The following is a 57268-nucleotide window of genomic DNA, read 5'->3' as shown; positions in this document are numbered from 1 at the left end:
CACCCCGGAGGGTGACGACATCTGCGCACAGCTCGAGAAGCACCGCACACAGATCCCGATGTTCGAGCACATGGTGACGATGGACCCGCCGCAGCACACCGACGCCCGCTCGATCCTGGCTCGACTGCTGACGCCGAAGCGACTCAAGGAGAACGAAGACTTCATGTGGCGGTTGGCCGATCGTCACATCGATGAGTTCATCGCCGACGGTCGCTGCGAGTTCCTCGCCGCATACGCGAAGCCGTTCTCCCTCTTGGTGGTTGCGGATCTCCTGGGCGTCCCGGAAGCCGACCACGAGGACTTCCGTCAATCCTTCGGAGCAGGACAGCCAGGAACCAACATCGGCGCCCTGGACCACGAGGTGATCGCGACCAATCCGTTGGCATGGGCGGACGAGAAGTTCTCGCAGTACATCGAAGATCGCCGTGAATCGCCCCGCGACGACGTGCTGACCTCCATCGCCACCGCCAAGTACCCCGACGGCTCCACGCCCGAGGTGGTCGACGTCGTCCGCACCGCAACGTTCCTGTTCGCCGCCGGCCAGGAGACCACCGCGAAACTACTCGGCGCGGCGCTTCGGGTGCTGGGCGACCGGCCCGACATCCAGCGCAGGCTCCGGGAGGACCGCAGCCTCATTCCGGTCTTCATCGAGGAATGCCTGCGGATGGACAGCCCGGTGAAGAGTGTTTTCCGAATGGCCCGCAAGACAACGACTCTCGGCGAAACTCCGGTGCCTGCGGGCACCACGGTGATGGTCAGCCCCGGCGCGGCAAACCGCGATCCCCGCCGGTTCGAGAACCCGCACGAGTTCCAACTGGACCGCAAGAATGTCCGCGAACACATCGCCTTCAGTCGCGGGATCCACTCCTGCCCCGGTGCCCCGCTGGCCCGCGTCGAGGGCCGGGTGTCAATCGAGCGGCTTCTCGACCGACTGGCCGACATCAAGATCAGCGAGATCGAGCACGGCTCTATCGACGCCCGCAACTACACCTATGAGCCGACGTTCATTCTGCGCGGACTCACCGAACTCAACATCGAGTTCACCCCCGCCGGTTAGGCTTTCAGCCGTGCGCGGAATCCTCGCTTCGCTTGTGGCATGCGGAATGATCACGACGGCATTGCCTCTGTCCGCCGAAGCATCCGCGGCGTGCGATTCCGTCGACTGCGTGCCCAACCTCGCGCGAGGCGTCGCCGCCGGCGCGCCGTGTACGCCCGCACCGTCGTTCGTGTTCGGCCTCGACGCAAGCGGCGGAACGCTGATCTGCGCCTCGCAGGGCATGTGGGTGCCGGTTGGGCCGTTGGTCGGCACACGTGAGGTGGCGCAGCCATGCGACCGCGCAGGCACGACGGCGCAGCAACCCTTGGCGGGCAACGACTTACAGCTGCTGCGCACTCCTGGTGTGCCGCTGCGGTGTGCGGACGTCAACGGCGCGCTGCGCTGGGTGAACTTCTAGGTATCGCCGCGTACCCAGCGGCTGGCGCCCTCGTAGGCCACACAGGTGAGGATCAGGCCGTCCGGCGCCTGTGCCATCTCGCCGTCCATGGCGGGACAGAAATCGCCCTCATTCTTGACTCCGTGCATCTCCGGAGAGCGGAACCACCTCGGTTCGTAACGCCGCGGCGAACCACAGAACACCAGCCGCCCCCACGACGTCACGCCGAACGCATAGTAGGTGGGGTTGTCGCAGTAGGAACCGAGCACGACGCCGGGCACGATGCCGGGTGTGCAGGAGGGATAGTCGCATTCGGCGGGATCGTCGGCCCTGGCGGGGAATGCGAAGCCCAGCGAGCCGGCCGTGAGCATGGCAGCGAGCACTGCGACGGGGGACCGCACGGTGCGATCTTCCCACAGACGGGAACGAAATTCTCACTCTCGGAGAGGATTACTACCCCCCGCGATAAGCTAGCACGTTATGCGGGGAGTTGAGCTATGCGCAGGTGCTGGAGCGATCTGTGCCGTGGTCGCAGTTCTCGGTACGGCTCCGTCTGCACACGCCACAGACTACGGAGTTGCGCTCAATGGCACCTATCGGGCGTTCTCGAACGGGGAATGGGCGCAAACCAGCGCGGGTCCGAACGGCGCGGGTGGAGCCATGGTTTACATCGACCAGCCGTCGAAGATGGAGACCTTCTCTGTGACCTCGGATTGTATTAGTCCGATCGAATGCTACGGCGAGGTCAGAAGCGACGCAGGCTGGACCGGCGCGCTGAACTTCAACGGTGATTCCTGGAGGATCGACCGCGACGTCCCAAATTGGCTGCCGTGCCCCGACGGCACCGCAGCCCCCGCTCACCAGAACTTCGCGTTGTGGGGGTGGAATCCAGCGACGAGTGAGAAGAACAAGGATCGTGACCTGATCGTGGGCTGGGAAAGGACACTGGCCCCTAGTGGCGCATGCGGTTACAACAAGCCGGTTGTCACTCAGCTGCCAGTGCGACTGGAACTGATGTCTTAGCCGCGTCATGGGCTGATCAGATCGGCAGCAGGTCCTTCCACGATTTGGGTTGCGCAGCAGCAACCGGGGTCGCCACTTGCTGAAGCCGCCCATCGGGGCTCATATAACGCCCTGTGCGGGGGTCGTAGCTCGCGATCGCGACCGATGGACCGCCAGGTCCGTTGTCGTTGAACGCGCTTGGCGCGACGGGTACCCCGCCGTCTGAGGGTGGCACCTCCGCGGGGCCGGGCAGGGGGCCGTGCGGAGCGGTCGGTGCCTCCCCAGCTGCGGGAGCGACAGGAGTCTCTGCCGGCGCGACCGGAGTGTCTGGTGGCGGTATCGGCACCGGAGCGTCTGGTGGCGGTATCGGCACCCCGTTGAGCGAATTGCCCGGCGGGGGCGGCGGCAGTGGGGGCTCCGAAGGTGCGGGTGCTATCGGAGCGGCCAATGGATCGGGGGGCAGTCCGAGCGCGCCCGCACCCGGTGGCAGGGGCGTGCCCTCGATGGGTGCGTGAATTCTGTCGTTGAAGTCGACCCGGTCGTCGACCGGCACGCCTTGCGCGACCAGGTTCGGGTCGAATGGATTCGGTCCGAGGCTGTGCTGGCGCATCGCCAGGGGCACATAGCCCTTGGGGTCGTTGCAGAGTTCGACTGTGGGAGCGCGCTTTCCGGGGTGCTCCATGCAGGGGTAGTTGCGGGCGCCACGCACGGCGATGGGCGAATCCTGCGGCAGTTTGCAATACAACCCGTCCGGCGTGTCGACGGTGGTGGTGTCGGCGGGGTTGCGCCACTGCGACGGCGGCAGGAAACCGACCGTGCATGCGTTCGGATCAGCGATGGTGAGTGAGAAGTCGCTGAGGGGCAGTCCCGTCGGGTTGTTCTTCGGAAGCCCGAATGACTGCTGGGCCGCGATGACCCCGGGCAGAAGCACCAGGAGTTGTTCGAGCGAGGGGTTATACGTGACGAGGATCTGACCCAGGGTAGTGAGGTTCGCCAGCAGTACCGGCAGAGTCGGCTTTATTTGAGTGAGAAGCGCTGAAACCTCCTCCGCGAAGCCAGGTCCGCGTTGCAGGATCGCTCGCACCTGCGGGTCATCCTGCGCGACCTGGTCCGTGATTCCAGCCAAGCTGCGCGCCCACGTCCGAATCGCGTCCGTGGTCTGGGCCTGCGAATCCAGAAGTGGCCCACTGTCATCGATCAGCGCTCGACTCTGGTCAGATACGTCGTTGAGGTAACCGGTGATCTTTGACGACGAGTCGACAAGGGATTGGAAGTCGTCGCCGGCGCCGTTGAAGGCCTTGAACGACTCGTCGAGCAAGTCACTGATTCGGTCTTTTGGAATGCTGCCTACAAGCGCGCTGAGTTGGTCCAGCATCGGACCCACCTGCTGCGGGACTGTAGTGTTGTCCACGGAGATCACAGAGCCATTGCGCAGATACGGGCCCGAATCGGTACGCGGACGCAGATCCACATACTGCTCGCCGACAGCGGAAACGCTGAGGACGTTTGCCTGCAAATTCGCGGGAATCTTCGGCGAAGTGCCCAGCGTCATCTTCGCCTCCGCGCCGGTCTCGGTGAGCTTGATGTCCCTCACCTCCCCTACCTGCACCCCCCGGTAAGTCACGTTGGAAAAGCGATAGAGGCCGCCTGCGGCCGGCAGTTCCAACGTCACCTGAATGTGGCCGATACCGAGCAAGGTCGGCAACTGCATGTAGGTGAAAATCATTACCGCCACACCGACGATCGACGCGATGGTGAAGATAACCAGCTGGTTTCGGACGAAGCGCGTCAAAACCATCAGCCACCGCCTCCCGGTGTCGATGGGACCGCCGGCGGTGCCGGCTGTTCGGGGGCATACGGCCCTGCAAAGACTTGCGAGGATGTGGTCACCGGAGCCGCATTCGCCGGTGGCGCCACGGGCACCAGCGGCTCGGTGACTGCCGGCATCGGCCCACTCGGCGGCGCTTGCGGAGGAGGCAACCCCTCCGCGGCGGTCGCATCCTCGGGAGGTGGCGGCGCAACACCCACACCCAGCGGATTGTAGGAATAATTCAGATAGAACGGATCTCCGGGCGCGGGGATGAATTTAGCGTCCTGGTCGCCCCACCGAGTGCCGAGGAAGAAGGTCCGCTTCAGTCGCGGGTAGGTGATGTCGAAAACGGCGAACAGGTTGATGTTGTCCCCGCGCGCGACTCGGTCGGCGAAGGTCGGGCCGTACGGGAAGGCGGTGGCAAATCGAAGCCCAACCGTCAGATCGGGTCCGACGTCGGCGAGTGCCTTGATCGTCGGCTCGAGATTCTTCAGGTCGGCCACCAGATCGTCACCCGCATCGTTGACCAGCCGGGTCGCGGTGTCGCTCAACTGGCCGAGCTTCGACAGCGCGGTCGTCAACCGCGGCCGCTCCCTGACCAGCACATCCAATGCCGGCGGAATGTCCTTGAGCGCGCGGTCGATCACATCGCGTTGCCCCGCGAACGTGCCGGCAACTCGCCTCAGTTGCTGGATGGTGGAAATGATGTTGTCGCGTTGCTGATCAAGTACGCCAACGACGTTGTCGAGGCGGGTGAGCAGCTCGCGGATCTGTGGTTCGCGTCCTGACAACGCGGCGCTGAAGTTGTGGATGATGTCACCGATCTGTCCCAGACCGCCTCCGTTGGCGATCACCGACAGCGATGACAGTGTCTGTTCCGTGGTCGGATAGGCCGAAGACCGGTTCAAGCCGATGGTGGCACCGGGCTGCAATCTGCCAATTGGCTTTTCGCCGAGCGGCGGGTTGAGCGCCAAGTGCATCGAGCCCAGCAGGCTGGTCTGACCGACCGTGGCCACCGCATTGGCAGGCACGACCACGTCGGGCTTGACCGAAATCTCCACATCGGCATGCCAGTCTTTGACGGTCATCTTGCCGATGCTGCCGACGACGACGTCGTTGATCATGACCGGCGAATTCGACTCCATCGTAGACACATTCGGGATCTCGACGTGATAGGTCACGGCGTCCGGTCCACGTCCGACTGCTCCGGGTAGCGGTAGCGAGTTCAATCCTTCGAACGAGCAACCCGTCATCGTCACGGCCAGACATGCCCCGATGATGGTGAACCACTTCACTTTTCGCTCGCCGGTCACGGTCGTGGCCCCCCTTCTGCGGGCAGCAATGGCGTACCGGGTGCCACGGGCGGTGGCGCCTGATCAGCCGGAAGCGCAGGGTTTTGCGGAAGCAGCATGCCGTCAACGGTCGGCGGCGGTCCGGGAAGGATGGTGGGCGGACCCGGAATCGGTGCGCCGGGGAATAACGCCGGCGACGGAGTGGCGGGTACTTCTCCGCCTGGCGAATACAACCCCGGCGGCGCGGGTGGCTGTCCCCAGCCGGGGGGCGGTGGGACGTCGCCGGCACCGGTGTATGCGGACACAGTGGGCGGTGGCTCGGGCGCGTCGCCTGGCCCGGCACCTCCTGGCGCTAGCTTCGGGTCGGTGTAGATGATGTTTTCCGGTTTGGGCGCAGGTCGCAGGTACAAGTTGATGGGGAACGGCAAGTTGTTGAAATTGAGCAATCGCAAAGCCGGTCCAAGGTATTGCGAGCAGAGTTTCGCCGTTTCGGGTGCGGTGGTGTTCTCGACGGCGCCGATCAGGCCGCAGAAGAAATAGACCGGATTGGCGAAGTTGGCGAGCGAAATCGCGCCGCTCACTCCGCCGGAGGGCGGGTAGTAGATATTTTGGTAGTTGGCGACCGCGTTCGGCGTGATATGGAGGACGTTCTCCACAGCCATGCGGTTGTCGACCAGGATCTGGGTGACTTCGCCCAGGCTCCTCACCTGCTCGGACACCTGGTCGCGACTGCCGGCGACGAAGCGCTGCACCTCGCCGAGGGCGACGGACAAATCCTTTAGCGCAGCGTCCAGATCGGACGTACTGTCGTTCACGACACTTGTCAAACTGGCCAGCCGGTTCTCGAACATGACGATCTGTTCTCTGCTGTCGCGAAGTGCGGTGACGAAGATCTGCAGATTCTTGATGATAACGGCGACGTTGCCGCCGCCTTCGGCGAAAATCCTTGCGGCGCCAGACAATTGGGCCAATGTCTGCCGGAGCTTGGCGCCGTTGCCGTCCAATGCGTCCGCGGCGCTGTCGATGAACCTCGAAATGGAGGTGCCCGACACCCCGGCCTTCGGCCCCAAATCCGTTGCCAGGCGCATCAACTGCGTCTTGACCTCGTCCCACTCCACGGGGACTGCGGTTCGGTTGCTGGGTATCACCGCGCCGTCATGCATGGTCGGTCCGCCACCCTTCCGGTACGCCGGCGTGAGCTGTACGTACCGCGCCGCGACCAGATTCTGCGCGACGATCACGGCCTTGGCGTCAGCCGGAATGGGCACGTCGCGATCGACCTTCAAGGTCATCTTCGTTTGCGTGCCTTCGGGTTGGATGGAGTCGATCTTGCCCACCTTGACGCCCGAGACGCGGACCTCATCGCCGGGATAGATGGCGGTCGCGGTCGGGAAGTAGGCGGTGATGGTGTGGGGTTTGAAGAAGGCCAAGCGCACCAACATCACCGCTCCGGCCAGGAGGACCACGGCCAGAAGCACGGCGGTGAGTGCGACGAGGCGCTTACGGGTTGCCATCATCGGGCAGGTCTCCTGGTAGCGGGATCCCGTTGACTGGGAAGGGCAGCTCGGCGCGTGGGCCCGCGTTGTCCGGCGGCTGACCTGCGTCCACGCCGCGTCGGAAACCGAAGACGTAGTCCAAGAACGGCTGCAGGATCTGCGCTGGTGAAATGTTGGGTACGAACGCGTTGTAATAGGCGCCGGTGGCCACGATCTCACCTTGAGTGAGCTCGTATTTGGCCAGGCCCGGGATCGCCTTGGAGAGATTGTCCCGATTCTTTATCAGCATCGCGTTGACGCGATTCAGCCTTTCCAGCGTCGGCGCCAACTTCTGCTCGTTGTCGGCAACCACGCCGGTTAGTTCCCGCGACACCGCCGATGTGTTGGCGAGCAGGCTGACGATCGCCTGTCGACGCTCGTTGAGCACCGCGAGCAGATCGTTGGCATTCAGGATGAGCGTGTTGACCTGGTTGCTGCGTTCCGAGAGGATGCCGGTCACGTCGCCGGCGGTTTTCAGCAGCTCGGCCAAACTTTGATCGCGATCGTTGAGCGATTTCGACAGTCGCGACAGGCCGTCGAACGTCGGCCCCAACTGCGGCGAAATCTGGTCGAGCGTCGCCGCCAACGTGTCGAGCGACTGGTTGAGGGTGTCGGTGTTGGTTGCAGCCGTGTTCGCGGTGAGTTCACTGACCGCGTCGGTCAGCGAGTACGGCGACGACGTGCGCGTCACCGGAATGATCTGATTGTGGTCCAGCGTGCCGCTTCCCGAGGAGTCCAAGGCGAGCACCCGCTCCCCCAGCAGGGTTCCGGTTCGGATGTGCGCAGTGGTTTCCGAGCCGAGGGCGGCGCTACCTGCGATGGTGAAGGTGACCAGCGCGTCGCCGTTGTCGAGCTCGATCGAGGACACCGAGCCGACCTTGATGCCAGACACCGTCACGTCGTTGCCCGTCGCGAGGCCGCCGGCCTCGGTGAAGAGCGCCTGGTACTTGATGGCGGTGGCGTATTGCAGCAACCGTTGCGGTTGAAGGCCCACGACGATCACCAGAATTATCAGGATGACGCCGATGACCCCTGCTTTGATGAGTTGGGATCCGCTGTATCTGTCCATTACTGTTCGGCGCACCTCCCTGTCTCTTGTTTGATCCAGGGAAAGACCACGGTGCGGCCCGTCAGGTCGCTGGCCCGGAAGGTGATCCCGCAGATGTAGTAAGGGAAGAACGAGCCGTAGGAGCCGACCCGCGCGAGTTTGCGGTAGAGCTCGGGCAGCCGCTGAAGGGTAGCGTCAAAATAATCTTTGTGTTTTCCGTCCAGCAGGGGAGCCAGCCTGCTCAACTGGTCGACGGTGCCGGCCAACGGCGGGCGCGCACGGCCGAGCAAGTCGGTCAGGGAGGCGGTGCCGTTGTCGAGAGACGTGATCGCCTGACCAATGGGATCGCGGTCGGCCGACAAGCCACTGACCAGTTGCTCGAGCCGGTCGATCGCACCGGAGAATTCGTCACCGTCCTTGGAGAGTGTTCCGAGCAGCGTTCGCAAGTCGTCGATCAACTGCTCGATGACCTGGCTGTTATCCGCCAAAGAGTTTGAAAATGACGATGTCTTCGAGAACAGCGATTCGAGTGTGCCACCTTGACCCTGCAAGATTTGGACGAGCGACGAGGTGAGCGCGTTCACGTCTTGCGGATTCAGCCCTCGGATAACCGGTTTCAGCCCCCCGAGCAGCAAGTCGAGGTCCAGGGCGGGTGCGGTACGATCCGCGGGTATCTGTGAGCCGACCGGTAGTATCTTCGTCGATCCCGGGCTGTCGGCGAGTTCGAGAAAGCGATCGCCGGTTAGATTCAGATAGCGAATCTGCGCTCTAGTTCCTGTGGTCAGCACGACGTCGCGATCCGCGTCGAACTCGACGAGCACCTTGCGATCCGGTCGCAACGACACCGTGTTCACAGTGCCGACCCGAATCCCCGCGACCCGCACGGTATCTCCCGTCTTGAGTCGTGAGGCGTCGGTGAAAATCGCCGAGTACCCGTTCGTCGCACCAGTTCTCATCTGGCTGAAGATCAAGAACAGGAAGGCTGTCAAAACCGCCATCACGATCGCGAAGACCGTGAATTTGATGAGCGTGCCCCTCGAGCGTGTCATCCGGGCATTCCGATCTGTGCGGAGTTACGCGGCGGTCCAGGAATCGGCCCGAACAACCAGTTCTTGAGTCCCGCTGAGTTCAACAGAATGCCCTGGTTCCCGTATTGGTACGGATTGGCGCCAACATCAGCGACGATGGCCGGCACCCGGAACTCCGGGGGAACGTTGGGCAGACCCAGTTCCTTGCAATATGGCCGACCCTTTGCGGCCACCTTCGGCAGGTCATTCGGATAGCGATAGCGCTCGGTACCGAGTGTCAGACCGGCAGACACGACCACGGCGCTGTTGTTACCGGGAAGTGGTGGCGAATTCGCCATCACGGCTAGTCCGGCAATCGAACAATTCACTGATTCGTGATACCGGTTGAGTAGTTCGGTGGTGGGCACCAGCAGGCGCGCCACCTCGGCCAGCGCTGGTTCGTTACCGCCGATCACCTCGTTCCCGATGTCCGCTAAACCAATTGAGCTGACCAGGAATTGGTCAAGCTCCTGTGGTTGGTCGACGACGGAATTGCTGATCGTTGTTGTGCTATCAGCGGCCTTGATGAGGTCGGGTGCTGCATCCGCGTACGCGCTGAGTGTCGGAACCGCGGATTCGAGATCGCGGCTGAGGTTTGGCAGGCTCGGTTCTATTTCGGCGAGGAAAGCGTTGAAATCGGTCAGCGTCCTGCCAAATTTCTCGCCGCGACCGTTGAACGCCTTCGCGATTGCGCCGAGGGTCTGGTTGAGCTTCGCGGGGTCGATCTTGTCCAGCACCTGCACCAACTGCTGAAAGACGGTGTTTATCTCGACCACGACGTGCTGGCTCTGGATCACTTGACCGGGACGGAGGTGCTGCGCTGAAGGATTATCCGGGGGAACCATGTCAACAGACTTGGCTCCGAACACCGTTGACGATTTGATGTCGACGTTCACGTTTGACGGGATGAGATGTAGCTGCGACGGATCCATCGCCAGGTGCAGCGCCGCGGTACCGTCGGGCTGGTACTCGATCGACTCGACTTTGCCGACCTGCACGCCACGCATCTTGACCTTGGCATCGTTGTTCATCACCAGGCCAGCGCGATCCGAAATAACCGTCACCGGCTCGGTTTTGGAAAAGCTGCCCCGGAACAGGCCGATGGCCAAAGCGATGATCAAGCCAATGGCAAGGACCAATGCCAAGCCCGTCAGCGGGCGTACCGCACTACTCTTCATCGGCCGCACCTACCCTGACAGGTTGAAGTTGCCGTTGGAACCGTAGATGGACAGCGACACCAGAAGGGTTACTGAGACGACTACGACTAGCGAGGTGCGCACCGCGTTCCCAACTGCGACCCCGACACCTGAGGGTCCGCCGGCGGCGAAATATCCGAAATACGTGTGTACCAACAGGATCGTGATCGCCATCAGTATCGCCTGCAGGAAAGACCACAATAGGTCGATCGGGTTGAGGAAGGTGTTGAAATAGTGGTCATACAACCCGCCGGACTGTCCGAACAACACCACCGTCGTGAACTGGGAAGCCAGAAACGACAGAACCACCGCAATCGAATACAGCGGCGTGATCGCGATCATCCCCGCGATTAGCCGGGTCGACACCAGGTATTCGATGGGACGGATCGCCATGGACTCCAGCGCGTCGATCTCCTCGTTGATTCGCATGGCACCCAACTGCGCGGTCACGCCAGCGCCGAAGGTGGCGGCCAGACCAATACCTGCGACCACCGGTGCGGAGATGCGGACGTTGATGAATGCGGCCAAGAAGCCGGTGAGCGCCTCAATGCCGATATCGCCGAGGGACGAATACCCCTGAACGGCCAATGTGCCACCGGCTGCCAGGGTCAAGAAGCCGACGATCACGACGGTGCCACCGATCATCGCCAACGTCCCTGCCCCCATGGAGATTTCGGCGATCAGCCGCACAACCTCCCCACGGAAATGAACCGCGGCATGCGGTACCCCGCCGAGTGCCCGTAGGTAGAACAACATGTGATCGCCGACGTTGCCCAGCCAGTCGGTGGGCTTGGCAAGCCCCCGGGTCAGCCTCGGATAACGACTACGCAGTACCGTTCGTGTTCCCATCGGTCAGCGGCTTCCGGTCGTCATCTGGATACCGATGGCCGTGACGACAACGTTGATCACGAACAACGCCATGAACGCGTACACCACGGTCTCGTTGACCGCGTTACCGACAGCCTTCGCGCCACCACCAGAAATGGTGAGCCCGCGGTAGCAGGCCACCAACCCGGCGATCAACCCAAACAGCAACGCCTTCACACACGAGATGATCACCTCGGGAACCCCGGTCAACAGCGTGATGCCCGCAGCGAACGCGCCCGGGTTGACGTCCTGGATGAAAATCGAAAACGTATAGCCGCCCAGGATTCCGATGATCACCACAAGGCTGTTGAGCAACAGCGCCACCAGGCCCGCGGCTAGCATCCGCGGTGTCACCAACCGCTGCACCGGATCGATACCCAGCACTTCCATCGCGGCGATCTCTTCGCGGATCGTGCGCGAGCCAAGATCCGCACACATCGCGGTCGCGCCCGCACCGGCCACGATCAGCACCGTCACCAGCGGACCCACCTGCGTCACCGCCCCGAACGCCGCACCCGCACCGCTCAGGTCAGCGGCGCCCAATTCGCGCAGCAGAATGTTGAGCGTGAACGACACCAGCACGGTGAAGGGGATCGCTACCAACAACGTAGGTGCCAGCGAAACCCTCACAACAAACCACGACTGCTCCAGAAACTCACGCCACTGAAACGGGCGTTGGAAGACGAACCGCACCGCGTCCTTCGACATTGCAAACAATCCACCGACGGCCTCCATCGGCTTGGAACCACGTCCGAGCGAGATGCCGGTCGACCACCGTTCGGGTCCACTACCGCGCGCCATGAGCCGAGCCTTCCAGGAGGGTGACGGCAGCCACCGCGGTAGGGCCGCCGATGTTATGCGCCAATCCGACCCGCGCACCGTCCACTTGGTTGACTGCCTCCCCTCGCAGTTGCGCGAAAAGCTCCACGCACTGTGCGACGCCAGTCGCCCCTGGGGGATGGCCCTTGGCCTTCAGCCCCCCGCTGGGGTTGACCGGCAGCGCACCGCCGACACTTGTCACGTCAGCTTCGACAAGCTTGTAGCCCCCGAACCGCTCGGCAAAGCCCAGATCTTCATAGCTCATTAGTTCGATTCCCGTGAAGAAATCGTGAACTTCGCTGACGTCGACGTCTGCGGGTGTCATGCCCGCCATGGCGAACGCCTGCTTGGCCGCACGCGTGGTGGCGGGGAACGTGGTCATGTCGGGCTTGTGCTGGTGCATCACCGAGTCGAGTCCGAGTCCGACGCCGCGGATCCACACCGGGCGATCGGTGAAACGATCGACCACGTCTTCGGCGGCGATCACGAGTGCCGCGGCGCCGTCACTCTGCGGCGCGCAGTCGTACAGCCGGAACGGAGTGACGACGGTGGGGGCCGCCATGGCCTGCTCGAGGGTGATCTCAAATCGCAACCGCGCCTTGGGATTGTTCACTCCATGGCGGTGGTTCTTGACCGCGACCATGGCCAGGTGCTCCTGAGTCGCCGGTGATTCGTACATGTAGCGACGCACGTGCAACGCGAAACCGGCGGGCGACACCAACCCCAATGGGTAGTCCCATGCCATGTCGCGCGCCATCGCCTCCCACTTCCACAGCATGTCCTTGGAAGTGGTGTCGCGGAGTTTGTCGGCCCCCATCACCAGTGCCACATCAAACGCACCGGAGGCCACCCCGAACAGCGCATTTCGCACCGCGTCATTGCCCGTGGCACAGGAATTCTCGACGCGCGTGACAGGCAAATCGGGAAGACCGAGCGAATCCGCGAGGATGCCCGACGGGAAGCCGTCCGCGGTTCCCATCGCGCCGAACCAGGCGGCCTGCACATCGGTCTTCGACAACCCTTTGTCGACGCTTTTCGCGCACTCGGCGAACGCCATCGGTAGCAGATCCTTGATGCCGAGCGCGAAATGCTCACCAAACGCGGTCATGCCCGCTCCGACGATCGCCACGCGCCTCACGCCGCGACCGCCCGCTCCGGCTCGAACATGTATCCGTAATCCGGTACCCCGGAACGGATTGCTACGCGTCGCAGCGCCAGTCGTCCGCGGTCGCCGATGTCCACGGTGCCCGCTTCGACGCCGGTCACCTTCACCAGCGCCCGCACCCCCGCTCCGTCCAGGTCCACGATCACCAGGGAGTAGGGCGTGCGCAGCCCGGGCACCGGCATGTGCACGGTGGTTTCGGTGTACACGGTTCCGGTCCGTGGCAGCGCGATCAATTCATAGTCAGTGGCCAGCGCGCCGTCCTCGGCGACCCGGAAGCGCGGCGGGAAGTCCAGTTCCGCACTGCCCGCGAGCTTGCCCGCCTCCCAACGCGTCTTGGCCTCGAACGCCCGCTCGTAGGCGGCCAGCGAGATCGGGATGTCACCGCCTTCGAGGTACGTGCCCTCGGGCGTCGGGCGCGCGGGCGGTTCCCGACGATGAATCTCGGCGATGCCGTTGCTCACCGTGATCCCCGACAGGCTGGCCTGCTCGACGGCGACCAACGGCCCGGTGATCCCAGATTCGGCCATGCCTGCGAGCGCGAACAGGCCGGCACTGGCGCCCGTCGTCGGCAGCGGCGCCGGATGGCCGACGCACATCTCGACGGCCCGATCATGTTCGACGCCGGCCACCGCCGCAGGGGTGTCGAGCCACGCGGCGGCCAGCGAGGCAACCAGGCCCCGTTCGTGCAGCAGTCGGGGATCGCCGTAGTCGGTGACATCGCCGGTCGCGTTGCGAGTGCGCACCGGAAGACTGCGGGCGATACGCGCGGCGGTGCGCACCTGTAAACCTCGCTCGGCGGTCAGGATCGCCGCCGCGCCCGCCGGGTTGAGGTCGGTTCCGATGATCAACGTCCGCGGCCGCGCCGAACTGACCGCGTCCAGCGTGGCGGGTGCGCCGCCGAGGCGTTCGTCGACCTCGAGTTCGGGATCAAGGCCCAGACCGGCCAGCAACACCGCGGCGTTGCTGCTCTCGAGCAGGGGCATGTCGCGGCTGACCACGACGACTCGTTCGACCGCGCCGCTGGCAATCAACGCGGCACGGCCCGCCTCGACCGCAAGGGTGATCGCGTCCTCGTCGTCGCCTGCCACCCGATGCTGAGGCGTACCCCAACACGGCAGGTAGGTGCCGATCGACGCGACATAGGGCATTGAGATCGACTCCCGAACCTAGGTGACGGCGCCGGCCGTCTTGAGCTCAATGATGCGGTCCCAATCCAAACCGAGTTCGGCCAAGATTTCGTCAGTTTGCTCCGCAAAACCCGGCGCTGGTCCGGTTTGCGGTGCGCTGACATCGAACTGCACCGGATTCGCGACCAATTCGAGTTCGCCCGTCGAAACGATGTATTCGTTGGCCCTGATCTGCGCATCCTCGGCGGCCTGCAGCGTGTCCTGTACCGGCGCCCACGGGCCTGCCAGCGTCGAGAATCGCTCGCTCCACTCCGGCAGGGCGCGCTTGCCCATCGCCTCGCGCAGGATTTCGACTGCGGCGGCGGTGTTCTCGGCGATCGATTCGACCGTCGCGAACCGGGGATCCTCGATCAGGTCGTCGAGGTCCATGTGCCTGCAGACGTCCGCCCAAAACTTGGTCGGTTGCATCATCACGAAGGAGATGTAGCGGTCGTCGGCGGTGGGATACACCCCAACGAGCGGGTTGATCGGCGAACCGTGCACACCCGGCGGCGGTTGCACCATCAGTTGGTTCAGGTGCGACGTCAGCGCGACCGTGTGCCCCATCGACCAGAGCCCGCTGCCGAGCAGTGAGACGTCGACCACCGACGGTTCGCCGGTGCGTTCGCGCTTCAGCAGCGCGGCCGCGATGCCGCCCGCCAGGTTGGTGCCCGAGATGGTGTCGCCGTAGGCGGGGCCCGGCGGGCCGATCATGCCCTCGATGCCGGGCGGGGTGATGGTGGCCGCGGTGCCCGCGCGGCACCAGAACGCGGTCATGTCGTAGCCGCCTTTGACCGACTCCTCACCACGGGGGCCCAACGCGCTGCCCCTGGCGTAGACGATGTTCGGGTTCACCGCGCGGATGTCGTCGACGTCAATGCCGAACTTCTGGCGGTGTCCGGGCAAGAAGCTGGTGAGGAACACGTCGGCGCGACGGGCCAGGTCGAGCAGCACCTCCAGGCCCTCCGGCACCGACATGTCCAGCCCGATGCTGCGCTTGCCGCGGTTGGCGTGTTCGATGTTCGGGTTGGGATCGCCCTCGACGCGCAGCGGGCCGGTCTGACGAAGACCGCGCTGCGGGTCGCCGGTGACGGCGTGTTCGACCTTGATCACGTCGGCGCCCCACTCACCGAGCACGGCGCCCGCCGACGGGACGAACCCGTACATCGCGACCTCGAGGACCCGGATCCCTTCCAAGGGCCTCATCAGCCGACCACCGTCGCGTACGTCTTCGACTCCAGGAATTCCTCGAGTCCCGCGGTGCCCATCTCACGACCAATCCCGGACTGCTTGTAGCCGCCGAACGGACTATCGGGGCTGAAGTAGTTGCCGCCGTTGATGGAGAAGGTTCCGGTCCGGATGCGGCGGGCCACCGCGAGCGCACGGTCCGGGCTGCCGAACACCGCACCTGAGAGGCCGTAGATCGAATTGTTCGCTATCAGCACCGCATCGTCGTCGTCTTCGTAGGCGATGACCGCCAGCACCGGCCCGAACACCTCCTCCTGGGCGATCTCGCTGTCGGGGTCGACGTCGGTCAGCAGGGTCGGGGTATAGAAGTAGCCCGGGTCCACCTTTTCGCCGCCGGTCACCAGCGTGGCGCCCGCCTCGACGGCGCGCTTGACCATGCCGTCGACCTTGTCGCGCTGCTTCTCGCTGATCAGCGGACCCATGTACGTCGACGGGTCGGCTGGATTTCCATAACGCACCAACCCGAAGTTGTTCTTCACCAACTCCACGATCTCGTCGTGGTGCGCGCGCGGCACCAGCAGCCGCGACGTCAGCGCACAACCCTGTCCGGCGTGGGTCACCATCGAGAACGCGGAGAACAACGCGGCGGTGTTGAAGTCGGCGTCGTCGAGCACGATTGCGGCCGACTTCCCGCCGAGTTCCAGGAACACCTTCTTGAGGGTGTCGCTCGCGGCCGCCATGATCCGACGGCCGGTCGGCGTCGAGCCGGTGAAGGTGACCATGTCAACGTCGGGGCTGGTGGTCAGGATCGCGCCGATCTCCGAGTCCGCGCCGCTGAGCACGTTCACCACGCCCGCGGGAATGTCAGTGTGATCGGCGATCAACTCGCCGAGCGCGAGTGTGATCAGCGGGGTGTCCGGAGCCGCCTTGAGCACCACCGTGCAACCCGCCGCCAAGGCAGGCGCCAGCTTCGCGAGTGCCAGTTGGTTCGGGTAGTTGTAGGCGATGATCGCGGCCACCACCCCGCCGGCTTCCTTCTCGACCCAGCGGTGGTGCTGCATGCCGCGGCTCTCGATGTTGCCGAGGTCCTCGGTCATCGGATAGGTCTTCAGGAGCTCCGCGTAATAGCGGACGATGTCGATCGGCGCGTCCAGCTGAGCGCCCTGACACAGCGACTCGGTGGCGCCCACCTCGGCGATGGTCAGTGCGGCAAGCTCGTCCCGGTGCTCGACGAGGGCCCGATGGAACTGCTCGAGGCAGCGGATGCGCAGGTCGGTATCGGTCGACCATTCAGTCTCGTCGAACGCGCGGCGCGCGGCGGCGACAGCGGCCTCGGCGTCGGCCACGGTGGCGTCTGGCGCGTACCCGAGGACCTCACCCGTTGCGGGGTTGATAGAAGGAAACGTCCGTTCGGTGTGGAGCAGCTTTCCGTCGATCAGTAGATGCCGCTCTGCCGACTCGTCACTGCGTGGGTCACTCAACACGGTGGGCGTTTCCTGCACGATCCTCCTCAGCACGCATCCGCATGTGATGGAAACTTCATTCTCATCCGCCGCGAATCATACATTCGCATACAGAGAACTCAAGCAGATGCGCAGAACTCCCCCTGCCTGCGATTAGCGCTAAGACAAACAGGCTCCAACGTCTCACCAGTGCGAACGACACTCCTCTACTGTCTTGCGATAACGCACACTCCGAGAGTACGGTTCTCATAATCGGAAGGACGGTTCTTGATAACTGAGGCCTGCGCATGAAGACCGCGGTTGTTACTGGTGGCGGCTCCGGCATCGGACAAGCCGTCGCCAGACGACTGCGGGCAGACGGTTTGGACGTCGCGACCATCGACCTCAATCCGTCGGATGAACAATTCGCCTTCACCGCCGACGTCGCCGACCGCGCCGCGGTCGAGGAGGCGTTGACGGCGATCCGCACTCAACTGGGCCCGGTCACGGTTCTGGTGAACGCCGCCGGACTCGAGAAGTTCAAGCGGTTCACCGAGTTGAAGTTCGAGGACTGGCAGCGGGTCATCGACGTCAACCTCAACGGCGTGTTCCACTGCGTCCAAGCGGTGCTGCCCGACATGATCGAGGCGGGGTGGGGCCGCATCGTGAACATCTCCTCTTCGAGCACTCACTCCGGGCAGCCGTACATGGCGCCGTATGTCGCCGCCAAGTCGGCGGTCAACGGGCTGACCAAGTCGCTGGCGCTCGAGTACGGGCCTGCGGGCATCACCGTGAACGCGGTGCCGCCGGGCTTCATCGACACCCCGATGCTGCGCAAGTCCGCAGAGCGCGGCTACCTGTTCATCGACAAGAACATCGAGTCGACACCGGTGCGCCGGATGGGCAGACCCGAGGACATCGCCGCGGCGTGCGCATTCCTGATCTCCGAAGAAGCCGGGTACATCACCGGGCAAATCTTGGGCGTCAACGGCGGCCGAAACACCTAAGGAAAGGACTTTCAATGGGACGCGTTCAGGGGAAGGTCGCTTTTGTCACCGGCGCGGGGCGCGGCCAGGGCCGCAGCCACGCGATACGGCTCGCCGAAGAGGGCGCGGACATCATCGCCGTCGACCGGTGCGAGGACTTCGCGACGGTCGGTTATCCGATGGCCACGCCGGAGGATCTCGAGGAGACCGCGCAGTTCATCGAGAAGACGGGGCAGCGTGTCGTCACGGCCAAGGTTGACGTCAGCGATGCGGGACAGCTCAAAGCCGCGGTGGACAACGGCGTCTCAGAACTGGGTGGTCTCGACATCGTCGTCACGTCGGCGGGCATCGCGGGCATGAAGGGCTCCTGCGACATGCATGCCTGGGTCGACGTGATCAACACCAACCTGATCGGCACGCTGAACGCCATCCATGTCGCACTGCCTCATCTCCGTGAGGGCGCATCGATCATCGCCACCGGTTCGACCGCCGCCCTGATGGATGTCTCGAAGAACGACAACCCCGGCACCGACCCGGGTGGCGCCGCCTACCTCCACTCGAAGCGGCTGCTGTCACAGTACGTCCACAACCTGGCGACCGAATTGGCGCCGCGAGGTATCCGCGCCAACGTCGTTCACCCGACGAATTGCAACACCGCGATGCTGCAGAGCGAGCCGATGTACAAGTCGTTCCGCCCCGACCTGGAGCACCCGACCAAGGCCGACGCCGAACCGGTGTTCTATGTGCAGCAGGCCATGAAGGTGCCGTGGATCGAACCCGAGGACATCAGCAACATGGTTCTCTTCCTGGCGTCCGACGAGGCCCGCTACATCACCGGCACGCAGCAGCGCGTCGACGCGGGCGGCTACCTCAAGTGGTACGACTACCACATCTGATCGGACTGATGCATGAAGGTTTTCGTTGATTCAGCGCGCTGCCAAGGCCACACGCTGTGCTCGATGATCGCGCCGGATTCGTTCGAGCTCAGCGACATTGACGGCACGTCGTCACCGGTGAATGAAGTCGTTCCCGCCGACCAGGAGGACGCCGTTCGCGACGCCGTGCATTCGTGCCCGGAACAGGCCATCTCGATCGAAGAATAAGGGAGACAGGATTTTGAGCGTCGACGACTTGAGCGCCGCCGATCGCAAGAAGAACCGCTACTACTTCGATCGCCACACGCCGGAGTATCGGCTGCAGTTCGAGAAGATCACCGAAGAAATGCAGGCCAAATGCCCGATGGCGTGGTCGGACACCTACAACGGGCACTGGGTGGCCGCTGACAGCAAGCATGTCTTCGAATTGGCGCGCTGCCCCGCGGTTTCCAATCATCACGACCTCACCGGCGAAACGCCCTACCAGGGCATCACCATCCCCAAGGCGCAACGCGCGACAGTGGTGCGCGGCGGCATCCTCGAGATGGACGAACCCGAACACAGCACCTACCGGGGCGCGCTGAACCCGTATCTGTCGCCCGCAGCTGTCAAGAGGTGGCAGCCGTTCGTCGACGAGATCGTGCGCGCGGCGCTCGACGAGAAGATCGAATCAGGCCGGATCGACTTCGTCGACGACCTCGCCAACATCGTGCCCGCGGTGCTCACGCTGGCGATGATGGGCATCGAGTTGAAGAAGTGGCCGGTCTACAGCGAGCCTGCGCACCTGTCCGTGTCCACCCCGGAGCACTCCCCCGACGCCCCGCGCGTCGCCGAGATGAACCGGCAGATGGGCATCGACATGATCAACACCATGATGGAGGTCCGGGAGAACCCGCGACCGGGGTTGATCAACGCGCTGCTGCAACTGCGGATCGACGGCGAACCCGCCCCGGATCTGGAAATCCTGGGCAACCTCGGGCTGATCATCGGCGGCGGATTCGACACCACCACCGCGCTGACCGCGCACGCGCTGGAGTGGCTGTCCGATCACCCCGATCAGCGTGCACTGCTCAGCCGGAACCGCGACACCCTGCTCAATCCCGCGACCGAGGAATTCCTCCGGTTCTTCACACCCGCGCCAGGTGACGGCCGCACGTTCTCGGAGGATGTGGAGGTCGAGGGGACGAGATTCAAAGAGGGCGAGCGACTCTGGATCTCGTGGGCGATGGCCAACCGCGACCCGTCGGTGTTCGAGCAACCCAACGAATTGGTCATGGACCGGAAAGGCAACCGCCACTTCAGCTTTGGCATCGGCCTGCACCGGTGCGTCGGCTCGAACGTCGCCCGATCGGTCTTCAAGTCGATGCTCACCGCTGTGCTCGATCGGATGCCCGACTATGTGTGTGACCCCGGGGGCACCGAGCATTACGAGACCATCGGCGTAATCCAGGGCATGAAGCATCTGCCCGCGACGTTCACCCCGAGCAAGCCGCTGGGTCCAGGTCTCGACGAGACGTTGGAGAAGCTGCAACGCATCTGCAACGAACAGGAACTGGCCCGGCCGATCACCGAACGCAAGGAAGCGGCGGTAATCGACTGATACCAACCAAAGGGTTTCGCTAAGTGATTTGATTGGCAGCCGTCGGGTGATTGGAGGAACCGTGAAGTCCGTCATGGTCACGATCGTCGCCGCGGCGCTGTCGGCCGTCGCGGCGCTGCTCGCCCCGCCGGCCGACGCGGGGATGCTGGTGGGAAATTACGACGTACTGACCAACCGGTACGAGCGGGCATCGTGGGTGTGGTTCATCTCGAATTGTCAGCCACCTGCCCCAGACTGCCTGGACATCAGCGCGATACCGCGACTGAAGTTCTACGCCTATTACGACGGCGACGCGCACCTAGCCAACGGCCGATATACCTTGAACGTAAACGTGCCCGACGGATTGCAATGCCTTCCCGGCTATTCATTGCCGACACAAGAAACCTGGACGTGGGACGAGGTCACGCTCGCCGGAACCATCGAGTCCAATTACGACGTCGGCTGCTTCAACGGTCCGCCCGGTTCCCAATTCTGGACGTTCGCGCTGCAGCGACTGTGAGTTCGGCGCGGCGTACATCGTCCTCGACGTTGAGCTTCACGACGGAATTGCCCGACAGTCGATTCTCCGGCAAGTCTCTGACACTCAAGCAAGAGTACAGTCGCCCGAACGTCCTTCGACGCTGACAGACAGGCCGCGGGATCGATTGCGGCACAGGACGTCACTGCGAAGCTGTTCGCTGAAGGCGTTCGATGGGGGGTTAGCCTGCTTGCTCGGTAACCAGACGACGGTGCACCGATTCGATTGCCTCGCGCAGTCCCCTCACAAAGTTGTTGGACCGCAGCGTGCAGCCCGCGTGGCCCGCGTCCACGGTCACGATATGCGAATCGGTTATCTGGCTGGCCAGCCAGCGTTGGCGTGCCACGCCAATGGCGCGGTCGCGCAGAGGAATCACAACCGACGTAGGCACATCGATCTCGGTCACCCACGATGTGGAGTCGAACCGCAGGAGTTCGGCGATCGCGCGGGTAATGGCTCCGAGGCTGGTGGTGCGGACCTCCCCGAGCAGCCACTCGCTGTCATTTGTGATGAGCTCGGCGGCAGCGAGCGCGGCAGCGGCGGGCGAGCGCGCAGGGGGGCTGATTGCGTCGAGTATCGCCGCGAACAGACCGGTTGCCAACCGCTCATAGGCGACGCGGTTGTATGCCGCGGCTCCCGCGCACAGCACCAGACCGTCAACCTTTTGTGGGTGGCGACGCCAGATTAATTGCGCTACAAACGATCCCATCGAGTAACCGACAGGAACGAACGTCCGTACGCCTAGTACATCCGCGAGTGCGGCAGCGTCGTCGGCGCAGTCCTCCAACAAGAACCGTGCGGCCGAGATGCCCTGACCATGGCCACGTTGGTCGAATACCACTACACGGCCGAACTCGCGCATCATCGCCAACGTCGGATACCACGTCATCAGCCCCGTGCAGGCCAATGAGTGCAGCATGAAGAACGTGGGTCCATCCGCAACCGGCCCGGAGTCGACCACAAAGGTGCTACCACGTCCTGGTAGCTCCACGGTGCGGCCGGCCGGCACGCGACCCACCGGCGCGATGCCGGGCACTCGCGGCGGAAGCCACGGCAAGCCCAATGGGCGGCGGCGCCCATCCATGCTCCCATTACAGCACGTGTGCGCGACACGGTTTGCCCATAACGGGCTGTTCCGGCGAATTTGAATTCGTTTGCCTAGCCCCGTTCCTACCGACCTTGTGGATGATCGGTTCCGGACGGGACACGAGGTCGGCAGAAGTCAGCCACTGGTTCGAAGTCGGCGCCTTGTCCCCGGCGCTAGGGTTGGTCAACGACTCGATTCCAACCGCTTGGCGGGCGAAGTAGAGATCACATGCAGGACAGCGAGCAGGCAGGCATTCCGGCTACCGCACCAGGCGACGCCGGCGAAGCGTACGAGCCTGACCGGCGGCGCGGCGGTGCCCTTCCGCTGGCACAGGTGCTGGGGCCGTTCACCCGGACCGGCGGCTTTTACGCCCGGTGCTGGGGCAACTATCTGGATCGTCAGGCCGACGAGCTTCCAGTGGCACGACCGACACTTGCGCTCGCGGCGCATGCGTTCGGCGACGAAATCGTGCTGCTGGGCTTTCATTTAATGCGATCACCCCCGGATCCGACGACGATCGAACGGATCAGAGGCGAGGTGATCGCCGCACTTGAGTTTTATCGCGAAATGGGGTGGTTGAAGGACCCTGAGGGCTTCTTCGCAGCACCGCCGACGCTGACCGACGTGTCCATCAGGCCCGTCAAGAGCCTGGGGCGGACGTACGAGCGCATCTTCTTCGACAGTGAGTATGAGCCGCGTGCGGGCGAACCGGGCCGCGAACGGTGGTTGAGCTACGCCGCCAACAGCCGCGAGTACGGCTTGATGTTGCGACACCACGAGCCGCGACCATGGCTGGTGTGTGTGCACGGCGCGGAGATGGGGCGAGCCGCCCTGGACCTCGCGCTGTTTCGGGCCTGGCATCTGCACCAGGACCTCGGCCTCAACGTCGTGCTTCCCGTCCTTCCCATGCATGGTCCCCGTGCGCGGGGCCTGCCCAAGCGCGCCGCCTTCCCCGGCGAAGATGTGCTGGACGACGTCCACGGGACAGCCCATGCGGTGTGGGATATCCGTCGTCTGTTGTCGTGGATACGGTCGTATGATCCGGGCTCTCCGATCGGGTTGTACGGCGTCTCACTCGGCGGTTACCTCACGTCGCTGGTCGCCAGCTTGGACGACGGCCTCGCCTGTGCGATTCTCGGCGTCCCGGTCGCCGATCTGGTCGATCTGGTCGGCCGCCATGCCGGCCTCGGCGACTACGAAGCCCTTAGCCGGATGCTTACGGTGGCCAAGCCCATCGGCCGGATGATCTCCCCAATCGCGCTGACTCCCAAGGTGCCGATGCAGGGCCGCTACCTTTACGCCGGCGTCGCCGACAGGCTGGTACACCCTCGCGACGAGTCCACCCGGCTCTGGGAGCACTGGGGCAAACCCCAGATCTGTTGGTATCCCGGCGGTCACACCGGGTTTTTTCGGGCACGGCCGGTGCAGCAGTTCATTGACGATGCTTTGGTGCAGTCGTGGCTTGTCGACGCGGCGTGGAGACAACGGAAACGGTGATGGAGCGCCTCGGTCGACGCACGCGAAAGGAACTGTTGGAGACCTGGGCCGCGGGGTACTCGCTGGTGCATGACAATCCAGTGGTCCTTTTCGACCGCGCGCGGGGTTAGACCTCATGGCTGAGGACACCGTCGGGCTGAAAGACATCGCCGAGGGGCTACCCGGTCTGTTGAAGGACGCACCCGCCATCATTCGCGGTGTGCTGACCGGTCTGCCTGTGCATCGGTCGGTCAAGATGTCGATCGGCAAGGTCTTCGCCGACCGCGCCGCGCGGTATGGCGATCGCGTGTTCATCAAATTCGACGATGAAATCCTGACCTACCGCCAGGCCAACGAGACGGTCAACCGGTACGCAGCCGTGCTGGCCCGACGTGGCGTTCGGCACGGCGACGTCGTGGGCATCATGCTGAAGAACTCGCCGCGTGTGGTTCTGCTGATGCTCGCGGTCGTGAAGCTCGGCGCGGTCGCCGGAATGCTTAACTTCAACCACCGCGGCAAGGTGCTCGCGCACAGCGTCGAGGTCTTGAACGCCAAAGTCATGCTCGCCGACGAGGAGCTACTCAAAGCCGTCGACGAAGCCGACGGGCAGATCGCCGAATCGATCACGGCCGATGAACTGGAGCGGCTGGCGGCGGACGCGCCGACCGACGATCCGTTGGCCGCCTCGTCTGTGCGGGCCAAGGACAAGGCCTTCTACATCTTCACGTCGGGAACCACCGGCGCGCCGAAGGCCAGTGTGATGACGCACTACCGGTGGCTGGGCGCGCTTGGGGGGGCTGGTGCCTTTGGGATGCGGTTGAAGAGCAGCGACACGCTTTACTGCTGCCTGCCGCTGTACCACAACAGCGCGCTGACCGTGGCGGTGGCAGGAGTGCTCAGTGCCGGTGCCACTCTCGCGTTGGGCCGCTCGTTCTCGGCGTCCAGGTTTTGGAACGAGGTCATCCGCTACGACGCCACCGCGTTCGTCTACATCGGCGACATCTGCCGCTATCTGCTCAACCAGCCAGAGAAGGACACCGACCGCCAACACAAGGTGCGGCTGATCGCCGGCAATGGGCTGCGCCCCGACATCTGGGAAGAGTTCACCACGCGATTCAACATTCCACGCGTCTTCGAATTCTATGGGGCCAGCGAAGGCAACACCGGGTTCGTCAACGTGTTCAACATCCCCAAGACCGCCGGCATCTGTCCGACGCCGGTCGCGTTCGTCGAGTACGACCCCGAGATCGGCGAACCGGTTCGCGACGAGAAGGGGCGGGTGCACAAGGTGCGCGGCGGCAAGCCGGGCCTGCTGTTGAGCAAGGTCAGCAACATTCAGCCGTTCGAGGGCTACACCGATGCTGAGGCGACCGAGAAAAAGTTGGTGCGCAACGCTTTTCGGGACGGTGACGTGTGGTTGAACACCGGGGACCTGATGCGTCCACAGGGCTGGCGACACGCCGCTTTCGTCGACCGGCTCGGTGACACGTTCCGGTGGAAGGGCGAGAACGTCGCGACGACCGACGTCGAGGCGGCCGTGTCGGAAGACCCGTCCGTCGAAGCCGTCACAGTCTTCGGGGTGCAGGTGCCTGGCACCGACGGGCGCGCCGGAATGGCGGCCATCGTGTGCCGACAAGGAACGGAATTTGACGGCAAGTCGTTGGCCAACACCGTGTACCAGCACCTGCCCGGCTACGCGGTGCCGTTGTTCGTGCGGGTCCTCCATTCGCTGGAGCAGACCTCGACGTTCAAGAGCAAAAAGGTCGATCTGCGCGACGAGGGCTTCGGCTCCGATATCGACGATCCGCTTTACGTCCTGGAAGGCCGCCAGGATGGTTACGTGCCTTACTACGACGAGTACCCCGATGCGCTGGCGGCCGGCTCACGGCCCAAGGGCTGACAACGCCCGAACGGGCGCGCTCAGTCGGATGCCGCGGTACCAGCGAGTTGCTCGAGTTCGCTTAGTGCGGGTTCAATGCCGTCGGCCAGCTCGTCGATGTCGTTGGCGATTTCGGGGGTGGTGACGAACCCGAAGTCGATCGATCCGCGGTAGCTGAAGCAGGTGATGTTGAGCCCGACGTCCATCACCAGCGGACCGATGGGCAACAAAGTTTCCAGGACCGCCCCGGCCATGTAGATAGGAAAATCCGGCCCGGGCACGTTGGAGACCACCAGGTTGATCGGCGCGACGTTTTCTCCGATCCGGCTGGCGGTGTATGCGCGCGCGGCCAGTGCGAGTAACCCGGGAGGCGTGATTTCGGTCAACCCCATGATCTGGTGAGCAGTGAGCGCTTTGGCCATCGTCTTGGCACCCTTCGCGCTGGCGTGGATCGCTTTGAGCCGCTCACTGGGGTCCGCAATATCGGTGGGAAGACTGACAGTAGTCGAGGTGATTTGGTTGCCCACTGCAGTATCGTCGCCGCGCGTGGACACCGGAATCTGTGCAAGCAGTGACCGGTCGGGCAGCTCCCCGCGGTCCAGCAAGTAGCTGCGCAGCGCCCCGCACACCATCGCGAGCACCACGTCGTTGACCTTAACGCCGAACGCGTCCTTGACCGCCTTGACCCGATCCAGTGGCACCCGGCTCCCGCTGACGCGCCGGTGCGGCGAGATCGAGGCATTGAAGCGCGTGGTCGGTGCGTCGAAGTAGCGGGGCGGCTTGTCAGACAGCCCGAACACCGCCAACTGCTGGCGTACGGTCTGCTCGACCATGCGCAGCACCCGGTAAGGCGTCATCACCGCGAGGTTGAACATTCCACCGAGCGCACGCAGCTCCAACCGCGGCATGCCCACACCGACCAACGACTCCGTGGGCGCATCCGCCGGCGGGCGCGGTTCGGGCGTGGCGTCGAGCAAGATCTCACTAAGCCCGGCGCCGGAAACGCCATCGATGAGAGCGTGGTGCATTTTCGTCAGGATGGCCACGCGGCCGTGTTCGACGCCCTCGATGAACCAGAGCTCCCATAGCGGTCGGGCGCGATCCAGTTTGTAAGACATCAACCGGCCGACGAGGTCGTCGAGTTCCTTGCGGCCCCCCGGGGCGGGCACCGCGATCCGGCGGATGTGAAAGTCGATGTCGAGCTCGGCGTCCTCGACGAACCATGGGCGGTCTAATCCCAGTGGCGCACCGGCCACCCGATAACGGAGCTGCGGCACTTCGGGCAGCCGGCTGGCCAACAGTTCGCGAACCGCATCGAATGAGAAATCGGGGGCGTTCGACGGGTCGCAGATCACCAGGCCGCCGACGTGCATGTGCCAGCCCGGTGTCTCTGCAAACCAGAACGCCGCATCAACGCTGGAGAGCCGCTTCATCTCCCCAGCCTAGAAACAACGGCGCAGCGGCAGGTCGACAATTGCTGTACTGGGGCGCAACGACAACCGCGGCGCTTAATGTGAGGCCGGGGACGTGCCTGACACAGTGTTTGTCAGCACATCGCTCACTACCTGTGGCGCTGCGGTTTCCGCGCGCTGGCGGGTCCGAGGGTTAGTCCGCGCAGCCCCGCGCCGGTGTTGCGGTCGATGACGCCGCCTGTTGGGAACACGTCGAAATCGCGAGGCCGGCCTGACGTCGGCGTCAACCTTCGGCAGCGCATGGTCAACCTGCGCGGGCGACTCGACGGCCCGCCTCGGGTACGGCGGTTCATCCCGACCTCGGACCATTTGGGTCGACGGAGTTGTCGGCCGTGATGCGGCAGCGGCGGGAATACCGGTTTAGCGCTCGATCCAGTGGCTGACGCGCAGGCAACGCCGGCGCGTTCGCCACGCAGCTACTCAACCGCTGACTGGTCTGAACGCGCATTGACGCACAAGGCTTTACGGCCACCAAGCCTCAATCGCCGTCACCGCGGCTGCGATACTGGAACCATGTACGTCGCTGTCCAGCAACAAGCTTCTGTTCATGGCAGGCGCTGAGCGGAATCGCTAACCAGGAGTGGCCTGGGGCATTGCACTCTCGATCCGGGTATGCGCGTCGGCAAAGCCCGCGCCCCGGCGGATTTCGATGAATGCGCGGATCATCGCGTCGGTGACATTGTGTGGATCGTCGAGTGTTCGGCCATCGGCGAGAACCTAGATCCGGATCTCGACCGCGCCCCTGCGCCCGGCGCCGCAGCCGATATATGCCCACGACCCCGTCGCCCACCACGCCCGGCAGCTTCCTAAGCCGGCGGAGGTCGTGTCGCCTGGCGGCTCTGATCAATTCCGTCGCTGACGGCGGCGGCGTGCGCCGCGAGTCCGTGCCACTCTCATCCACGGGTCGGTCAGGCCATTCCATCCCGCGCGCCATCAGATTCGCCAAGGCCACACCGTCAGCGAGCGCATGGTGCACCTTGCCGATCACCGCGACCCGGCGATCGGCCAGTCCTTGGGCGTAATGGATCTCCCACAGCGGGCGGCTGCGATCCAGCGGCGTGCTTGCGATCGCGCCGATCACCTCATCCAGCTCGCGCCGGCCACCGGGAGCTGGCACCGTCACGGGACGAACGTGGTAGTCGAGGTCGGCGCGGGCGTCTTCGCGCCACACCGGACGCTGCAGCGGGAAGCCGGCCAACTGATAGCGCAGCGGCTCAAGGAGAGGCAGGCGGCGGCGCAACGTCTCCCGGAACACCTCGAAGGTCGGCTCACCCTGGAAGTCTGAGATATCCACAACTGCCACTTTCAGCATGTGCTGGTGCACGTTGGGGGTCTCGCTGTACAAGAGCAGCGCATCCCAGCCACTGAGTCGCTTCACGGCAGGCCGTCCGAAGTCCTGACGCGGCTCAGCGGACTGGTTGCGTTGAGCTGCAACGCTTTCGATAGCGGAGCGAATGGACAACCCGATGCCCGCGTCACGGGGAAGTCCGGGCCTTCGGACACCTCATCAGTGACCCCCTCCTCGAAGCGGCGTACGCGCCTGGCGAAATCAAACCTCAACTCAGCCAGCCGATCTTCCGCAGGAACGTCTGAGTATGCGCGATGTGACCGGTGAGCACCTTGGGGTCACCGGTGCACAATATGACCGCCGTCTCGGTGATCAGCTCGATATCCTCGGTATCGATCTTGGCGAGGTCCAGGGTGCCCGCACCGGGGGTGGCCACCGGATTGGTCGGCGCCGCGGCGTTGACGGCGATCCCGTCGTCGAACAGTTCGGCGGCAAGGCTTTTGGTGAGCCGATTCAGCGCGGCCTTGACGGTTCCGTAGATGCCGAAACCGGCGGTGCGGTCGAATTCCGAAAAAGGAGGACCCTCCGGCAGATCGGCGCCGACCGACGTCACGTTGAGCACCCAGCCGCGACCGCGCTCGCGCATCGCGGGTATCGCCAGCTGAGTCAGGTGCAGGGGCGCCAACACGTGCATCTCCGTCATCAACCGCACCCGCCGCTCCGGGAACTGGTCGAGCGGACGCAGGAATGTGACGGCGGCGTTGTTGACCAGGATGTCGGGCGGCCCGACGGCGTCGACCACCTCGTTGAAGAGACGTTGGCGGTCCTCGGCGTTGGACAGATCGGCTTGGACCGCGACGGCGCGGCCTCCCGCGGCTTCGATCTCCGCCAATGTCTGGCTTAGGGAGCCTTGATACTTGGGGTCAGGGTGCAGCGTGCGCGCGGTCAGCGCGACCGTTGCGCCCTCCGCGGCGAGCCGTTGCGCGATCGCTTTGCCGAGCCCCCGGCTGGCGCCGGTCACCAGGGCCACCTTGCCCGCACACGACGACGTCATGACCGGTTGATTCCGGCCAGCTTGCCGGCGAATTTCGCTTCGGCGGCCGCGCGCAGCCGAAGCAGGTGTTCCGACGGGAACATGTCGGGGGCGGGCTTGCAATCCTTGAGGAGCAGCCGGGCCAGCGTCACCTTGTGCACCTCGGTCGGGCCGTCGGCCAGCCCGAGCACGAAGGACTCGACAAGGTATGACACGAACGGCATTTCGTGTGTCGTGCCGAGCGAGCCGTGCAATTGCAGCGCGCGCGACGAGACGTCGTGCAGCACTTTCTGCATCATCGCCTTGACCGCGGAGATATCGGCACGCACCGCCTTGTAGTCGTTGTGCTGGTCGATCTTCCACGCGGTCTGCAGGGTGAGCAGACGGAACGCCTCGATCTGCATCCACGAGTCGGCGACCATCTCCTGGACGAGTTGTTTGTCCGACAGCATTCCGCCCTGCGTGTACCGCGACACCGCCCGTTCGCAGATCATGTCGTAGATGCGCCGGACCAGGCCGACGGTCCGCATCGCGTGGTGAATCCGGCCGCCGCCCAACCGGGTCTGGGCCACCACGAACGCGCCACCGCGGGGCCCGAGCATGTGATCCGCAGGCACCCGGACGTTCTCGTAGCGGACATATCCCTCACGGCCGCCGCCCAGCGGCTGATGTCCCAGCCCGACGTCGCGCAGCACGTTGATGCCGGGCGTCTCACCCGGCACCACGAACATCGAATAGCGTTCGTAGGGCGGCGCGTCCGGATCGGTCATCGCCATCACGATGATGAAGGACGCCATTGACGCGAACGACGAGAACCACTTCTCGCCGTTGATGATCCAGTGGTCGCCGTCCTGGGTGGCGGTGGTGGTGAACACTTTCGGGTCGGCGCCGCCCTGCGGTTCGGTCATCGAAAAGCACGACACGATGCGGTTGTCCAGCAGCGGTTCCAGGTACCGCCTCTTGAGTTCGGGCGTGCCGTAGTGGGCCAGGATCTCGCTGTTGCCCGAATCGGGAGCCTGGGATCCGAAAACGACGGGCGCGCACTCCGACCGGCCCAGGATCTCGTTCAGCAGAGCCAGTTTGACCTGGCCATAGCCGGGACCACCCAAGTGTGGGCCGAGGTGGGTGGCCCACAGGCCGCGGTCCTTGACGATCTTCTGAAGCGGCGGAATCAGCGCTTGGCGCACCGGGTCGTTGAGATCGTGTGACTCCTTGACGATCAGGTCGATCGGTTCGCATTCCGACCGGACGAAGCCCTCCACCCATGCGAGTTGTTCGGCCCACTCGGGGTCGGTCGAGAAGTCCCACGCCATTGTTCGTCCCCTCTCAACGCTTCCGTCGTGCCGCAGCCTCGTCGGTCGCGTGGGTGAGCACCTGATTGCGGTTCTCCAGTTCCATGGCCGCGTCCGGGCCGGTCGCGTCGGTGTTCACCTGCAGTGCACGCTTGGTCATCTGCACCCCCAGCGGCGCGAGTTCTGCGATGCCAGAGCCCAATTCCAGCGCACGCTGCAGCAGACGCTCCGGTTCGACCAGTTCGCTGACCAGACCGCGTCGGTCAGCTTCGGCCGCGGACACCGTGCGACCGGTCAGCATCCAGTCGGCGGCGACGCTGGTGCCGACGATCCGGGGCAGGTGGTAGCTCATGCCCATTTCAGCACCGGACAGGCCGAGCAGGATCGCGCCGTTGCCGAATGCGGCCGCCGTCGAGCAGATCCGGATGTCAGACGCCAGACACAGCGCGAAGCCCGCACCGACGCACGGCCCGTTGACGGCGGCGATGACCGGCTGCGGTAAATGCCAGATGGCCTGCGGCAGGGCCGCCATCGCTTCCTGGAACCGTAACCGGTCGATCGCCGGGTCCGTCGCCTCGATCGGGGTCGGCCCGAAATCGCGCACATCGATGCCCGAACAGAACCCGCGGCCCGCGCCGGTGAGCACCACGACGTGGACGGATGCGTCTGCACTGATCGTTGCGAAGGTCTGCGTGAGTTCGTCGCGCATCACCTCGTTGATCGCGTTGAGCCGCTGCGGCCGATTCAGTTGTAGCACAACCACACCGGGCCGAGGCCGGTCGAGGAGCAGCGTCTCGGTCACCGGATTCAGCGCCGCGGCAGGCCCAGTACCTGGGTGGCGATGATGTTGCGCTGAATCTCAGAGGTGCCGCCCGCGATGGTGCCGCCGAAGCTGCGGGCATAGCGCTCGAACCAACTGGCGAAGTAGTGGTCGAGGTTCATATGCGCGTAGGGGCCCGACGTCGACGGGTGGGTGAGCCCGTCGGCTCCCGCGGCGGTCAGCGCGTTCTCCATTGCCTGCCGTTCCGCCTCGGAGCCGAACAGCTTGAGCACCGACACCGATGCGGTGTCCATCTCACCGCGCGCCGCGCGGGCCAGCGCCGCCGACCCCATTGCCCGCAGTGCCTGATAGTCCATGATCGTGGTGGCGTACTGATCGCGTTCCAGCGCGGTGCGCGGCCGGAAGTCCGCGATCATGTTGTCGATCCGGTCGGCGAACCCGAGCCACATCATGGTGCGCTCGTGGCCGAGGGATCCGTTCGCCACCGCCCAGCCGCCGTTGAGCGGCCCGACGAGGTTCTCGGCGGGCACCAGGGCGTCGGTGAAGAACACCTCGTTGAAGTCCAGGTTGCCCTGCCCGGTCATATCGGCGAACGGGCGGCACACGACGCCTGGGGTCGCGGTAGGGATGATCAGCGCGCTGATGCCCTTGTGCTTGGGCGCATCCGGATCGGTGCGCACGAACGTCAGCAGGAAGTCGGCGTCGTGCGCGCCCGACGTCCACACCTTCTGCCCGTTGACGACGAAGTGGTCGCCGGCTAGCTGAGCGCGGGTGCGCAGCGACGCCAGGTCCGAACCCGCGCTCGGCTCGCTCATGCCCAGCGACGCGGTCATCTCGCCGCGAAGCACCGGCACCGCCCAGCGGTGCTTCTGTTCGTCGGAGCCGAACGAAATCAGCGATGCGGCAACGATGTTGACGCCCTGCGGGTTGAAGCTGTGGTAGATGCGGCGCCTGCACAGCTCGTCGAGATGCACGAACTGCTGCAGCACCGTGGCGTTGCGGCCGCCGAACTCCGGCGGCTGGGCGGGCAGCAGCCAACCGTTGTCGAACAACAACCGCTGCCAGTCGCGCGCCCACTGCGGCATGTGCGACACCGACTTCGGCCGCTCCAACGTGTCGGCTGCTGAGGGTAGATGCTCGTCGAGGAAGGCCGCGAACTCGGCGCGGAACTCCTCGACGTCGGAATCAAAAGTCAGCTGCATCAGAGGGGCCTGTATTCGTTCGCGATGACGTCCCGGTGTTCGGCCGCGCCGCCGAGGAGCAGTTCGCCTGCCTTGGCCCGTTTGAGTGCGAACTGCAAGTCGTTCTCCCAGGTGAATCCCATCGCGCCGAACAACTGCAGGCCGTGCCGGAACACAAGTGCCTGGCACTCCCCCGCGGCCGCTTTGGCCATCGCGGCGGCCAGCCTCCTGCGCGGATCGTCGGCCGAAATCGTCAGCGCGGCAAAGTAGCACAGCGCACGGGCCCGCTCGATGGCGACGTGCATGTCGACGGCCTTGTGTTGAACGGCCTGAAACGATCCGATCGCGACGCCGAACTGCTGACGCTGCTTGACGTGTTCGAGGACGAGGTCGAGGATCCGCTGGCATGCGCCGACCATGGTGATGGCCATCCCGGCCAGCGCCACATGCCTGGCCCTTTCGGCGTCGACGACGACCCGGTCGGAATCGGACACCTGCAGGCCCGCGAACGACACCTCGGCGATGTGCAGCACCGGATCGAACACCGGGCTTCGACGTGTCACCACTTGGCCGGCGTCGACCAGGAACACCCCCGCTTGGGTGACGACAGCGAGCCTTTCGGCGCGATCGCCGTCGAGCACATGGTGTGCAGTGCCGTCGAGCACCCACCCGTCGGCGTCGCGGCGCGCGGTGACGCCGCCGTAGATCGCGGTGCCGGCCTGCTGCGGATCGAAGCGGTCCCCCGCGAGCGGCGCGTACTGGCTCAGCGTCGCCAAAAACGGCGTCGGATCGGTGGCGCGGCCGAGTTCCTCCAGCAGGATCGTCAACTCGACGGCGTTCTCGGCATCCGTCAGCTCTGTCCAGCCGCCGTCGACGTAGGCCTGCCAGAGCGGTGTCGGGTCGACGCCGTTCTCCGCGACGTCGCGCACCAGGGACGGCGGACACTGCTTGGTGACGGCGTCGCGGACCGTCTCCTGCCACAGCCGCTGATCGGCATCGAACTCCAGTAACACCTAAAGCCTCCCGGGGACGTGATCGCGTCAGGCCGCGCCACGACGAGAATAGCATTCTCATTACGTGTCGTAATCGTTCTCTTGTTTTGACTACCGCATTTCGCGACGGCGATCCCACGCGACTGACCAGCACACACCCTGACCTGGGCGAAGGTAAGCGAAGCGCTGAGAACTGGATTCTTGCTATTGAAGAACAACGCTTTACACTGAGACTATTCGGCGCGCCTCGCGCAGCGCTCGAACGCGCTCACGTCGCCCGGATGACATCGGAGGACAGCTTTGGCGGTGCAGATACAAAACGGGGTCACCATCCCCGTCATCGATGCCAGCGTGCACATCTTCAGCAAGTCGAACAAGGACCTGCGCAGCTTCCTGCGTGAACCGTTCAAGAGCCGCGGCTTCCCCGACTACGAGATGGACTGGTACGGCGCCCCCGGCGGCGAGTACGCCCCGAACACCGACGGAGATCGCCGCTATCCCGGCTCGGATCCCGAGTTCGTCGGCGGGCAGTTGTTCGGCGAACGCGGCGTCGACGTGGCCGTCCTGCACCCGATGACGCGGGGCATCATGCCCGACCGCCACCTCGGCACGGCCATCGCGGCGGCGCACAACGAAATGATGGTGTCGCGGTGGCTGGCGGACAACTCCTATGCCGATCGGTTCCGTGGCACCATCCGGGTCAATCCCGACGACGTCACCGGTGCGCTGCGCGAGATCACTAAGTACGCCGCTCACCCGCGTGTGGTGCAGATCGGTGTCCCGCTGCAGTCACGCGAGTTGTACGGCAAACCGCAGTACTGGCCGCTGTGGGAGGCGGCCGCCGACGCCGGTCTGCCGGTGTCGGTGCACATCGAGGTGGGCGCAGGCGTGTCCTTCGCGCCGACGCCGTCGGGCGTGCCGCGGACGTACGAGAACTACGTCAGCTTCATGGCACTGAACTTCCTGTATCACCTGATGAACCTGATCGTCGAAGGGGTATTCGAAAAGATGCCCACGTTGAAGTTCGTCTGGGCGGACGGGGCCGCCGACCTTCTGACGCCGTTCATCTGGCGGATGGACTGCTTCGGCAGGCCGCACCTCGAGCAGACGCCTTGGGCGCCGAAGATGCCGAGCGACTACCTGCCCGGCCACAGCTACTTCGTACAGGGCGCTATGGACGGGCCCGGTGACACCGAGTTCGCAGGCGAGTGGTTCGGCTTCACCGGCAAGGACGACATGGTGATGTACGGATCGAGCTATCCGCATTGGCAGCTCAACGATTTGTCGGTGCCCGCGGCCTTCACCGACGCCCAACGCGACAAGTTGTGCTGGCGAAACGCCGCGGATCTCTACGGCATAGACGTCGGGGCCGGGGTCGGCGCACAGTGAGGAAGTTGAGGAGGCCACGATGACGGTCACAGTGACAGAGCGCAAACCGGCGGCGGAGCGCGTCGCCGTCCGGTGCGTCGACTCCGATGTGCATCCGGTGCCCAAGAGCGGGGTGCTCGCGCAGTACATCCCGGAACCGTGGCGCAGCAAGTACTTCCTGCCGCGCCGAATTGGTGACCAGATCTATTACGACGCACCGGATTACGCACACGCCTACGCGATGCGCACGGACACCTTCCCCGCCGACGGTGAGTTCGCGGGCAGTGACCCGGATCTGGCGTTCAAACAGCTGATCATGGAGGCCGGCGCCGACATCGCGATCCTGGAACCGGCCGCGTACCCGGCGCGCTTCCCCGAGGTCAATCACGCGATGAGCTGCGCACTCAACGACTGGCAGGACAATCACTGGTTGGACAGCCACAACAACTGGCACGAGCGGTGGCGCGGTTCGATCTGCGTCGCGATCGAGGCGCCCGAAGACTCCGCCCGCGAGATCGAGCGGTGGGCCGGGCATCCCTACATGGGCCAGATCCTGATCAAGGCCGAACCGCGGCCCGCGTGGGGCGATCCCAAATACGACCCGATCTGGGAAGCCGCCACCAAGCACGACATCACGGTGAGTTGTCACCTGTCGCGTAGCCATCACGAGGAGCTGCCGATCCCGCCGGTCGGGTTCCCCAGCTACAACCACGATTTCATGGTGACGTATTCGCTGCTGGCGGCCAACCAGGTCATGAGCATGGTCTTCGACGGCCTATTCGACCGCTTCCCGACGTTGCGAATCGTGTTGGTGGAGCATGCATTCACCTGGATCCTGCCGGTGATGTGGCGGATGGACGCCATCTACGAAGCGCGCAAGTCGTGGGTCGACATCAAGCGCAAACCGTCGGAGTACATCAAGGACCACATCAAGTTCACCACCCAGCCGCTGGACTATCCCGAGGACAAGACGGAGTTGACCCGCGCGTTCGAGTGGATGGAGTGCGAGAAAATCCTGCTGTTTTCGTCCGACTATCCGCACTGGACGTTCGACGACCCACGGTGGCTGGTCAAGCATCTGCCTGAACATGCAAGGGAAGCTGTGATGTTCCGCAACGGCATCGCGACCTACCATCTGCCCGAGACGGTGCCTGCCCTCGAGGGCCAGGTGCGGGTGTTCTGAATTGACCAACACGGAGAAGACGCCTCGGCTGGCCCAGGGGCGTGAACATGTCGTCGCCACGGTGGACGAGATCCCGCCCGGCACCCACAAACTCGTCCCCCTCGGGCGTCACGGCGTCGGGGTCTACAACGTCAACGGCACGTTCTACGCGATCGCGAACTACTGTCCGCACGAGGGGGGCCCGCTGTGCTCGGGCCGTGCCCGCGGCCGCACCATCGTGGACGACAGCGTGCCGGGCGATGCGGTGATGGTGCGCGACCTCGAATACATCTACTGCCCCTGGCACCAATGGGGTTTCGAGCTCGCGACCGGCACCACCGCGGTGAAACCGGAGTGGAGTATCCGCACCTACCCGGTGCGGGTCGTCGGCAACGAGGTAATGGTGCAGGCATGACGGAACAGAGCATCGAGATCAACGGCGGCAACGTCGTCTACGAAATCCTCGGCGAAGACGGCGAATTCATCGTGCTGACACCCGGCGGGCGCTTCAGCAAGGACATCCCCGGGTTGCGGCCGCTTGCCGAGGCACTGGTCGACGGCGGTTACCGCGTCCTGCTGTGGGACCGGCCCAATTGCGGCAAGTCCGACGTGCAGTTCTACGGGCAGTCCGAATCACACATGCGGGCGGAGACGCTGCACGCGTTGATCACGCGGCTCGGCATCGGGCCGTGCATCATCGCCGGCGGCTCGGGCGGCGCGAGAGATTCCATGCTGACGGTGATGCTGTACCCGGACATCGCCACCAAGCTCGTCGTGTGGAACATCGTCGGCGGTGTGTACGGCACCTTCGCTCTCGGCGCGCACTACATCACCCCCAACATCCGGCCTGTCCTCACCATGGGGATGGAAGGCCTTCTGCACCTGCGCGAGTGGAAGGAACGGATCGAGGAAAACCCCGCCAACAAAGAGCGGATCCTGTCGTTCGACCCCGACGAGTTCGTCAAGGTGATGATGCGCTGGCTGAACGCGTTCGTGTCCAAGCCGGGCCAGACGATTCCCGGCGTTGACGACGAGATGTTCGACAACATCAAGGTACCCACGCTCATAATCCGCGGCGGCGAAGGCGACTGGGACCATCCCAAGCGAACGTCGCTGGAAGTCAGCTGCCTGATCAAGGGCTGCGAACTGATCGACCCGCCGTGGCCGGAGGACGCCTGGGAGCAGGCGGCCAAGGACAACGCGCTGGGAAAGGTCAAGCACTTCAACATGTTCGACACGTGGGTGCAGGCCGCACCCGCGATCCTGAAGTTCTTGGACGGCTAGACGGTGCGAATGTGTACTTCGCAGTTCAGCGACGCTTCGAGCGCGGTGTGGACACGGCTCTCGGGTACCCGCTTCAGGTCGTCCTTGCGCAGCGTCACGTGCACCACGTCCCAGCCGTCGTCGCTTGCGACGCGATCGATTTCACCCGTCAGCCCCAACCCGGCGAGCACACCGTGGGCGTCGTCGTCGGTCCCCCGGCTGATGTACGTCAATACGCCGGGCACCGGGGTGGTGCCGAAGGCGTTGGCGCACAACTCGACTGCGCGCCGCTGGAGATCGGCCGGATCGTCACCGGCGATCAGCAACTCCACTTCGCGACGCTGCGGCGGCAAGTTCGCAAGATCGTTCTCCACCATCTCGAAACCCGCGGGCCCGGCCAGGTCGCGCAGGCGCGCCATGCCGTCGCGTAACTGCGCGGGGGCAAGCTCGCCGGCCACGTCGACGCCGACGCGCACCACCGCAGTCCTCATGTCCATCAGCCTATCCACAGGCCGGAAGGACCCGTCATGACGTCCACCACCGCCGAACTCGTCGTGGCCGCATGGCCGAACTGCGAACCGCGGCTGCTGGGCTCGGCCGACAGCGCGTACCTCCCACTCGCGGACGCAGACGCGCTGCTGGAGCAGGTTGACCTGTCGGGTCTGCGGGGCCGTGGCGGTGCGGCCTTCCCGCTCGGCACCAAACTGCGCACGGTGCGCGACGCCAGGCGCCGTGGTGTCCAGACGGTCGTGGTCGCCAACGGTGAAGAGGGCGAACCAGCTTCGGTGAAGGACCGCTGGCTGCTTCGCAACCGGCCGCATCTGGTGCTCGACGGTCTTCGGCTGGCCACCGCGATGGTCGGCGCCAGCCGCGCGTACGTGTACGTCTCCGATGTACGGTCGGCCGCCGCGGTCACCTCGGCACTGGCGGAGCTGAACCCCGATACTTTCGGCGGCACCGACGTCAACGTGGTCACCGTCGAACCCACCTACGTGGCGGGCGAGGAGACGGCCGCCGTGCGACGGATCAATGGCGGACCGGCAAAGCCGACCGACAAGCCGCCCCGGCCATTCGAGGAAGGGGTGCTGGGGCTGCCGACGATGGTCAGCAACGTCGAGACGCTGGCCCACATCCCCTTCATCCACCAGCACGGCGCACAGGAGTTTCGCGCCGTCGGGACGCCGATGTCACCCGGCACGTTTCTGGCCACCATCACCGGCGCAGGCCGGCCCCCGGCGTTGTACGAACTCCCGCATGGCACAGCGTTTTCCGAGCTGTTGACGCGGCACGGCCTCGCGCCCGAGTCGGTGCGCGGCGCATTGATGGGCGGCTATTTCGCGGGTCTGCTCAACACCGACATCCTCGACGCCACACTCGACCACGAGACGATCCGCAGGCTCGGCAGCGGTCTGGGCTGCGGCGCCATCTCGATCCTCACCGACGACTGCCCCGTCGCCGTGGCCGCCTCGGTGATGGCGTACTTCGACCGCGAGAACGCCGGCCAATGCGGGTCCTGCTTCAACGGCACCGCGGCGATGTCCGCCGTCACCTCGGCGTTGCGCGACGGTGTGGCAACGGAAGAGGATCTGGCCCGTCTCGAGCGGTGGTCGGTGGTGCTACGCGGGCGCGGCGCATGCGGCACCCTCGACGGCGCCACCAACGTCGCGGCGAGCCTGCTGCGGCGGTTCCCTCAACTCGTCACACAGCATCTCGCGAACGACTGCAACACCTGCCGCACCGCGCCATTCGACGCCGTACGGCCATACGAAGTGGAGTCTCATGAGTGACGGCTTGCGAATTCGGCTCGACCGAACGCTCTGCGACGGCTTCGGCATCTGCGCCAAGCACGCGCCGGACTACTTCTCCCTCGACGACTGGGGCTACGCCTCGCTGATCGGCGACGGCACGGTGCCGGAGCGGGACCGTGACGCGGTGATGCGCGCCCTGCTGGACTGCCCCGTGCACGCGATCATCTACACGGGCGAACACCGGCCGTCCGGGGACAGCGCCGCTGCCCACGAAGCACAGGAGTCCCCGGAGCCCGAACCGAAAGACAGCGAGGCCATTTCGGAGTTCGTCCGGTGACACGGCCGCTTCCCGAACTGACGCTGCAGAACGAGTTCTTCTGGACCGCAGGCGGTGACGGCGTGCTGCGTATCCAGGAGTGCCGCGACTGCGAGGCGTTGATCCACCCGCCGCAGCCGGTCTGCCGGTACTGCCGTGGCCGCAACATGGGCGTGCGTGACGTATCCGGCAAGGCGACGCTTTCGGCGTTCACGGTCAACCACCGGTTCGGCTTTCCCGACCTACCGCCGCCGTATGTCGTCGCCCAGGTCGTCATCGTCGAGGATCCACGAGTTCGGCTCACCACCAACATCATCGACTGCGATCCGGAGGACCTCGAACTCGGCCAGATGGTCGAGGTGGCCTTCGAGAAGATCGACGATGTCTGGCTGCCACTGTTCCGGCCCTCCGCTGACACCAAGCCCGGACCGCAGGCCGTCGACGAGATCGCGCCGCAGGACTTTTACAAGCACGTCTCGCCGATGCTCACCACGGACAAGTTCGAGGACGCGGCGGCGATCACCGGGATCGGCATGTCGAAGATCGGCAGGCGGCAGATGGTTCCGCCGCTGTCGCTGACCATCGATGCGTGTGCGCAGGCCGTCGCCGATGCTGGGCTGACGTTCGATGACATCGACGGGCTGTCAACATATCCCGGGCTCGACATCGCCGGTATGGGCGAGGGCGGGGTCAGTGCGCTCGAGGGCGCGCTCGGCTTGCATCCGGTGTGGATCAACGGCGGCATGGACACCTTCGGCCCGGGCGGTTCCGTGATCGCGGCCGTGATGGCGGTCGCCACCGGGATGGCCACCCATGTGCTGTGCTTCCGCACGCTGTGGGAGGCGACCTTCCAGCAACTGATGAAGGAAGGCAGGACGTCGCCGCCCGGCGGCGCCCGCACCTCGAGTTGGCAGATCCCGTTCGGTGCGACGTCGGCGGCACATACGTTGGCGCTCAACGCCCAACGACACTTCCACCGGTACGGCACCACGCGGGAGACTTTAGGCTGGATCGCGCTCAACCAGCGCGCGAACGCGGCGCTGAACCCAACGGCGATCTACCGCGACCCGATGACCATGGACGACTATCTCGACGCCCGGCTGATCACCACGCCGTTCGGACTGTACGACTGCGACGTCCCATGCGACGGTGCGGTCGCGGTGGTGGTGTCGGCTGTTGACGCCGCTAAGGACCTGCCCAAAACGCCGGTGCTGTTCGAGGCCGTCGGCTCCCAGATCGTCGAGCGCACCGACTGGGACCAGACCACACTGACCCACGAGCCGCAGGTCCTCGGCCAGTCCGCTCACCTCTGGACACGAACCGCGTTGCGACCCAAGGATGTCGACGTCGCCGAGCTCTACGACGGCTTCACGTTCAACTGCCTGTCGTGGTTGGAAGCGCTCGGCTTCTGCGGCATCGGTGAGGCCAAGGATTTCCTCGACGGCGGACAGGCCATCGCCCGCGACGGCGTGATACCGCTGAACACGCACGGCGGGCAACTGTCCCACGGCCGCACCCACGGCATGGGCCTGATCCACGAAGCCGTCAGCCAACTCCGGGGTGAGGCGGGCGAGCGTCAGGTGAAGGATGTGCGCGTCGCGGTGGTCAGCAGCGGCGGTCTGACCCCGAGCGGCGCGATCCTGTTGCGGACGGACAGATGACCCCGCGGCCGAATGTCGCCGCCGGTGCGGCTCCGCGACCGAATGTCGCCGCCGGTGCGGCTCCGCGACCACGGGTGGTCCTCGTCGACGGCGTGCCGATGTCAGGGCTCGTCGCACTGGCCGACGAGCCGAAGGCGGTGGTCGTCGCATTCCACGGAGGCGCAAGTACCGCAGCCTATTTCGACTGCCCCGGCCACCCGGAGCTGTCGCTGCTGCGCGCGGGCGCCGAACAGGGCTACACCATGGTGGCGCTGGACCGGCCCGGCTACGGAAGCTCAGCGCCCTACCCGGATGCGATGGAGCGGCCGGAACAACGCGTGGCCCTGATCTCCGGGGCGATCGACAAACTGCTCGGCGACAAGGCCCGCGGGGCGGGGTTGTTCTTCGTCGGGCACTCCGCGGGTTGCGAACTTGCGATGCGAATGGCAGTCGAGCACGCCGAGGTCATCGGCGCCGAACTGGCGGGCACCGGCGTGCAGTACCACTCTGAGACGGCCACGATCCTCGAGACCGCCACCGCCACCCGACGACCCACCGGGCTGCGCGACATCCTCTGGCAGCCGGCAGAGGTGTATCCCACCGATGTGTTGTCCGGGATGACGAACTCCTCCGGCGGCGCGCTGTACGAGGTCGAGATGACGAGGAACTGGCCGCAGCGGGACTTCGCCACCCTGGCCGCGCAAGTCCAGGTGCCCATACAGTTCACGGTCGCCGAACACGAGCGGGTCTGGCGTTCGGATGCCGAGACCCTCAAGCGGATCGGGGCCATGTTCACCACCTCGCCGCGGTTCGTCGTCAACGAGCAGGCAGGCACCGGACACAATGTGTCGCTGTCCATCAGGGCGGCGGAGTACCACGCCAAAGTGCTGTCCTTCATCGGCGAATGTGTTGTGGCGCAACAGGAATTGGAGGCGGGTTGATGCGCGTCGGATTCATCGGACTGGGCAGCCAGGGCGGCCCCATGGCGCGGCGGATCGTCGAGGCCGGGTACGAGACGACGCTGTGGGCGCGCCGCGAGGCCAGCCTGGAGCCGTATGCCGATACCGCAGCCAAGACGGCAGGGTCCCCTGCCGAACTCGGCGCCGCGAGCGACCTGGTCTGCCTCTGCGTCGTCGGCGACGACGACGTCCGGCAAGTGCTGTACGGAGACACCGGCGTGCTGGCGGGACTGGCCCCCGGCGGCATCGTCGCGATCCACAGCACCGTGCACCCCGACACGTGCCGGGAGATCGCCGAGAAGGCTGCGGCTCAAGAGGTTTCGGTGATCGATGCCCCCGTCAGCGGGGGTGCCCCCGCCGTCGAGGAGGGCAAGCTGCTCGTCATGGTCGGCGGCGAGGAAGAAGTCGTCGACCGGTGCAGGCCGGTGTTCGCCAGCTACGGCGATCCGATCGTGCACCTCGGCCCGCTCGGCAGCGGCCAGGTCACCAAGATCTTGAACAACCTGTTGTTCAGCGCCAATCTGGGCAGCGCGATCAGCACCCTCGAACTGGGCGACACGCTCGGGATCTCCCGCGCCAAACTGTGCGAGGTGCTCAACGGCGGGTCGGCGGTCAGTAAGGCACTCGGCAGCATCGCCGTGTTCGGCGGAACGTTGGAGGGGCTGGCGCCGATCGCCGGTGGCCTGCTGCAGAAGGACGTCCGGCACGCCGCCAGCCTCGCGGCCAACGCGTCGGCGCCCGAGGGCGCGGTGTTCACGGCTGCTGACGCCGCGCTGAAGTCGATGGACCATCCGCGGTGAGTGAGATCGGTTTCGTCGGGGCGGGCAGGATGGGAGCGCCCATGGTGCGCCGCCTCGTCGAAGCTGGCCACGAGGTGCGCGCGCTCGGCAGGTCCGTCGAGAAGCGCAGGGCCGTCAGCGAACTCGGCGCGCAGCCGGTGACCGACCTGGCCGACGTCGCGACCGACCGCGACGTCGTCATCGTCTGCGTGTTCACCGACGAGCAGGTGCGGCAGGTCTGCCTGCACAGCGTGCTGCTGTCGGCGATGCGACCCGGCGCCGCGCTCGTCGTCCACACCACCGGCAGCCCGCACACGGCGGAGGCCATTGGGGCTGAAGCCCGGTCGCATGACGTCGCGGTCGTAGACGCCCCGGTCAGCGGCGGGCCACACGACATCGCCGCGGGCCACGTGACACTGTTCGTCGGGGGATCCGACGACGCCGTCGAACGCGTCCGCCCGATCCTTGCCTGCTACGGGGATCCGATCCAACACGTCGGCCGCATCGGTGCGGGGCAGGCCGTCAAGCTGATCAACAACACGATGTTCGCCGCGCAGATTGGGCTGCTGCATGAAGGCGTGCGACTCGGTGAGCGGCTCGGCGTCGACGAGAAGCGACTGCTGGAGGCGATCGGGCACGGCAGCGCAGCGAGCCGGGTGGCGGAGATCGTCGGCGCCCGCGGTTCTGTCGACGCATTCATCGGCATGGTGGGCGAATTCGTGAGCAAGGACATCGCCGTCGTGCGCAAGACCGCGGCCGAACTGGGCAGCGAACTCGGGCTGCTCGATGACCTGATAAACGCCGGATTCGATGAATCCGGTGACCGAAACTGTTAGCGTTACAGTTAGAGAGTCTCTCGTAACGCTTCCGGCAATCAGCCCGCGCGCAGGAGGAGCCCATGACCAAGCCGAAACTGAAGTTCGACCCGGTCGCGCAGGAGTACTTCGAGAACCCGTACGAGATCTACAAGCGGATGCGGGACGAGGCACCCATCTACTACGACGAGGACGAGGACTTCTACGCGCTGACGCGGCACGCGGATGTGTCAGCGGCGCTGAAGGACTACGAGTCGTTCTCCTCGTCGCGCGGTTGCGACCTCGGCATGGTGCGGACCGGCGAGGTGCCGCAGAAGTCGATCATCTTCATGGACCCGCCCGATCACCGGCACATGCGCAGCCTGTTGAACAAGGCGTTCACGCCGCGCGCCATCCAGTCGCAGCGCAACACCATCGTCGAACTCGTCGAGCACTACCTGAGCAAGGTCGATCCCGACAACTTCGACGTGGTGCAGGACTTCTCCGGCCCGTTCCCGGTCGAGGTGATCACCCGGATGGCGGGCGTACCGGAGGACTTCCGGCAGCAGGTCCGGCACTGGATCGACACCAGCCTGGAACGTGAACCCGGCCAGATCGCACTGTCCGAGAAGAACATGAAGGCCAACATCGACTCGGCGATGTACTACTACAGCCTCGTTCAGGAGCGGCGGCAGAGCCCGCAGGACGACATGATCAGCCGCCTGATCGCTGCGGAGATCCCCGACGACGAAGGCAATCTGCGCAAGCTCGACGACATCGAGATCACCGGGTTCACCACGCTGTTGGGCGGGGCAGGCGCCGAGACCGTCACCAAACTGGTCGGCAGCGCGGTCGTCGAATTTGCCAGGCACCCGGAGCAGTGGCAGATGCTGCTCGACGACCGCAGCAAGGTGCCGGACGCCGTGGAGGAATTGCTGCGCTATGTCGGCCCGGTGCAGTACAACGTGCGCTACACGCTGAAGGAAGCCCATGTGCCGAGCGGCACCGTGCCCGCGGGCAAGCCGGTGTTCCTGATGAAGGCCGCGGCCAACCGCGACCCGCGCGCGTTCGACAACGCCGAGACGTTCGACATCACCAGGGACAAGACGCAGGCGCAGAACCTCGGCCTCGGCTACGGCATCCACAGCTGCCTCGGCGCGGCGCTGGCCCGCCTGGAGACCACAATCGCGCTGGAGCACCTGCTCGACTTCATGCCGCGCTACGAGGTGGATTTCGATGGGCTGCAACGGGTGACGATGCAGAACGTCGCCGGCTACCACAACGTGCCGGTGAAGGTGCTGCAGTGACCCGAAAAGTCGTCGTCGACTTCGGACTCTGCGAAAGCAACGGGGTGTGCATGGGCATCATTCCCGAGGTATTCGATCTCGACGAGCAGGACTACCTGCACATCCTGCAGGAAGAAGTGACCCCGGAGAACGAGCAGCAGATCCGCGAGGCGGTCAGGCAGTGCCCGCGGCAGGCCATCTCGATATCTGACGAGTGATGCGATTCGTCTTCGTGCACGGCGGTTTTCAGCCGCATGGTGCTGCCGAGCTACTGGTGCACGCGGCGACGGCTCACTGCTGGCCGTACCTGATGAACAGGTTGGCTTTTTCGGGGCAGTAGGCTTGGACCGCGTCGGCCATGAAGATCGCGGCCTGGCGCGGTGAGAATGCGGACCCCTCCCGCGATGTGGAGCCGTTGATGATCGTGTCGTGAACGTCGGCCGGGGACTTGCCGGCGCGAAGATCGTCGCAGATTTCCCGGGCCTTTTTGACGGTCAGGTCCCGTCCGCCGAAATCAACCGCGTCGTCGAAGAGCTTGTGCAGGAAGGCATCGTCGGTCGCGTCGGCGGCGGCTCCGCCGGGGGTGGTCAAACCCAAAGCGGCTACCGCCAGCACTATGCTGACGAGCCGGGTGATGTTCCGGCGAGTGAGCGCCATGATGACTCCTATGTCTTACCGAACGCAGTCCCCTGGCCCACGGTGCCACGATGCACGGCTAATCACTAGAGCCCGGCGGTCACGAGATTGTCGATTGCAGAAGTTTGGCGAGCTCCGGGCATACTGCTTCCCTGCTAGCCCAGCCCCGCGACGATGACGCCGTTGCAGTCGGCCGCCGCCTGACGCAGCTTGGCCGCCTCCTGATAGGCGTCGGAGTAATACCATTCGCGGGCGGCCTCGACCGATTCGAACTCCAGCACGACGGTCTGCGTGCCGTGCCACTGCCCCTCCAGCACCTCGGGCTTCGAATCGAACGACAGCAGCGTCGATCCTGCCATCGCTTTGCCGGCCAACTTGGCGTACTCGGCCATGCCGGCCGGATCCTTGACGTCCTCGGTGATGATGATGTAACCCTTCGGCACGCAAACTCCTTGTTGTTCAGTCAATTTCGCTGATGGCTTGTTCGGGACAGTTGGCTATCGCGTCCTTTGCTCCATCCTCCAGACCTTCGGGCACCTCGGACGGATCAGCGACGGCGTAACCGTCGTCGTGCATGTGGAACACCTCCGGGCACAGCGTCAAGCACATGCCGTGGCCGCGGCAGCGGTCTTCGTCAACGGTGACCTTCATGAGAGATCGAACTCCAGATGCAACTCGGTGAGCCCACGCAGGATGTACGTCGGAATGTATTGGTAGCGGCGGTCAGACGCCGGGCCGTGATGCTTCTCGCTGATCCGGATGTCGCTGGTGCGATCCAGCAGTCGCTCGAGGGCGACGCGCGTTTCGGCCCGCGCGAGCGGGGCGCCAGGACAGCTGTGGATGCCGCGGCCGAAAGCCAAGTGCTGGCGCGCATTCTTGCGTTCGGCGTCGAAGGTGTCCGGGTCCTCGAAGCGGCGCGGGTCGCGGTTGGCTGCCCCGTTGATCACCATCACCGTGCACCCGGCTGCGATCGCTTGATCGCCGACGGACGTTGGGACACGCGACAATCGGAAGTCACCCTTGACCGGGCTCTCGATGCGCAGACACTCTTCGATGAAGTTCGGCAGCAGACTGCGATCCTCGCGCAGTCTGGCTTGGATGTCCGGCCGGTCACCGATGACCTTCAACGCCGTGCCGAGTAGCCGCACGGTGGTCTCCTGCCCGGCCGAGAACACGTTCGTAGCCACCCGCACCACGTCGCCCACGTCGGGCACTGACCCGTCGGGGAACGACGCCGTCGCCAGTCCGGTCAACACGTCGTCGCGCGGCTCGCGTCGTCGGTCTTCCACATACGTCGCGAAGATCTCGTACAGGTACTCCAGCGGAGTTTTGTTCAGCGACTTCTCGGCGTTGCCGAGCCCGCCGCCATGTGTACCGCGGGCCAACCGCTCGAGCAGTTCCGGGCGGTCCTCATCGGGCACCCCCAGCAGGTCGGCGATCACGCGCAGCGTGAACGGACCCGCGAAGCCGTTGATGAATTCGCCTTCGCCGGGCGCCAGGAAGTCGTCGAGCATGTCGTCGGCGATCTGCCACATCGCGTCCTCGTTCTCCTTGAGGCGCTTGGGCGTGATCAACCGCATCAGCAGTGCGCGGTGGTTCGTGTGCGTCGGCGGGTCGAGCGTCGGCAGCTGATCGCTGAACGGAATCTCGTCGCGATGCTGTTCGATCAGCTCGGTGACGTCGTCACCCTCCAGCGGCACCGGAAACCCGGGGAACGGCCCGGTCACCGAGATGCACGACGAGAACGTCGTCTCGTCGTTGTAGACGTCGACGGCCTCCTGCCAGCCCGTCACCATGGTCACGCCGTAGTGGTCCTCGCGGCTGACCGGGCACTTATCGCGAAGTGCCTGGTAGAACGGGTACGGGTCATCGGTCAGACGACCGTCCCGGAAGAAGTCGACCGAGGTCAGGTCTTCCGCCATTCTTGCTCCGTTCCGACGATCTCGGCATACGAGAATGTGATTCTCATATGTGGGTATTAGATTTCCACAGCGACTCCCCCCCGTCAACGAGCCCACTACTGAATCGGCTCGTCCCCCAGCACCGAGGTTCGCAGCATCTCGCGCTCGGAATCCGCGGCGTAGGGCGCCGCCCGGTGCAGCACCCCGCGGTTGTCCCAGATGACGGTGTCGCCGACAGACCACGTGTGGCGGTACACCTTGTCGGGGGTGGTCGCGCGGTCGAGCAACTCCGCCAACAGCGCCCTGCCCTCGTCGCGGTCCATGCCGGTGATGTAGTCGGCCGACGCGCCAAGCACCAACGACCGCCGACCGCTGCGGTGCGTCCACACCAGCGGGTGCTCATGGGTTGGTCTGGCTCGCCACCGCGCCAGTTGCTCGGCTGTCGGATCGGGGTTGACTCGGCGCTGCGAGGCTTCCAGTGAGTGCACGACGCGCAGCGTGGCCAATTGCGCCTGCTCCGTATCGGTCAGTTCGTCGTACGCACCGTAGGTGCTGGCGAATTCGGTTTCGCCGCCACGCTCTGCCACCCGGAACGCGGACAGCACAGTCGCTTTCTGCGGAACCTCGTCGTTCATCGGTGTGCAGCCGTCGATGTGCCAGTCGAACGTGGCCCGCAGATACGCCGCCGACGTGTTCTTCGACGTGTCCAGCGTGACGGGATAGATGCCCGCCACCGGATGATGCCCGTCGGACGAGTGGTCGATTTCCCCCAGCCGACGGCAGAACGCCACCTGCGCTTCAGGATTCAGCCCGAGCCGGGCAAACACCAGCACGCCGTTCTCCTCGAGCGCATCGAGCACCGCGTCGCCGAGCACGTCGTCACTTGCCAACCGGTCGGCGTCGACGCCGACGACTTCTGCGCCGATCGACTCGGTGAGCTTGTTGATCGTCAGTAGGCTCACGGCACCGGCGCCCCGATGCGATCGATGACGGCGTCCGCCGAGTCGGTCGGCTTCTGCGTCCCGAAGACCTCGATGGCCATCGACACCATGATCATCGAGTAGATGAGGTGCAGCAGGTTCAGCGCATCGTCGGGTAAGTCGTCGAGCGGGAACTTGTCGCAGTAGTCGATGGCCTCCTCGAATCGCGGGGCGAACGTGTCGTAGAACTCGCGCAGTTCGGGCATCGGCGCGGACAGCCTGGCCTGCCACCGCTCGGGTTCGGTTGGCAGACACCACTTGTCGGCGAATCGTTCGAGTTCGGCGAAGGCGCTGGGCAGGCGTTTGGGCACGGTCACACCTCCACTGGGCGGCGCTCACGCTGATACTGCTCGACCCAGTCCACGGCCACTTTGTGCAGATGACGCACCAGGATCTCCTGATCGTTGAGCGGGAAATCGTCGACGACCTCGTACTCCAGTGCCGCCTGCGTGCCCCCCAACATGCCGGCGTCCTGGAGCGCGAACTCTTTGAGCACGACGGAGGCGACCTCGTGTTCGATGCGCTCGCGCACGGTGCGTGCGGGGTGGAACGCGTTGTACGCCTCGAACTTGTGGGTGTTGTGCGACGTCGGCCAGTACCGGTACAGCAGATACCACCCGTGGTAGATCAGGATCTCGAGGTTGGGGAAGATCTGGAAGTTCGTGATGCCCCAGGGTTCGATGCCGCCGGGGTTCAGGCCCGCCGACTGGTGCGTTTCCGGTGTCCGCCAGGGCCCGACCAGGCCGCTGCGGGTGGCCCGTTCGACGGAATACATGTACTCGGGGTCGAGCAGCCACCTGCGAGTGCCTGCCGTGGACACCAACCGGTGCGGCCCGTCGATCTGGAAATGACCGCACTCGAAAGTCGCGTTGGGTTGCCGCACGGCCGACGGCACCTGCTGCGAGTGCAGCGACGGCACGTGGTAGTACTCCTGAAACGCGTCAGCGAAGATCTTCCAGTTGCTGTTGTTGTGCGCGACGAAATCGTAACGCTCGGTCATCAATTCGAACGGGTAGTCGTCGAGCGCGGTGATCATCGGCCCGAGGAACTCGCGCAGACTCTGCCTCGGTTCCGGGTCGAGGTTGATGAAGACGAAGCCGTTCCACACATCACAGTGCACCGGCCGCAGGCCGTACTGCGCGGGGTCGAGGTCGAAGAACTCGTCGGGCTGCTGCACGAATGTCAACGCGCCTTCGAGGCCGTAGCGCCATCCGTGGTACTTACACGTGAATTGGCGGCAGGTTCCGCTGACTTCCTCGTTCGGAAAGTCGTTCCACACCAGCTTGTTGCCGCGGTGACGGCAAACGTTGTAGAACGCCCGAATCGCATGGTCTTTTCCCTTGACGACGATGACCGACGTCTTCGCCGCGGCAATCTCCTTTGTGAAATAGCTGCCGACGCGCGGAAGCTCTTCTACCCGACCGAGATTGAGCCATGCACGCTTGAAGATCGCTTCCCGTTCGAGTTCGTAGAACTCCGGTGAGGTCGAGTCCCGAAACGAGACCGGGCCGGTCCCGAGTTCCGGATAATGCTCAGTCCAGCTACCCTCGGCCGGCTTGGGCCATCGCGCCATCCTGTCCTCCTCTCACAACACCGCCCCGCCGTTGACACCCAGGACCTGACCGGTGATGAAGCCGGCCTGCTCCGAGCACAGGAATCCGACCGCGGCGGCGATGTCGTCGCCGGTTCCGAGATGGCCGACCGGGACGCTGACCGCCATCTGCTCGTTGGACGGCAGATGCCCCGCGGCCTGCGACTGATGCTGCATCGGCGTCTCGATGGCCGACGGCGGGATGTTGTTCACCGTGATCCCCAGCGGACCATATTCGCGGGCAAGCGATTTCGTCAGCGCCAGCAGAGCACCCTTGGAGGCCGCGTAGTGCGCCATCCTCGGGGAGCCGCGCTGGGCGCTCGACGACGAGATCATTACGATGCGACCCCACCCCGCCTCGACCATGTCGCCGATCGCGACCTGACAGCAGTGGAAGGTGCCGGTCAGGTTCACCGCAATCAGCCGGTCCCACGCCTCGGGCGTGATCTCAGTGAACGGCGCGAAATCGACCAGGCCCGCGCTGGTGACCAGGACATGCACCGGCCCGAGTTCGCTGCGCACCTTCGCGAAGCCCTCCTCGACCGCGGCGCGGTCGCTGACATCGGCCGCCACCGCCAGCGCGGTCACGCCTTCGGCGCGCAGTTCTTCACACACCCGTTGTGCGGCTTGCCCGTCGATGTCCATCACCGCGACCTTGTGCCCGCGCCTGCCCAACTCGTGGCACGTCGCCTCCCCCATGCCCGAAGCACCGCCGGTCACCACTGCGACGCGACTCATGCCTGCCTCCTATTCGTAGACCACTCGAACGGTGCGGCTGGTCGGCAGCGCCTGGCAGGTCAGCACCCAGCCCTCGGCCACCTCGTCGTCTTCGAGCGCGTCGTTGTTCACCATCCGGGCAGCACCTTCGACGATGCGCGCCATACACGTTCCGCACGAACCGGTTTCGCACGAGTACGGCGCCTGCAGCCCGGCGATACGGGCGGTCTGCAGCAACGTATCGCCGGCCCGGTAAGCGGCGGTCGTCGTGCCCCGGTTCAACTCGATGACGACCTTCTCGGTGTCCTCGCTCATCGACACCAACATTATCAAGTACTTGTCATCTATATCAACTACTTGCTATGTCGGGGCCGATATGGTCGGTGTGCAGGGCGTGTCCGGTGCCCTGCTCGATGACGCGGCCGAGCAGCTCGCGCAGGGTTTCCTGTTCTTCGGCGGTGAGCACGCCGAACACCTTGTCGTTGGCGGCGATCGCATCGCTGACCACCGCCTCGGCGACCTTGCGCCCGTGATCGGTCAGGAACGCCTGCAAGATCCGGCCGTGTTGCGGGTCCTGTTTGCGTTCGACCAAACCGCGCCGCTCCAATTCCTTGAGCGCCAGTTGCACGCCCTGCGGACTGATCAGCAGCCGACGAGCCAGGTCCGCTCCGGACAGACCGGGTTCGGTGGCCAGTTGGCGCAACATGCCGATCTGCGCGGTGCTCACACCGTGCTCGCTGACCGCCTCGTTCACCGTCGTCAGCGAGAAGTACCAGGCCTGCTTGAGCAGCCAGAGAATGTTGTCGCGTTGTTCCACGCTCGCCTCCTGTCGACGTCAGCGCTTGTAGATCTGACCGTTCTTCATCACGAACCGCACGTCGAGTGTGGTCGCGATGTCGCGTGCTGGATCGCCGGGCACCGCGATGATGTCGGCGAGGTATCCAGGTGCGAGACGGCCCAATTCGTGATCCGCCTCGATCAGTTCCGCGCTGGTGACCGTTGCAGCCCGGATCGCTTCCATCGGCGTCATTCCCCGATCCACCAAGGCGCAGAGTTCTTTTGCGTTCTGCCCGTGCGGAATCGCTGGGGCGTCGGTTCCGCACGCGATCCGCACGCCCGCTGCGATCGCCTTCGGCAGCATCGACTGGGCGCGCGGGAACACCTCTTCGGCCTTCTTGCGCAGTTCGGGTGCGATGCGGTCGACGGCCATCGCTTCGGTGAGATAGGTGGTGGAGACCAGAAACGTGCCGTGGTCGACCATCATCTGAATGGTCTCGTCGGAGGCCAGGAAACCGTGCTCGATGCAGTCGATACCGGCTCGGATGCAGGCACGAATCGCGCTGTCGCCCACGGCATGTGCGGCCACCCGAACACCGGCGCGGTGCGCCTCGTCGGCAATCGCGGCGAACTCGTCGTCGGAGTACTGCTGGGCGCCGGGGGCGGTGCTGTGCGACATCACCCCGCCCGACGCGGACACCTTGATCAGTTTGGCGCCGTGCCGGATCTGGTATCGCACGCAGGCCCGCACGTCGTCGACGCCGTTGGCGATGCCCTCGGCCACCGAGAGCGGCATGATGCCCGGCGCCAACCGTTGGAAGACGGTGGGGTCAAGGTGCCCGCCGTAGGGCGTGACGGCGTGTCCGGCCGGATAGATGCGCGGCCCGAGGTGCCACCCCTGGTCGATGGCGCGTTGCAGCGCGACGTCAAGCAGATAGCCGCCGGTCTTCACCATCAACCCGAGATTGCGCACGGTCGTGAAGCCGGCTTCGAGTGTGGTTCGCGCGTTCACCGCGCCGCGCAGCGTCCGGTACGCGGGATCGTCCTGGACGCCGTGCATGGGGTTCGGTAGCCCTTCCGGGCCACCCGGTCCCCCGATCAGCAGGTTGAGTTCCATGTCCATCAGCCCGGGCAACAGGGTGACGTCGCCGAGGTCGATATCGGTCGAATCAGGCGGCAGCTCACCAGGATTGACGTCCTGGATTCGATCACCGTCGACCACCACCACGGCGGGCGAATGCACCTCGCCGGCATCCACGTCGGCCCACCGCGCCGCGTGCAGGACGGTGGTCACGGCACCGGTTCGGACAGGCAATCCATGGCCGCAGCACCGGAATCCGGTACCCGCGGCTGCTTCCAACACTCGACCGGAAACGACACCATGATCATGGAATACAGCAGATGCATCAGATTGAGGACGTCGTCGGGCATGTCGTCGAGAGGAAACTTGTCGCAGTAGGAGATCGCTTCCTCCGCGCGCGGTGTGATCGCGTCGTAGAACGCCTGCATCTCCGCCATCGAACTGGCCAGCCGCTTGGCGTAACGCTCAGGTTCGGTCGCCAGACACCAGTCGGAATATCGCTCCAGATCGGCGAATTCAGCGGGCAGCATGGCAGTCATACCGTCACCGTCCTGCGCTGGTAATCGTCCACCCACGCCGCGGTCTCCCTGTGTAGATGGCGGATCAACACCTCTTGGTCGCACAGCAGGAACTTGTCGACGACGCCGGACTCCACCATCGTCTGAGTGGCCTCCAACGTGTTCGCGTCCTGAAGGCTGTACTCCTTGAACGACACCGCCGCCAGTTCTTGCGCGATGCGCTCCCTCGGAGTGCGCGGCCGCGGGAAATACGCTGTGCCCTCGAAGATGTGCGAGTTGTAGGACGTCGGCCAGTAGTGGTAGGTCAGGTACCAGCCCTGGCCCCAGATCAGGATCACGAAGTTCGGGAACAGCTGGAACGAATCAAGGCCCCACGGGTCGCATTTCGCCGGATTGAGGCCGTCCGGCATCGCACCGAGGTCCGGCTTGTCCCATGGCCCGAACAGCCCGCTCTGGCAGATGTCCTCGATCGGTTTGCGCATCTCGGAGTCCATCTCCCACGCGCGAATTCCGGATGTGCTGACCAACCGGTGCGGGCCGTCGATGCGGTAGTGCGGCGCTTCGAATCCGGCCTCGGCGGCCGCCTTCGAATATTTGGCGGGCGACTGGTTCGCATGCAGTACGGGTGCGTGATAGAACTCCTGGAACGCGTCCATGTAGAGCTTCCAGTTGGCCTTCACGTCGGAGCGGTAGTAAAACCGCGACGTCATCTGGTCGAACGGGTAGCCTTCCAGACCGGTGATCATCGGGCCGAGAAAGTCCCGCAGGGTCTGCTCGGGTTCGTCCGCGAAGTTGACGAAGATGAAACCTTCCCAGACGTCGCAGTGCACCCTGACGAGTCCGTATCGGCTCTTGTCGAGATCGAAGAACTCCTCCTCCTGCTGGACGAAGGTCAGGTTGCCGTCGAGGTCGTAGCGCCAGGCGTGGTACTTGCAGGTGAACTGCCTGCAGACCCCACTGGTCTCCTCGAGGGGCATGTCGTTCCACACCAGCTTGTTGCCGCGATGTCTGCAGATGTTGTGATACGCCTTGATCTCACCTGCCGTCGTGCGCACCACGATGATCGACGTGTTGGCGACCTTCAGTTCCTTGGTGAAATAGCTGCCCTTGCGGGGAAGCTGTTCGATCCGACCGACATTCAGCCATGCACGTTTGAAGACTGCTTTGCGCTCGAGTTCGTAGAACTCCGGACTGATCGAATCCTCGTAGGACACCGGTTCTGTTCCCAGTTCCGGGTAGTGCTGGGTCCAGCTACCTTCGGGCGGTTTCGGGAAACGAGCCATAGCGCCGACGGTATATGCTGTCAGCAGCAATAACAAGTAGTTGATATTAGTGTTGCGCCGCGGATGAGGAGACGGTCGATTGCGTCAGGATGCGCTGTTCATCGGGGGCCACTGGGCGAAGCCGAGCACCGACCGCCGTATCGAGGTGATTTCCCCGCACTCCGAGCAGCTTGTGGCGCACGTTGCCGCCGCGGCACCCGATGACGTCGACGCGGCCGTCGCGGCGGCGCGGGAAGCGTTCGACACCGGTCCGTGGTCGCGACAGGATCCCGCGGAGCGGATCGACGCCGTGCGCAAACTGGCCAAGATCTACGCCGAACGCCGCTCCGGAATGGCCGACGTGATCACCTCCGAGGTCGGCGCGCCGATCAGCTTCGCGCAGCGCGCGCAGGTCGGTCTGCCCGCGATGATGATGACCGCGTTCTGCGATGTGGCCGAGTCTTATCCGTGGCATGAGGCGCGGCCGGGGCGCTACGGCGCCGACATCCACATCCGGCGTGAGCCAATCGGCGTCGTCGCCGCGATCGTGCCGTGGAACATGCCGCAATTCCTGATCGCCACCAAACTCGTTCCCGCGCTGCTGGCCGGCTGCAGCGTGATCGTCAAGCCTGCGCCGGAATCACCGCTGAACGCGCTGCTGCTCGCCGAGATGATCGCCGAGGCGGGGCTGCCGGACGGCGTGGTTAGTGTGCTTCCCGGCGACGCCGGACTCGGCGAGTATCTGGTGAAACACCCTGGTGTGGACAAGGTTTCGTTCACCGGATCGACGGCGGCGGGCAAGGCCGTCGCGGCGGCATGCGCACCGGACCTGCGCCGCGTCAGCCTCGAACTGGGCGGCAAGTCCGCCGCGATCGTGCTCGCCGACGCCGACCCGGCGGCCGTAGCCAAGGGCGTGCGGTCGGCCAGCCTGTCGAACAGCGGGCAGATCTGCAACGCGCTGACCCGCATCCTGGTGCCCGCGACTCGGGCTGACGATTTCACCGATGCGCTGGCCGCAGAGATGATGTCGATGGTCGTCGGCGATCCGACGGACAGCGCGACGCAGGTGGGTCCCCTTGTCGCGCAACGCCAGCAACAGCGCGTCCGCGGCTACATCGAGAGCGGCCTGGGCCAAGGCGCGCGCCTTGTCGTCGGTGGCCCCGAAATGCCGGACGGGCTTGACCGCGGCTGGTACGTCAAGCCGACGCTGTTCGCCGATGCCGACAACTCGATGCGGATCGCGCGCGAGGAGATCTTCGGCCCGGTGCTGACGGTGATCTCTTACGCCGACGAGGACGAAGCGGTGTCCATCGCCAACGACTCCGACTACGGGCTCGCGGGTTCGGTGTGGACGGACGACATCGAGCGCGGTCTCCAAGTGGCGGCCGCGGTGCGCACCGGAACGTTCGGCGTCAACCAGGGCTACACCATGGACCCCTTCGCGCCTTTCGGCGGCGTGAAGGCCAGCGGCTACGGACGCGAACTCGGCCGCGAGGGTATCGACAGCTACACGGACACCAAATCGATTGCGGTTGCCGGAAATAGCTGACAGATGTCAGGCTGCGTGGAGGTCGGTGAGGGTGACGCCGATTCGTACTTCGAGTTCGCTGATGGTGATCATCAGCGCACCCGGCAGTGGTGGCGCGGTCGAACGGTAGGTGGCGCCGGTGGGTGTGCGGAAGTCAGCGGTGTGGGTGGCGTTGTCCTGGCTGGTAGACACCTGCCAGCCCGGTGCTTCTTTGACGTAGTTGCACCGCTCGCACTCCCCCAACCCGTTGAGCGCACTGGTCGGGCCACCTCGGTTACGCGGTGTCGCATGATCACGATGCCGAATCGGGGCATCACAATAGGGAGTGCGACACGTGCGATCCCGGATCCCGATGAACGCCGCCAACCCCTTGGGAAACAACCGCGCCCGCGACTCCATCGCCACCAACGCCCCACTGCCGGGATGGCGATACAGCCGCCGCAACGTGGCCACCGCCGTCGCGTCGGTGACAGCGTCACCGACCAACTGCTGGGCCAACGACGCCGGAATCGGCCCGTAGCCATCCAATACCGCAGCCGCGTTGTCCGCGCCGAACAACGCCGCATCGGTCATCACTAGATTCACCGCCACCGACTGCGGCTGCTCGGCCGGGCACCCGGTGATGCGCTCATAGGCGGTATCGGCCATCACCTGACCGCGCGAACGCTGATCAACGGTGACATCGGCTTGGCGTTTCAACGCCGCCCACATGCCCACGCCCTGGCGCATCGGCAACAACACCGTCACATAGGCCATGCAGTCGGGCGCCGGCCGGATCGTCGCGGTGCGATCGGCCTCGGCCTTGGCCGCGCGATCGACCACCGCCGCCGCATCCAACCGGGCAGCGATCTCCTTGGCCCTGGCGCTGATGCGCCCATCACCGCACCCCTGCAGACCGGCCACCTCGGCGCACATCTCGGCATCCAACAACCGCCGATGCGCCACACTCAGACAGGCCGATTCGCGGGCGATCAACGTTGCGCGCCACTCCGAGAGCGCCCCGCATTCCATGGCGGCCAGGGTGTGCGGCATCTCGTGGACCAACGCGGTAGCCAACCCCAACAACCGCCCACCCTTGTTCGGCGATTCGCGACGGGCCAACGCCACCTCACTGGCCACGCCTCGACCCTGTTTGGACTTGGGCACCCCGGCAGCCGCCTCGGCCGCACGCCGCGCCTCCGCCAACGCCGCCGCCGCGCGGGCCTGCCCCGCCGCCGCGGCCGACTTCACCCCCTCCAACCACGCGATCTGCTCAACCAAGGCGGCCTCATCGGCCAGCGGATCCACCACCGCCAACCCCGTCGAATCGAACATGTGTTCGACACTACCATTGTCCACTGACTCAAACTGTCTGACAGGGTCGCGGTATTCACAGCGTGGCTGTCGAGGAGGTTGAGTGGATCATGGTCCGATCACGACGAACGAAGATCCCGGCCGAGGAGAAGACGCGGCTGGTGCTGGCGGTATTGGCCG

General features: G+C 64.9%; 58 protein-coding genes and 1 pseudogene (1 of these 59 cut by a window edge). 23 read left to right on the top strand and 36 right to left on the bottom strand.

Features of this window, described 5'->3' with window-relative positions:
• Together A5724_RS19820 and A5724_RS19815 are read left to right on the top strand one after the other, a co-directional pair.
• On the top strand, positions 1-1057 hold the 3' portion of the coding sequence (locus A5724_RS19820) for a cytochrome P450 (RefSeq protein ID WP_067805825.1). Its footprint begins 224 nt before the window's first position; 1057 of the gene's 1281 nt are visible here — the last part of the coding sequence; its start codon lies off the left edge, out of view; it ends in the stop codon at positions 1055-1057.
• Positions 1058-1067: 10 nt separating this feature from the next.
• Complete coding sequence (locus A5724_RS19815; protein WP_067805822.1) at positions 1068-1454, top strand: hypothetical protein; 387 nt, start codon at positions 1068-1070, stop codon at positions 1452-1454.
• Here the strand turns inward: A5724_RS19815 and A5724_RS19810 are convergent.
• Positions 1451-1834, bottom strand: coding sequence for a hypothetical protein (locus A5724_RS19810; RefSeq protein WP_067805819.1), 384 nt, complete (start codon positions 1832-1834; stop codon positions 1451-1453). The genes A5724_RS19815 and A5724_RS19810 overlap by 4 nt on opposite strands.
• A 259-nt stretch (positions 1835-2093) precedes the next feature.
• Here A5724_RS19810 and A5724_RS19805 point away from each other — a divergent pair, with 259 nt between their 5' ends.
• Complete coding sequence (locus A5724_RS19805) at positions 2094-2456, top strand: hypothetical protein (RefSeq protein ID WP_232004906.1); 363 nt, start codon at positions 2094-2096, stop codon at positions 2454-2456.
• A 16-nt stretch (positions 2457-2472) separates the two neighbouring features.
• Here A5724_RS19805 and A5724_RS19800 read toward each other — a convergent pair whose 3' ends face one another.
• From A5724_RS19800 to A5724_RS19745, 12 genes are read right to left on the bottom strand one after another with little or no spacing between them, the layout of a single operon-like run.
• Complete coding sequence (locus A5724_RS19800) at positions 2473-4233, bottom strand: MCE family protein (RefSeq protein WP_067805812.1); 1761 nt, start codon at positions 4231-4233, stop codon at positions 2473-2475.
• The gene (locus tag A5724_RS19795; protein ID WP_067805938.1) at positions 4233-5540 is read right to left on the bottom strand and encodes an MCE family protein; all 1308 of its coding nucleotides are present in this window, start codon (positions 5538-5540) and stop codon (positions 4233-4235) included. The genes A5724_RS19800 and A5724_RS19795 overlap by 1 nt, the downstream gene beginning before the upstream one ends.
• A gap of 14 nt (positions 5541-5554) precedes the next feature.
• Complete coding sequence (locus A5724_RS19790) at positions 5555-7054, bottom strand: MCE family protein (RefSeq protein WP_067805809.1); 1500 nt, start codon at positions 7052-7054, stop codon at positions 5555-5557.
• Positions 7038-8141: an MCE family protein gene (locus A5724_RS19785; protein WP_067805806.1), complete on the bottom strand. Its 1104-nt coding sequence runs from the start codon at positions 8139-8141 to the stop codon at positions 7038-7040. The genes A5724_RS19790 and A5724_RS19785 overlap by 17 nt, the downstream gene beginning before the upstream one ends.
• Positions 8141-9169, bottom strand: coding sequence for an MCE family protein (locus tag A5724_RS19780; protein WP_067805804.1), 1029 nt, complete (start codon positions 9167-9169; stop codon positions 8141-8143). The genes A5724_RS19785 and A5724_RS19780 overlap by 1 nt, the downstream gene beginning before the upstream one ends.
• Positions 9166-10365 carry an MCE family protein gene (locus A5724_RS19775; protein WP_067805935.1) on the bottom strand — a complete coding sequence of 400 codons (1200 nt, stop codon included), beginning with the start codon at positions 10363-10365 and terminating at the stop codon, positions 9166-9168. The genes A5724_RS19780 and A5724_RS19775 overlap by 4 nt, the downstream gene beginning before the upstream one ends.
• Positions 10366-10374: 9 nt before the next feature.
• The gene (locus tag A5724_RS19770; RefSeq protein ID WP_067805801.1) at positions 10375-11232 is read right to left on the bottom strand and encodes an ABC transporter permease; all 858 of its coding nucleotides are present in this window, start codon (positions 11230-11232) and stop codon (positions 10375-10377) included.
• Positions 11233-11235: 3 nt separating this feature from the next.
• Positions 11236-12051 (bottom strand): ABC transporter permease, encoded by an 816-nt coding sequence (locus A5724_RS19765; protein ID WP_067805798.1) that lies wholly within the window; start codon positions 12049-12051, stop codon positions 11236-11238.
• Positions 12038-13207, bottom strand: a complete 1170-nt coding sequence (locus A5724_RS19760; protein ID WP_067805796.1) for a thiolase — start codon at positions 13205-13207, stop codon at positions 12038-12040. Before A5724_RS19760 ends, A5724_RS19765 begins: the two co-directional genes overlap by 14 nt.
• Complete coding sequence (locus A5724_RS19755; RefSeq protein WP_067805794.1) at positions 13204-14382, bottom strand: Zn-ribbon domain-containing OB-fold protein; 1179 nt, start codon at positions 14380-14382, stop codon at positions 13204-13206. Before A5724_RS19755 ends, A5724_RS19760 begins: the two co-directional genes overlap by 4 nt.
• Before the next feature lie 18 nt (positions 14383-14400).
• The gene (locus A5724_RS19750) at positions 14401-15609 is read right to left on the bottom strand and encodes a CaiB/BaiF CoA-transferase family protein (protein ID WP_067805791.1); all 1209 of its coding nucleotides are present in this window, start codon (positions 15607-15609) and stop codon (positions 14401-14403) included.
• The gene (locus A5724_RS19745; RefSeq protein WP_067805788.1) at positions 15606-17090 is read right to left on the bottom strand and encodes an aldehyde dehydrogenase family protein; all 1485 of its coding nucleotides are present in this window, start codon (positions 17088-17090) and stop codon (positions 15606-15608) included. Before A5724_RS19745 ends, A5724_RS19750 begins: the two co-directional genes overlap by 4 nt.
• Positions 17091-17338: 248 nt before the next feature.
• Between A5724_RS19745 and A5724_RS19740 the strand changes: the two genes are divergently transcribed.
• The 5 genes from A5724_RS19740 (at position 17339) to A5724_RS19720 (ending at position 20990) form a co-directional block, all read left to right on the top strand.
• Positions 17339-18037, top strand: a complete 699-nt coding sequence (locus A5724_RS19740; protein WP_067805785.1) for an SDR family NAD(P)-dependent oxidoreductase — start codon at positions 17339-17341, stop codon at positions 18035-18037.
• Between the two features lie 14 nt (positions 18038-18051).
• A complete protein-coding gene (locus A5724_RS19735) occupies positions 18052-18912 on the top strand; it encodes a mycofactocin-coupled SDR family oxidoreductase (protein WP_067805781.1) in 861 nt (286 codons plus the stop codon).
• 12 nt (positions 18913-18924) lie between these two features.
• On the top strand, positions 18925-19119 hold the full coding sequence (locus tag A5724_RS19730; RefSeq protein ID WP_067805778.1) for a ferredoxin: 195 nt from the start codon (positions 18925-18927) through the stop codon (positions 19117-19119).
• A 13-nt stretch (positions 19120-19132) separates the two neighbouring features.
• Positions 19133-20491: a cytochrome P450 gene (locus tag A5724_RS19725; RefSeq protein ID WP_197518724.1), complete on the top strand. Its 1359-nt coding sequence runs from the start codon at positions 19133-19135 to the stop codon at positions 20489-20491.
• A 73-nt stretch (positions 20492-20564) separates the two neighbouring features.
• Entirely contained in the window at positions 20565-20990 is a 426-nt protein-coding gene (locus A5724_RS19720) for a hypothetical protein (protein WP_067805931.1), read from the top strand.
• A 199-nt stretch (positions 20991-21189) separates the two neighbouring features.
• Here the strand turns inward: A5724_RS19720 and A5724_RS19715 are convergent, their stop codons facing one another.
• Positions 21190-22044: an alpha/beta fold hydrolase gene (locus A5724_RS19715; RefSeq protein WP_232004904.1), complete on the bottom strand. Its 855-nt coding sequence runs from the start codon at positions 22042-22044 to the stop codon at positions 21190-21192.
• Between the two features lie 279 nt (positions 22045-22323).
• Here A5724_RS19715 and A5724_RS19710 point away from each other — a divergent pair, with 279 nt between their 5' ends.
• Both A5724_RS19710 and fadD6 read left to right on the top strand, forming a co-directional pair.
• Positions 22324-23592 (top strand): S9 family peptidase, encoded by a 1269-nt coding sequence (locus tag A5724_RS19710; RefSeq protein WP_232004903.1) that lies wholly within the window; start codon positions 22324-22326, stop codon positions 23590-23592.
• A gap of 115 nt (positions 23593-23707) precedes the next feature.
• Complete coding sequence (fadD6, locus tag A5724_RS19705) at positions 23708-25471, top strand: long-chain-acyl-CoA synthetase FadD6 (protein ID WP_067805775.1); 1764 nt, start codon at positions 23708-23710, stop codon at positions 25469-25471.
• A gap of 20 nt (positions 25472-25491) precedes the next feature.
• Here fadD6 and A5724_RS19700 read toward each other — a convergent pair whose 3' ends face one another.
• The 7 genes from A5724_RS19700 to A5724_RS19670 form a co-directional block, all read right to left on the bottom strand.
• Positions 25492-26883, bottom strand: coding sequence for a wax ester/triacylglycerol synthase family O-acyltransferase (locus A5724_RS19700; RefSeq protein ID WP_067805771.1), 1392 nt, complete (start codon positions 26881-26883; stop codon positions 25492-25494).
• A 517-nt stretch (positions 26884-27400) separates the two neighbouring features.
• Positions 27401-28300: a wax ester/triacylglycerol synthase domain-containing protein gene (locus A5724_RS33215; protein WP_082965150.1), complete on the bottom strand. Its 900-nt coding sequence runs from the start codon at positions 28298-28300 to the stop codon at positions 27401-27403.
• 178 nt (positions 28301-28478) lie between these two features.
• Positions 28479-29264 carry an SDR family NAD(P)-dependent oxidoreductase gene (locus A5724_RS19690; protein ID WP_067805765.1) on the bottom strand — a complete coding sequence of 262 codons (786 nt, stop codon included), beginning with the start codon at positions 29262-29264 and terminating at the stop codon, positions 28479-28481.
• A complete protein-coding gene (locus tag A5724_RS19685; RefSeq protein WP_067805761.1) occupies positions 29261-30556 on the bottom strand; it encodes an acyl-CoA dehydrogenase family protein in 1296 nt (431 codons plus the stop codon). The genes A5724_RS19690 and A5724_RS19685 overlap by 4 nt, the downstream gene beginning before the upstream one ends.
• A gap of 13 nt (positions 30557-30569) precedes the next feature.
• Entirely contained in the window at positions 30570-31337 is a 768-nt protein-coding gene (locus A5724_RS19680; protein ID WP_067805758.1) for an enoyl-CoA hydratase/isomerase family protein, read from the bottom strand.
• Positions 31338-31342: 5 nt separating this feature from the next.
• Entirely contained in the window at positions 31343-32518 is a 1176-nt protein-coding gene (locus A5724_RS19675; RefSeq protein WP_067805755.1) for an acyl-CoA dehydrogenase family protein, read from the bottom strand.
• Complete coding sequence (locus tag A5724_RS19670) at positions 32518-33510, bottom strand: acyl-CoA dehydrogenase family protein (protein WP_067805752.1); 993 nt, start codon at positions 33508-33510, stop codon at positions 32518-32520. The genes A5724_RS19675 and A5724_RS19670 overlap by 1 nt, the downstream gene beginning before the upstream one ends.
• Before the next feature lie 285 nt (positions 33511-33795).
• Here A5724_RS19670 and A5724_RS19665 point away from each other — a divergent pair, with 285 nt between their 5' ends.
• From A5724_RS19665 to A5724_RS19650, 4 genes are read left to right on the top strand one after another with little or no spacing between them, the layout of a single operon-like run.
• Positions 33796-34878 carry an amidohydrolase family protein gene (locus A5724_RS19665; RefSeq protein WP_067805749.1) on the top strand — a complete coding sequence of 361 codons (1083 nt, stop codon included), beginning with the start codon at positions 33796-33798 and terminating at the stop codon, positions 34876-34878.
• Positions 34879-34897: 19 nt separating this feature from the next.
• A complete protein-coding gene (locus tag A5724_RS19660) occupies positions 34898-36040 on the top strand; it encodes an amidohydrolase family protein (RefSeq protein ID WP_067805747.1) in 1143 nt (380 codons plus the stop codon).
• A gap of 1 nt (position 36041) precedes the next feature.
• Complete coding sequence (locus tag A5724_RS19655; RefSeq protein WP_067805744.1) at positions 36042-36434, top strand: Rieske (2Fe-2S) protein; 393 nt, start codon at positions 36042-36044, stop codon at positions 36432-36434.
• Positions 36431-37303, top strand: coding sequence for an alpha/beta fold hydrolase (locus A5724_RS19650; protein ID WP_067805740.1), 873 nt, complete (start codon positions 36431-36433; stop codon positions 37301-37303). Before A5724_RS19655 ends, A5724_RS19650 begins: the two co-directional genes overlap by 4 nt.
• Here A5724_RS19650 and A5724_RS19645 read toward each other — a convergent pair.
• Positions 37300-37773: a hypothetical protein gene (locus A5724_RS19645; protein ID WP_067805924.1), complete on the bottom strand. Its 474-nt coding sequence runs from the start codon at positions 37771-37773 to the stop codon at positions 37300-37302. The genes A5724_RS19650 and A5724_RS19645 overlap by 4 nt on opposite strands.
• 36 nt (positions 37774-37809) lie before the next feature.
• Between A5724_RS19645 and A5724_RS19640 the strand changes: the two genes are divergently transcribed.
• The 8 genes from A5724_RS19640 to A5724_RS19605 all read left to right on the top strand — a co-directional run bounded on the left by A5724_RS19640 (position 37810) and on the right by A5724_RS19605 (position 45022).
• Entirely contained in the window at positions 37810-39069 is a 1260-nt protein-coding gene (locus A5724_RS19640; RefSeq protein WP_067805737.1) for an NADH-ubiquinone oxidoreductase-F iron-sulfur binding region domain-containing protein, read from the top strand.
• 4 nt (positions 39070-39073) lie between these two features.
• The gene (locus A5724_RS19635) at positions 39074-39367 is read left to right on the top strand and encodes a ferredoxin (protein ID WP_232004909.1); all 294 of its coding nucleotides are present in this window, start codon (positions 39074-39076) and stop codon (positions 39365-39367) included.
• Positions 39364-41007, top strand: coding sequence for an OB-fold domain-containing protein (locus A5724_RS19630; protein ID WP_067805732.1), 1644 nt, complete (start codon positions 39364-39366; stop codon positions 41005-41007). The genes A5724_RS19635 and A5724_RS19630 overlap by 4 nt, the downstream gene beginning before the upstream one ends.
• A complete protein-coding gene (locus A5724_RS19625) occupies positions 41004-41927 on the top strand; it encodes an alpha/beta fold hydrolase (RefSeq protein WP_082965149.1) in 924 nt (307 codons plus the stop codon). Before A5724_RS19630 ends, A5724_RS19625 begins: the two co-directional genes overlap by 4 nt.
• On the top strand, positions 41927-42745 hold the full coding sequence (locus tag A5724_RS19620; protein ID WP_067805728.1) for an NAD(P)-dependent oxidoreductase: 819 nt from the start codon (positions 41927-41929) through the stop codon (positions 42743-42745). Before A5724_RS19625 ends, A5724_RS19620 begins: the two co-directional genes overlap by 1 nt.
• Positions 42742-43560, top strand: coding sequence for an NAD(P)-dependent oxidoreductase (locus A5724_RS19615; protein WP_067805725.1), 819 nt, complete (start codon positions 42742-42744; stop codon positions 43558-43560). The genes A5724_RS19620 and A5724_RS19615 overlap by 4 nt, the downstream gene beginning before the upstream one ends.
• A 62-nt stretch (positions 43561-43622) precedes the next feature.
• Positions 43623-44825 (top strand): cytochrome P450, encoded by a 1203-nt coding sequence (locus A5724_RS19610; RefSeq protein ID WP_067805722.1) that lies wholly within the window; start codon positions 43623-43625, stop codon positions 44823-44825.
• Positions 44822-45022: a ferredoxin gene (locus A5724_RS19605; protein WP_067805719.1), complete on the top strand. Its 201-nt coding sequence runs from the start codon at positions 44822-44824 to the stop codon at positions 45020-45022. The genes A5724_RS19610 and A5724_RS19605 overlap by 4 nt, the downstream gene beginning before the upstream one ends.
• A gap of 73 nt (positions 45023-45095) precedes the next feature.
• Here A5724_RS19605 and A5724_RS19600 read toward each other — a convergent pair whose 3' ends face one another.
• The 13 genes and pseudogenes from A5724_RS19600 to A5724_RS19540 all read right to left on the bottom strand — a co-directional run bounded on the left by A5724_RS19600 (position 45096) and on the right by A5724_RS19540 (position 54288).
• A complete protein-coding gene (locus tag A5724_RS19600) occupies positions 45096-45461 on the bottom strand; it encodes a DUF732 domain-containing protein (RefSeq protein WP_067805716.1) in 366 nt (121 codons plus the stop codon).
• A 134-nt stretch (positions 45462-45595) separates the two neighbouring features.
• The gene (locus A5724_RS19595) at positions 45596-45883 is read right to left on the bottom strand and encodes a DUF1330 domain-containing protein (RefSeq protein ID WP_067805713.1); all 288 of its coding nucleotides are present in this window, start codon (positions 45881-45883) and stop codon (positions 45596-45598) included.
• A 16-nt stretch (positions 45884-45899) separates the two neighbouring features.
• Complete coding sequence (locus A5724_RS19590; RefSeq protein WP_067805710.1) at positions 45900-46091, bottom strand: ferredoxin; 192 nt, start codon at positions 46089-46091, stop codon at positions 45900-45902.
• A complete protein-coding gene (locus tag A5724_RS19585) occupies positions 46088-47362 on the bottom strand; it encodes a cytochrome P450 (RefSeq protein ID WP_067805708.1) in 1275 nt (424 codons plus the stop codon). The genes A5724_RS19590 and A5724_RS19585 overlap by 4 nt, the downstream gene beginning before the upstream one ends.
• Before the next feature lie 95 nt (positions 47363-47457).
• Positions 47458-48303 carry a TauD/TfdA family dioxygenase gene (locus A5724_RS19580; protein ID WP_067805706.1) on the bottom strand — a complete coding sequence of 282 codons (846 nt, stop codon included), beginning with the start codon at positions 48301-48303 and terminating at the stop codon, positions 47458-47460.
• Positions 48300-48632, bottom strand: a complete 333-nt coding sequence (locus A5724_RS19575; RefSeq protein WP_067805920.1) for a hypothetical protein — start codon at positions 48630-48632, stop codon at positions 48300-48302. The genes A5724_RS19580 and A5724_RS19575 overlap by 4 nt, the downstream gene beginning before the upstream one ends.
• Before the next feature lie 2 nt (positions 48633-48634).
• A complete protein-coding gene (locus A5724_RS19570) occupies positions 48635-49894 on the bottom strand; it encodes an aromatic ring-hydroxylating dioxygenase subunit alpha (RefSeq protein ID WP_067805703.1) in 1260 nt (419 codons plus the stop codon).
• 12 nt (positions 49895-49906) lie between these two features.
• Positions 49907-50650, bottom strand: a complete 744-nt coding sequence (locus A5724_RS19565; protein ID WP_067805700.1) for an SDR family NAD(P)-dependent oxidoreductase — start codon at positions 50648-50650, stop codon at positions 49907-49909.
• 9 nt (positions 50651-50659) lie between these two features.
• Positions 50660-50932, bottom strand: a pseudogene (locus A5724_RS19560) (2Fe-2S iron-sulfur cluster-binding protein); the annotation flags it as partial.
• A gap of 46 nt (positions 50933-50978) precedes the next feature.
• Positions 50979-51446: a MarR family winged helix-turn-helix transcriptional regulator gene (locus tag A5724_RS19555; RefSeq protein ID WP_067805697.1), complete on the bottom strand. Its 468-nt coding sequence runs from the start codon at positions 51444-51446 to the stop codon at positions 50979-50981.
• Between the two features lie 18 nt (positions 51447-51464).
• On the bottom strand, positions 51465-52700 hold the full coding sequence (locus A5724_RS19550; protein ID WP_156752367.1) for an amidohydrolase family protein: 1236 nt from the start codon (positions 52698-52700) through the stop codon (positions 51465-51467).
• Complete coding sequence (locus tag A5724_RS19545; protein WP_067805692.1) at positions 52697-53026, bottom strand: hypothetical protein; 330 nt, start codon at positions 53024-53026, stop codon at positions 52697-52699. Before A5724_RS19545 ends, A5724_RS19550 begins: the two co-directional genes overlap by 4 nt.
• Positions 53023-54288, bottom strand: a complete 1266-nt coding sequence (locus A5724_RS19540) for an aromatic ring-hydroxylating dioxygenase subunit alpha (RefSeq protein ID WP_067805684.1) — start codon at positions 54286-54288, stop codon at positions 53023-53025. Before A5724_RS19540 ends, A5724_RS19545 begins: the two co-directional genes overlap by 4 nt.
• Positions 54289-54367: 79 nt before the next feature.
• Between A5724_RS19540 and A5724_RS19535 the strand changes: the two genes are divergently transcribed.
• Positions 54368-55816, top strand: a complete 1449-nt coding sequence (locus A5724_RS19535) for an aldehyde dehydrogenase (protein ID WP_067805680.1) — start codon at positions 54368-54370, stop codon at positions 55814-55816.
• A 6-nt stretch (positions 55817-55822) separates the two neighbouring features.
• Here the strand turns inward: A5724_RS19535 and A5724_RS19530 are convergent, their stop codons facing one another.
• Positions 55823-57109, bottom strand: coding sequence for a DUF222 domain-containing protein (locus A5724_RS19530; RefSeq protein ID WP_067805677.1), 1287 nt, complete (start codon positions 57107-57109; stop codon positions 55823-55825).
• Between the last annotated feature and the right edge of the window lie 159 nt (positions 57110-57268).

The organism is Mycobacterium sp. ACS1612, assembly GCF_001667505.1.
Lineage (GTDB): Bacteria > Actinomycetota > Actinomycetes > Mycobacteriales > Mycobacteriaceae > Mycobacterium.
Note: the sequence above shows the minus strand (reverse complement) of the source record. Positions and strands in the feature narration are given on the sequence as shown.

Coding starts and splice junctions, on each gene's coding strand:
- A5724_RS19800 (WP_067805812.1), bottom strand. CDS start 4,233: ATGGTTTTGACGCGCTTCGTCCGAAACCAGCTGGTTATCTTCACCATC.
- A5724_RS19590 (WP_067805710.1), bottom strand. CDS start 46,091: ATGAAGGTCACCGTTGACGAAGACCGCTGCCGCGGCCACGGCATGTGC.
- A5724_RS19565 (WP_067805700.1), bottom strand. CDS start 50,650: ATGAGTCGCGTCGCAGTGGTGACCGGCGGTGCTTCGGGCATGGGGGAG.
- A5724_RS19805 (WP_232004906.1), top strand. CDS start 2,094: ATGGTTTACATCGACCAGCCGTCGAAGATGGAGACCTTCTCTGTGACC.
- A5724_RS19545 (WP_067805692.1), bottom strand. CDS start 53,026: ATGACTGCCATGCTGCCCGCTGAATTCGCCGATCTGGAGCGATATTCC.
- A5724_RS19735 (WP_067805781.1), top strand. CDS start 18,052: ATGGGACGCGTTCAGGGGAAGGTCGCTTTTGTCACCGGCGCGGGGCGC.
- fadD6 (WP_067805775.1), top strand. CDS start 23,708: ATGGCTGAGGACACCGTCGGGCTGAAAGACATCGCCGAGGGGCTACCC.
- A5724_RS19570 (WP_067805703.1), bottom strand. CDS start 49,894: ATGGCGCGATGGCCCAAGCCGGCCGAGGGTAGCTGGACTGAGCATTAT.
- A5724_RS19775 (WP_067805935.1), bottom strand. CDS start 10,365: ATGAAGAGTAGTGCGGTACGCCCGCTGACGGGCTTGGCATTGGTCCTT.
- A5724_RS19660 (WP_067805747.1), top strand. CDS start 34,898: ATGACGGTCACAGTGACAGAGCGCAAACCGGCGGCGGAGCGCGTCGCC.
- A5724_RS19540 (WP_067805684.1), bottom strand. CDS start 54,288: ATGGCTCGTTTCCCGAAACCGCCCGAAGGTAGCTGGACCCAGCACTAC.
- A5724_RS19675 (WP_067805755.1), bottom strand. CDS start 32,518: ATGCAGCTGACTTTTGATTCCGACGTCGAGGAGTTCCGCGCCGAGTTC.
- A5724_RS19710 (WP_232004903.1), top strand. CDS start 22,324: ATGCAGGACAGCGAGCAGGCAGGCATTCCGGCTACCGCACCAGGCGAC.
- A5724_RS19790 (WP_067805809.1), bottom strand. CDS start 7,054: ATGATGGCAACCCGTAAGCGCCTCGTCGCACTCACCGCCGTGCTTCTG.
- A5724_RS19785 (WP_067805806.1), bottom strand. CDS start 8,141: ATGGACAGATACAGCGGATCCCAACTCATCAAAGCAGGGGTCATCGGC.
- A5724_RS19650 (WP_067805740.1), top strand. CDS start 36,431: ATGACGGAACAGAGCATCGAGATCAACGGCGGCAACGTCGTCTACGAA.
- A5724_RS19645 (WP_067805924.1), bottom strand. CDS start 37,773: ATGAGGACTGCGGTGGTGCGCGTCGGCGTCGACGTGGCCGGCGAGCTT.
- A5724_RS19685 (WP_067805761.1), bottom strand. CDS start 30,556: ATGGCGTGGGACTTCTCGACCGACCCCGAGTGGGCCGAACAACTCGCA.
- A5724_RS19625 (WP_082965149.1), top strand. CDS start 41,004: ATGACCCCGCGGCCGAATGTCGCCGCCGGTGCGGCTCCGCGACCGAAT.
- A5724_RS19530 (WP_067805677.1), bottom strand. CDS start 57,109: ATGTTCGATTCGACGGGGTTGGCGGTGGTGGATCCGCTGGCCGATGAG.
- A5724_RS19770 (WP_067805801.1), bottom strand. CDS start 11,232: ATGGGAACACGAACGGTACTGCGTAGTCGTTATCCGAGGCTGACCCGG.
- A5724_RS19740 (WP_067805785.1), top strand. CDS start 17,339: ATGAAGACCGCGGTTGTTACTGGTGGCGGCTCCGGCATCGGACAAGCC.
- A5724_RS19600 (WP_067805716.1), bottom strand. CDS start 45,461: ATGGCGCTCACTCGCCGGAACATCACCCGGCTCGTCAGCATAGTGCTG.
- A5724_RS19765 (WP_067805798.1), bottom strand. CDS start 12,051: ATGGCGCGCGGTAGTGGACCCGAACGGTGGTCGACCGGCATCTCGCTC.
- A5724_RS19585 (WP_067805708.1), bottom strand. CDS start 47,362: ATGGCGGAAGACCTGACCTCGGTCGACTTCTTCCGGGACGGTCGTCTG.
- A5724_RS19620 (WP_067805728.1), top strand. CDS start 41,927: ATGCGCGTCGGATTCATCGGACTGGGCAGCCAGGGCGGCCCCATGGCG.
- A5724_RS19720 (WP_067805931.1), top strand. CDS start 20,565: ATGGTCACGATCGTCGCCGCGGCGCTGTCGGCCGTCGCGGCGCTGCTC.
- A5724_RS19640 (WP_067805737.1), top strand. CDS start 37,810: ATGACGTCCACCACCGCCGAACTCGTCGTGGCCGCATGGCCGAACTGC.
- A5724_RS19755 (WP_067805794.1), bottom strand. CDS start 14,382: ATGCCCTATGTCGCGTCGATCGGCACCTACCTGCCGTGTTGGGGTACG.
- A5724_RS19700 (WP_067805771.1), bottom strand. CDS start 26,883: ATGAAGCGGCTCTCCAGCGTTGATGCGGCGTTCTGGTTTGCAGAGACA.
- A5724_RS19690 (WP_067805765.1), bottom strand. CDS start 29,264: ATGACGTCGTCGTGTGCGGGCAAGGTGGCCCTGGTGACCGGCGCCAGC.
- A5724_RS19610 (WP_067805722.1), top strand. CDS start 43,623: ATGACCAAGCCGAAACTGAAGTTCGACCCGGTCGCGCAGGAGTACTTC.
- A5724_RS19730 (WP_067805778.1), top strand. CDS start 18,925: ATGAAGGTTTTCGTTGATTCAGCGCGCTGCCAAGGCCACACGCTGTGC.
- A5724_RS19780 (WP_067805804.1), bottom strand. CDS start 9,169: ATGACACGCTCGAGGGGCACGCTCATCAAATTCACGGTCTTCGCGATC.